The sequence below is a fragment of the Blautia massiliensis (ex Liu et al. 2021) genome (genome assembly GCF_052064225.1).
Lineage (GTDB): Bacteria > Bacillota > Clostridia > Lachnospirales > Lachnospiraceae > Blautia_A > Blautia_A fusiformis.
The window spans coordinates 1-57671 of sequence record NZ_JBQHWA010000019.1; the positions used below are offsets into that span (position 1 = coordinate 1).

General features: G+C 44.0%; 44 protein-coding genes, 1 pseudogene and 1 riboswitch (1 of these 46 running past the window's edge). Of the genes and pseudogenes, 4 read left to right on the plus strand and 41 right to left on the minus strand.

Features of this window, described 5'->3' with window-relative positions; genetic code table 11:
* Positions 1-176: 176 nt before the first annotated feature.
* Positions 177-917, plus strand: coding sequence for a helix-turn-helix domain-containing protein (locus ACTNDQ_RS09115; protein ID WP_278797073.1), 741 nt, complete (start codon positions 177-179; stop codon positions 915-917).
* Between the two features lie 137 nt (positions 918-1054).
* Here the strand turns inward: ACTNDQ_RS09115 and ACTNDQ_RS09120 are convergent, their stop codons facing one another.
* The 10 genes and pseudogenes from ACTNDQ_RS09120 to ACTNDQ_RS09165 form a co-directional block, all read right to left on the minus strand.
* Positions 1055-3754: a GH36-type glycosyl hydrolase domain-containing protein gene (locus ACTNDQ_RS09120; RefSeq protein ID WP_279198648.1), complete on the minus strand. Its 2700-nt coding sequence runs from the start codon at positions 3752-3754 to the stop codon at positions 1055-1057.
* 96 nt (positions 3755-3850) lie between these two features.
* Positions 3851-6265: a GH36-type glycosyl hydrolase domain-containing protein gene (locus ACTNDQ_RS09125; protein ID WP_441064427.1), complete on the minus strand. Its 2415-nt coding sequence runs from the start codon at positions 6263-6265 to the stop codon at positions 3851-3853.
* Positions 6266-6410: 145 nt separating this feature from the next.
* On the minus strand, positions 6411-7763 hold the full coding sequence (locus ACTNDQ_RS09130) for a vWA domain-containing protein (RefSeq protein ID WP_441064428.1): 1353 nt from the start codon (positions 7761-7763) through the stop codon (positions 6411-6413).
* Positions 7760-8770, minus strand: coding sequence for a leucine-rich repeat protein (locus tag ACTNDQ_RS09135; RefSeq protein WP_441064429.1), 1011 nt, complete (start codon positions 8768-8770; stop codon positions 7760-7762). Before ACTNDQ_RS09135 ends, ACTNDQ_RS09130 begins: the two co-directional genes overlap by 4 nt.
* Positions 8771-8882: 112 nt before the next feature.
* Positions 8883-11534 (minus strand): leucine-rich repeat protein, encoded by a 2652-nt coding sequence (locus ACTNDQ_RS09140; RefSeq protein ID WP_441064430.1) that lies wholly within the window; start codon positions 11532-11534, stop codon positions 8883-8885.
* A gap of 28 nt (positions 11535-11562) precedes the next feature.
* Positions 11563-12306, minus strand: coding sequence for a prolipoprotein diacylglyceryl transferase (locus ACTNDQ_RS09145; protein ID WP_279198644.1), 744 nt, complete (start codon positions 12304-12306; stop codon positions 11563-11565).
* Between the two features lie 213 nt (positions 12307-12519).
* The gene (locus tag ACTNDQ_RS09150; RefSeq protein ID WP_015526181.1) at positions 12520-12912 is read right to left on the minus strand and encodes a VOC family protein; all 393 of its coding nucleotides are present in this window, start codon (positions 12910-12912) and stop codon (positions 12520-12522) included.
* A gap of 93 nt (positions 12913-13005) precedes the next feature.
* Positions 13006-13962, minus strand: coding sequence for a carbohydrate kinase family protein (locus tag ACTNDQ_RS09155; RefSeq protein WP_441064448.1), 957 nt, complete (start codon positions 13960-13962; stop codon positions 13006-13008).
* A 278-nt stretch (positions 13963-14240) separates the two neighbouring features.
* A pseudogene (locus ACTNDQ_RS09160) lies at positions 14241-15599 on the minus strand (GntP family permease).
* Between the two features lie 63 nt (positions 15600-15662).
* Positions 15663-17279: a mannitol dehydrogenase family protein gene (locus ACTNDQ_RS09165; protein WP_441064431.1), complete on the minus strand. Its 1617-nt coding sequence runs from the start codon at positions 17277-17279 to the stop codon at positions 15663-15665.
* A gap of 247 nt (positions 17280-17526) precedes the next feature.
* Between ACTNDQ_RS09165 and ACTNDQ_RS09170 the strand changes: the two genes are divergently transcribed.
* Positions 17527-18660, plus strand: coding sequence for an ROK family transcriptional regulator (locus ACTNDQ_RS09170; RefSeq protein WP_441064432.1), 1134 nt, complete (start codon positions 17527-17529; stop codon positions 18658-18660).
* 112 nt (positions 18661-18772) lie between these two features.
* Here the strand turns inward: ACTNDQ_RS09170 and udk are convergent, their stop codons facing one another.
* From udk to ACTNDQ_RS09305, 27 genes are all read right to left on the minus strand, one after another.
* Positions 18773-19393, minus strand: a complete 621-nt coding sequence (gene udk, locus ACTNDQ_RS09175) for a uridine kinase (RefSeq protein WP_021976352.1) — start codon at positions 19391-19393, stop codon at positions 18773-18775.
* A 175-nt stretch (positions 19394-19568) separates the two neighbouring features.
* Positions 19569-20447, minus strand: a complete 879-nt coding sequence (locus ACTNDQ_RS09180) for a methylenetetrahydrofolate reductase (protein WP_015526188.1) — start codon at positions 20445-20447, stop codon at positions 19569-19571.
* Positions 20448-20571: 124 nt separating this feature from the next.
* Positions 20572-21192: a methylenetetrahydrofolate reductase C-terminal domain-containing protein gene (locus ACTNDQ_RS09185; RefSeq protein ID WP_021976351.1), complete on the minus strand. Its 621-nt coding sequence runs from the start codon at positions 21190-21192 to the stop codon at positions 20572-20574.
* A gap of 1 nt (position 21193) precedes the next feature.
* On the minus strand, positions 21194-23158 hold the full coding sequence (gene rsxC, locus ACTNDQ_RS09190; protein WP_278796465.1) for an electron transport complex subunit RsxC: 1965 nt from the start codon (positions 23156-23158) through the stop codon (positions 21194-21196).
* A gap of 419 nt (positions 23159-23577) precedes the next feature.
* Complete coding sequence (locus tag ACTNDQ_RS09195; protein ID WP_114001781.1) at positions 23578-24102, minus strand: hypothetical protein; 525 nt, start codon at positions 24100-24102, stop codon at positions 23578-23580.
* Positions 24103-24213: 111 nt separating this feature from the next.
* Positions 24214-24840: a response regulator gene (locus tag ACTNDQ_RS09200; protein WP_278796464.1), complete on the minus strand. Its 627-nt coding sequence runs from the start codon at positions 24838-24840 to the stop codon at positions 24214-24216.
* Positions 24788-26131: an ATP-binding protein gene (locus ACTNDQ_RS09205; RefSeq protein ID WP_278796463.1), complete on the minus strand. Its 1344-nt coding sequence runs from the start codon at positions 26129-26131 to the stop codon at positions 24788-24790. The genes ACTNDQ_RS09200 and ACTNDQ_RS09205 overlap by 53 nt, the downstream gene beginning before the upstream one ends.
* Positions 26128-27795 carry a histidine kinase N-terminal 7TM domain-containing protein gene (locus ACTNDQ_RS09210; RefSeq protein WP_441064433.1) on the minus strand — a complete coding sequence of 556 codons (1668 nt, stop codon included), beginning with the start codon at positions 27793-27795 and terminating at the stop codon, positions 26128-26130. Before ACTNDQ_RS09210 ends, ACTNDQ_RS09205 begins: the two co-directional genes overlap by 4 nt.
* Positions 27796-27941: 146 nt before the next feature.
* Positions 27942-28664 (minus strand): DUF4428 domain-containing protein, encoded by a 723-nt coding sequence (locus ACTNDQ_RS09215; RefSeq protein ID WP_320811034.1) that lies wholly within the window; start codon positions 28662-28664, stop codon positions 27942-27944.
* Positions 28665-28826: 162 nt separating this feature from the next.
* Complete coding sequence (locus ACTNDQ_RS09220) at positions 28827-30563, minus strand: S8 family peptidase (protein WP_441064434.1); 1737 nt, start codon at positions 30561-30563, stop codon at positions 28827-28829.
* On the minus strand, positions 30545-30820 hold the full coding sequence (locus tag ACTNDQ_RS09225) for a hypothetical protein (protein WP_441064435.1): 276 nt from the start codon (positions 30818-30820) through the stop codon (positions 30545-30547). Before ACTNDQ_RS09225 ends, ACTNDQ_RS09220 begins: the two co-directional genes overlap by 19 nt.
* A 66-nt stretch (positions 30821-30886) precedes the next feature.
* Entirely contained in the window at positions 30887-32584 is a 1698-nt protein-coding gene (locus ACTNDQ_RS09230; RefSeq protein ID WP_022426195.1) for a carbon starvation CstA family protein, read from the minus strand.
* Positions 32585-33091: 507 nt separating this feature from the next.
* Positions 33092-33313, minus strand: a complete 222-nt coding sequence (locus ACTNDQ_RS09235) for a hypothetical protein (protein ID WP_059086708.1) — start codon at positions 33311-33313, stop codon at positions 33092-33094.
* 177 nt (positions 33314-33490) lie between these two features.
* Complete coding sequence (locus ACTNDQ_RS09240; protein ID WP_114001788.1) at positions 33491-33988, minus strand: nitroreductase family protein; 498 nt, start codon at positions 33986-33988, stop codon at positions 33491-33493.
* A 430-nt stretch (positions 33989-34418) separates the two neighbouring features.
* Positions 34419-35447 carry a zinc-dependent alcohol dehydrogenase gene (locus ACTNDQ_RS09245; protein ID WP_278796458.1) on the minus strand — a complete coding sequence of 343 codons (1029 nt, stop codon included), beginning with the start codon at positions 35445-35447 and terminating at the stop codon, positions 34419-34421.
* Between the two features lie 400 nt (positions 35448-35847).
* The gene (locus tag ACTNDQ_RS09250; RefSeq protein ID WP_441064436.1) at positions 35848-36936 is read right to left on the minus strand and encodes an ROK family transcriptional regulator; all 1089 of its coding nucleotides are present in this window, start codon (positions 36934-36936) and stop codon (positions 35848-35850) included.
* Positions 36937-37015: 79 nt separating this feature from the next.
* Complete coding sequence (locus ACTNDQ_RS09255; protein WP_015526215.1) at positions 37016-38200, minus strand: SAM-dependent methyltransferase; 1185 nt, start codon at positions 38198-38200, stop codon at positions 37016-37018.
* Between the two features lie 117 nt (positions 38201-38317).
* Complete coding sequence (locus ACTNDQ_RS09260; RefSeq protein ID WP_202031870.1) at positions 38318-39895, minus strand: ABC transporter permease/substrate-binding protein; 1578 nt, start codon at positions 39893-39895, stop codon at positions 38318-38320.
* 3 nt (positions 39896-39898) lie between these two features.
* A complete protein-coding gene (locus tag ACTNDQ_RS09265; RefSeq protein WP_441064437.1) occupies positions 39899-41032 on the minus strand; it encodes an ABC transporter ATP-binding protein in 1134 nt (377 codons plus the stop codon).
* A gap of 118 nt (positions 41033-41150) precedes the next feature.
* The gene (locus ACTNDQ_RS09270; RefSeq protein ID WP_441064438.1) at positions 41151-43253 is read right to left on the minus strand and encodes an acetate--CoA ligase family protein; all 2103 of its coding nucleotides are present in this window, start codon (positions 43251-43253) and stop codon (positions 41151-41153) included.
* A gap of 20 nt (positions 43254-43273) precedes the next feature.
* Complete coding sequence (locus ACTNDQ_RS09275) at positions 43274-43813, minus strand: 2-oxoacid:acceptor oxidoreductase family protein (RefSeq protein WP_021975821.1); 540 nt, start codon at positions 43811-43813, stop codon at positions 43274-43276.
* Positions 43814-43816: 3 nt separating this feature from the next.
* Positions 43817-44554, minus strand: a complete 738-nt coding sequence (locus ACTNDQ_RS09280) for a thiamine pyrophosphate-dependent enzyme (protein ID WP_021975822.1) — start codon at positions 44552-44554, stop codon at positions 43817-43819.
* Position 44555: 1 nt separating this feature from the next.
* Positions 44556-45608: a 3-methyl-2-oxobutanoate dehydrogenase subunit VorB gene (gene vorB / locus ACTNDQ_RS09285; protein WP_021975823.1), complete on the minus strand. Its 1053-nt coding sequence runs from the start codon at positions 45606-45608 to the stop codon at positions 44556-44558.
* A 12-nt stretch (positions 45609-45620) separates the two neighbouring features.
* Entirely contained in the window at positions 45621-45833 is a 213-nt protein-coding gene (locus tag ACTNDQ_RS09290) for a 4Fe-4S binding protein (RefSeq protein ID WP_118061818.1), read from the minus strand.
* 13 nt (positions 45834-45846) lie between these two features.
* Positions 45847-47094: an MFS transporter gene (locus ACTNDQ_RS09295; RefSeq protein WP_173758686.1), complete on the minus strand. Its 1248-nt coding sequence runs from the start codon at positions 47092-47094 to the stop codon at positions 45847-45849.
* Positions 47095-47196: 102 nt separating this feature from the next.
* Positions 47197-48369: a Glu/Leu/Phe/Val family dehydrogenase gene (locus ACTNDQ_RS09300; RefSeq protein WP_021975826.1), complete on the minus strand. Its 1173-nt coding sequence runs from the start codon at positions 48367-48369 to the stop codon at positions 47197-47199.
* Positions 48370-48587: 218 nt separating this feature from the next.
* A complete protein-coding gene (locus ACTNDQ_RS09305; RefSeq protein ID WP_441064439.1) occupies positions 48588-49346 on the minus strand; it encodes an IclR family transcriptional regulator in 759 nt (252 codons plus the stop codon).
* A gap of 345 nt (positions 49347-49691) precedes the next feature.
* On the opposite strand from ACTNDQ_RS09305, the gene ACTNDQ_RS09310 reads away from it, so the two are divergent.
* A complete protein-coding gene (locus tag ACTNDQ_RS09310) occupies positions 49692-50213 on the plus strand; it encodes a hypothetical protein (RefSeq protein WP_441064440.1) in 522 nt (173 codons plus the stop codon).
* Between the two features lie 100 nt (positions 50214-50313).
* Here ACTNDQ_RS09310 and ACTNDQ_RS09315 read toward each other — a convergent pair whose 3' ends face one another.
* The gene (locus ACTNDQ_RS09315; protein ID WP_441064441.1) at positions 50314-50925 is read right to left on the minus strand and encodes an NUDIX hydrolase; all 612 of its coding nucleotides are present in this window, start codon (positions 50923-50925) and stop codon (positions 50314-50316) included.
* A 183-nt stretch (positions 50926-51108) separates the two neighbouring features.
* On the opposite strand from ACTNDQ_RS09315, the gene ACTNDQ_RS09320 reads away from it, so the two are divergent.
* On the plus strand, positions 51109-52497 hold the full coding sequence (locus ACTNDQ_RS09320; RefSeq protein ID WP_441064442.1) for an MATE family efflux transporter: 1389 nt from the start codon (positions 51109-51111) through the stop codon (positions 52495-52497).
* A 127-nt stretch (positions 52498-52624) separates the two neighbouring features.
* On the opposite strand, the gene ACTNDQ_RS09325 is transcribed toward ACTNDQ_RS09320, so the two are convergent.
* From ACTNDQ_RS09325 to thiC, 3 genes are all read right to left on the minus strand, one after another.
* The gene (locus ACTNDQ_RS09325; RefSeq protein ID WP_173771844.1) at positions 52625-53260 is read right to left on the minus strand and encodes an ECF transporter S component; all 636 of its coding nucleotides are present in this window, start codon (positions 53258-53260) and stop codon (positions 52625-52627) included.
* Between the two features lie 129 nt (positions 53261-53389).
* A riboswitch (FMN riboswitch) is annotated at positions 53390-53507 on the minus strand.
* A 110-nt stretch (positions 53508-53617) separates the two neighbouring features.
* Complete coding sequence (locus tag ACTNDQ_RS09330; RefSeq protein ID WP_441064443.1) at positions 53618-56785, minus strand: leucine-rich repeat protein; 3168 nt, start codon at positions 56783-56785, stop codon at positions 53618-53620.
* A gap of 294 nt (positions 56786-57079) precedes the next feature.
* Positions 57080-57671 carry the 3' end of a phosphomethylpyrimidine synthase ThiC gene (gene thiC / locus ACTNDQ_RS09335; RefSeq protein WP_022426187.1) on the minus strand. The gene runs 713 nt beyond the window's last position, so 592 of the gene's 1305 nt are visible here — the last part of the coding sequence; its start codon lies beyond the right edge, outside the window — the gene reads right to left on this strand; it ends in the stop codon at positions 57080-57082.

Here is a 57671-nt window from a genome sequence, read left to right on the forward strand (position 1 = left end):
CCAAAGGATTGTATTTATGCCTTTTTTATTGGCTGAAATATTGGATTTTCAAGGTTCAGCACACCTTATTGGTGTGGGAAGTTTGAGTTATTAATCTTAACAAAATGTCAGATTCATGTCATAATATAAGAAACCAATACATTCCTTAAACATCAACATATAAGGAGGATATCAATATGTCCATTTCCCAAGACTGGATTACTAATGAACTGGAAGATACAGAACTGGAAGCTCTTCATCGCTCTCCCTCTGTGGAATATTCTTTTTACAATGCCGTAAGAGCCGGTGATATGGAGGCTGTAAACAAAAACTGCGAGGAAGACTCTTTTCTTCATCTGAGGGGAACCGGTATCCTCTCCAAAAATTCTCTGACCAACCTGAAGTATCATTTCGTTGTCACTACTGCCATGCTCACCCGTTACTGTATTGACGGTGGACTGGAGCCTGAACAGGCATATCGTCTCAGCGATTTTTACATTCTGAAAATGGATTCCTGCACCACTGTACGCCAGATTGCAGATCTGCATCATATTATGGCCAGAGATTTTACCGGAAAAATGATCCTCCAGAAAAAAAGCTCTATTCTTTCCAGACCGGTCATGCAATGCGTGGACTATATTTACGGTCACATTAAGGAGCGTATCACCATTCAGGATCTGTCAGAACATACCGGACTCTCTCCCAGTTATCTGTCCAGAGTATTCAAACAGAATCTTGGAGTATCCATAAGTGATTACATCCGCGAGAAAAAAATCGAAAAAGCCACTCACCTGCTCCGATACTCTGATAAAGCAGTAGTTGATATCGCCAATTATCTGAATTTCTCTTCACAGAGTCATTTTATCCAGATCTTTGAAAACTTCACCGGCCTTACCCCAAAGAAGTACCGTGACAAATATTACAAATCCATATGGTAAACATCCTTATTATTATGGCTGATATTTTTTATCAGCATCAAAAACGACATCCCGCAGCTTTTTACAACTGTGGGATGCCGTTTTCCTATTGATACTTCTGTTTCTGTAATTTAACAATTATGTATAACCGATTTCTGTTACATCAGTTCCACTTTGATCCTGTGTGTTTCTTTTACAGAAAGCTTTTCGAGCAGTTCCCGATCTATACGTACACAGGTACTCTGTTTGTTTTTCATTTCCTTTTCATCGCACCATACTGTTTTTATTTTATATTCTGAAGGAAGTTTTTTCTCCGGATTGCAGATACAGATCTCCAGCTTTCTTCCGGCAAATTCCATAGTAAGAGATGCCTGTCCATTCTCATTATACTGCTCCGGCATCAGTGCCGGCGCGATCACCAGATCTCCAAGATCTCCTCTGACGCCAAATACCTCTGTGATCATAGTCAGCATATACCAGCTTGCAGCACCGGTAAGATATGCATACAATCCTCTTCCCTGATTATCAAAATATTCCGGAATTCCAGGATACATCCTGCTGTTCTCAAAATCCATGGCAGCGTCCAGAAGCGTTTCCAGAACCTTATGTCCTTCTTTTGCATAGCCGTTTTTATACAGTGCATTGCCATACATAACAGCCATATGGGAAAATACCGCTCCGTTTTCCTTTTCTCCATAAGCAAACCCGAACATTCTTCCCAGATCAAATTTTTCTTCATGGAAATTGGTATTCAGGCGATATCCTCCTGCCTGACGGTCAAAAAGATATTTATCCGCACTTTTACAGATAGACTCAATCTGATCTTTCTGTGCGGTTTTACTCATGATCGCAAATACCTGACTGGTAAGCATCATACGTACCTGGCTGTTTTCTGCCCTTTCCACAGGACGTTTATGATCATCATAATATCCGTTGAACCAGCCGTTTTCTCCGTCTTTTACCCATTCTCTTCTGCGGATGTTTTCCATCATCCAGTCTGCCTTTTCATCCAGATTCCGGCTAAGCTGATCCAGACGAATCACAATAGTATTTCCGCTGATATCATGTGCACATTTTTCTGTGTACTGTCTCAGAAGCTGCTGCTTTTTCTCCGGGCTTTCATAAAGCTCACGGTCTCCGGTAAACAGGATTTCCATTTCTTCCGCAACTTCAATCCTGTCAAACATTTCCTTTTCCTGAAGTTTTCTCAGATATTCTGCGATGTTCTTCATATTTCCAGCATATGCACAGGTAAATGCCACACTCTCACCATTTTCCCATGCCATATCCATGGCATCGTTCCAGTCTGCCCCGTGAAGTTTCATCTCGTTGTGCTCTCCTACATCATAAAAAGCACAGAGATTTTCCAGCAAAATGTGTTCCAGAACCGTTCCGTAATAAATCTCACCGGATTCTGTTTTCTGATTTTCTCCATAGGCACTGCTCCATTTTTCATCATGCGCAGTTCCTCTTTTTGTCTGAAGATCCTTGAAATATGGAATCTTCTCAAAAAGGACATTCATATCCCCGGTCTGATCCATATAAAGCTGCGTTGTCACAAATGGCCAGAAAGCATGATCCATCCACACGCGGGCAATGTTGTTGCGGTCTGCGATAAATTCACCCTGTCTGTTTCCGATGATCGTGGCATTGGTTCCATCGATGCGTACTCCACCGTAATTATCGACGATCATCTGACGTACAACAGAAGGATCCATGATCAGAAGTGCCAGACAGTCCTGCCAGAGATCACGCCAGCCTCTTCCACCTTTTCCATAATCATGATACGGGAGGAATGAACAACCGTAAATTCTTCTTAATATCGGCTGGAAACAGATCCATTTCAGATAATTATCTCTGTCCTCATCACCTGTCTCAAAAGAAACATTCACTTTTTCTGTCCAGTGTTTTTTTACATATTCAAATTCTCTTGCAACCTGTTTTTCAGTTCTGTAAAACCGTGCAGTCTCCTCCGGCAGCTGATTTTTTTCAGATATTCCCGCTGTCACAACATATACAGCTGTTTCATGTGGTCTCAGAACCCTGGATGCAAAACGAATACCACCGACAGCTTCCTTTCCTTCAATTTCTGTTCCTGCCGGAACACCTTTTTTCTCTTCTCTGACCACCTCCGGAATCAGGAAAGAACCGCCTTCTCCGATAAACATTTCCACATCAGGATAAAAGCTTTCCGGTTCCGTTCCCTCGCCTTCAGATCCATATACAAAATATGCAGTATTATTCTTCTGATGACCTCTTTCATCAAAAGAAAGCACCGGTTTTACTTCAACACCGTACTCCGTTGTTCTTATCCTGTGCAAAAGGGAAGTCACATGCCTGTGATCTCTGAGATTGTCTGCACTTCTTCCATATACAGGTATTACAGCAACCGGTGTGATCTCCTGTTCTTCCTCTTCAATATTGGTAATCTTTACAAGATGGACCTCCGCATCACCTTTCACTGTCACAAAAGACAAAATCTCTGACTGAAGTCCGTATTTCTCAGAAGTTCTGTGCAGCTTCTGCCACATAAATCCGGCTTCCAGGCTGCTTTTATCCTGTTTATCAGTATATTTCTGAAATTCCTGTTCTGCCGAAACTCCGCATGCTGACCAGTAACCTTTTCCTTTTATCTTGCACCAGAAATTTCTGGTGTTTCGATTATTATGAAGATTCTCAATGCTTACCGGTTCCAGCAGAAAATGATTCTGATCCAGTTTGCTGTCTCCTCCCAGAGAAGGGGTGATCGCGGATTTCAATCCGTTTTCTCCGGCCAGAGGTATATATAAACCGCTGTAATTCTCCGGATTTTCTATGGAAAAACTTCCATTTTTATCCTGAAATTTTATATATTTCATTCTGTGATCTCCTTCCTGCCAAAATAAAACGGTATTTATATTCCATTTTACTTTGTATTCATAAATGTGATCTCCTCGCAATTTATATCCATTATGTCATGACATATAGAATTCAATTTCTGTCTCACCGGTAAGTTTCTCCTGCGGAATATAATTACCCGGAAGTTCTTCTCCATTTACATAGAGTTTTTTACATCCGGCTTCCACATGTCCCGGATTCTTCACAGTGATATGGAGATGACATCCACGGAAATCCTTGCTTATCTCAAACTTCTCCCATTCTTTTGGAATCGATGGTGCTATACGTAAGCCATAGAAATCCGGACGCATGCCAAGAATTCCCTCTACACATCCTACCATCACAGTAGATGCTGTTCCTGTCAGCCAGTGCACATGAGATCGTCCGAAATTCGGGCTTGCTTTTCCTTCTGTAAACTGTCCATAGCAGTATGGCTCCAGCTGTCTGATCTCAGCCCTGTCATTCTGCGCTGCCGGAGCATTCTCCAGGAAATAATTAAATGCACGCTCACCATGTCCGCAAAGTGATTCTGCCAGAATGAGCCATCCCTGTGACTGTGAAAAGATTCCCGCATTTTCCTTTGTTCCTGCATTGTAGATAACCGCAAGTGCTCCGTCGAAAGCATTTGCATGATATGGAGGATCCATAAGGATTGCACCGTATTCTGTATTCAATCTTTCATAAACCATTTGAAGAGCCAGATCAGCCTGCCGCTCTGTTGCAAGGCCGCTGATCACAGCCCAGCTCTGTGGATTCAGCCACATATTTGCCTCCGGGTCAGTTCTCTTTCCGATAACCTCTCCCCGCTCCGTAAACCCACGGATAAAACGATCTTCATTCCAACAGAGTTCCTGGATCAATTTTCCAAGCTGCTCTTGTTTTTCTTCCAGGTATTTTATATATTTTTCATCTTTTTTGTACTTTGCAAACTCTTTCAGGATAGTCATTGCATAATAGAACTGTAATGCAACGAAAGTAGATTCCCCATCCTTTCCAAGTCTCAGACAATCATTCCAGTCTGCATAAAGTCCGGCCGGCATTCCATGTCTGCCAAGATGGTTCATGGAGAAGTCTATAGCTCTTTTCAGATGCTCGTATACAGTTCCTTCATCCTTGTTTGCAAACGGGATCACTTCATCGATGAATGCAAAATTTCCTGTCTCTGAAATATATTTGTATACAGTAGGGAACAGCCAGAGTGCATCATCTGCGCGGTATGCCGGATGACCGGTTTCCTGTACATAGGACGCATCATCCGGTGTATCCTCATGTCCCGGATTATGTGTGAATTTCACAAGTGGAAGACCGCCGCCGTTATCTACCTGTGCTGACAACATGAAACGGATCTTATCCAGTGCCATTTTGGGTGCAAGATGGATCACACCCTGGATATCCTGTACAGTATCACGGTATCCATATCCGTTACGAAGTCCGCAATAAGTAAAAGATGCTGCACGTGACCAGATAAATGTCATAAAACAGTTATATGCGTTCCATGTATTGATCATGGTATCGAATTCCGGACTTGGTGTTCTGATCTGAAAATGTGCAAGCTGTCCGTGCCAGTAACTGATCAGTTCTTCAAGCTCCACCGCGCATGTTTTTTCACAGTCTGCATAATGTGCTATAATCTCCGCTGCTTCATTATCCTCCTTCATTCCTGCCAGAAAAGCCATTTCCCGACTTTCTCCCGGTTCCAGAGTAATTACAGCTGAAAGAGCTCCACAGCTGTTTTCATTATAATTTCCCTCATTACATAATACACCAGCTTCAACCCCTGCCGGATTGTTGTATCCGTGATATCTTCCAAGGAATTTTTCCCTGTCACCACACCAGGAAGAAACCTTCTCTCCAGCCAGGCCGAAGAATCGGTTGAACACGTTCTTGTTATCAACCTCTTCCCCATCCTTAAGGCCGTCCAGATTCGCATGGATCATCTGACGTACACGATCTCCACAGAATACTGTTCTTGTAATATACTGGGAATACTGCAGATTCACCTGATCCTGTTCATAATTGCTGTTATTTGTAAACTCTGCATATCCAGTCACACTGATCTCACGTTTTCTGTCTGAGCAGTTGGTAACTTTCAGATTCCATACCTCGTAGGACTGCCCAAGCGGTACATAGTATCTCACCTCTGAATGTATCTCGCTGTAATCTGCCATCATTTTAGTATAGGCTGTGCCATGATGACATTCACTTTTATACTCACTGAGATCTTTGCCAACCGGCTGCCAGGATGCTGACCAATAATCTTTTGTGTCATTATCCCTGAGATAAATATATCTTCCCGGCTGATCAAACTGATTAAAAATATATCTCAGGATTCTGCCGTTCGCCCCGGATTTTGCAAAGCTGTATCCCCCTGCATTATTGGAAACGATTGCTCCGTATTCCGGCGATCCCAAATAATTCACCCACGGAGCAGGTGTATCCGGCCTGGTAATCACATATTCCTTTTTTTCTTCATCAAAATACCCATATCTCATGCCATACAATCTCCTGTTCTGTATATTTTCCGTAACATTGTCTGTTGTTACCTATTTTCTACACTATAACTGATATGCAGATAGCAATATACAAAATAAAAGATTAAAATATCAGATTCATGACATAAGATATGGACATAATTGTTTACAATTCTTCCTCCGTGATCACCAGCTTCATGGCCCAGGCCGGGATATCCACATCCTCAGGCTCCTGCTCCATAAATACAAATGCTGTCCGGTATGGCGGCATCTTTGCCGGAAAAATCCCGTATCCGTCTGTAAAATACACCAGGCCCTTAAGATTTTCAAACTCACGTTTTTCCATCAGCTCTTCCACATAAGCAAAAGCCGGACGGAAATCTGTACCTCCATCACCGTAAAGTTCCAGGCTGTTCATATACTCCTGCAATTCCTCTGCACCGGTGATCTTTACATCCGAATGCACCTTCTCATCACACTGGATAATGTGTATATTTACCTTCTGGAAAAAATTCCCGCTGTCGCTTAAGATCCCATAGGTTTCCTCCAGAAATCTCTGTACCAGTTCTCCTGAACAGGACATGGAGGTATCGATCACAATGACAAATTCCGAAACTTTTTTCACTTCTCTGGTTTCCAGGGGTTCGATCAGCGGCATATTCCCGTAAAGGGAAAGCCCGTAGGTATAAAAATTATAATCAAAGCTGTCCGGATCTACAGTCAGTTCTTCCCGAAATACTGCAAACTTCCGCAGAAATTTCCGATAATCATATCGTTCCCGGTTCTCTATTTTCAGCTGGTCCAGAAAATCTCCGTCCTGCTCTCCTGACTCTCTGGAAAAAGTCCCAAGGTCTGTTTCGATCCCATCGCTGATATCTCCCCATTTTTTGCTCATCAGGGGATTGGGTTTCCGGTCGGGCTGCTGGTTTGCCCAGTATTTATGGTCGTCCACGTAGAACTCTTTTTCCAGCCGCGCCAGTTCTTTTTCCTTCAGAAATTCTTCTTTCAGAATCTTGTAGATTCTCTCTGCATTCAGCGTCTTCTTTTCCTTTTCCAGAAGACGGTAGGTTTCCCTCCGGAGAAGACTTCTGGAATATCGGACTGAGCGGTGGTAGATCCCGTCGATCATATGCTCCACTGCAATATCGCAGCTTAAATTCCACAAACGCTTCTCTATTCCCGGCTTCCCAAAGTGCCGGAAAATGCAGTGAAATACCATATGAAGATATCCTCGATTCACAAGAATCCTGTTTTCTTTATAAAGCCCGCCAAGCTGTGCCGGATGGAAGTACATCACAGCCCCGTCTGTTCCAAACGGACTGACCGAACCATCCATCTGATAAATAAAGCTGCTCAGCGCCACATCCAGAAAACGCATGCCAAGATACAGCTCGTCTCTTGCCGCCCGGAGGATGCTGCTGCCGATGTCCTGGAGACGCTGGGCTGCTTCCTGGGAATTGGATCCCTGACCGGGCAGGAAGTTATTTTTATTGTTTTCAGTTGTTTCTATATCACTCATAACTGAAACTTCTTTCTCCTTTTAACAGGGCACCTCTCATTTTCTGTCTCCCCGGCCACCTTCTGCTCTTCCTTCAGCATCCGGCTGCGTTCATTCATCAGAAATGCCGAAATCCCCATGTCCTTCTTCCTGGACGCCACATCAATACTGTGTTCCAGGCCCTCTCTGTTCCAGAGTTTTTCCCGGGAAAGCAGCTCCAGACCATTTAAGCTTCCGCTTTCCACCAGAAATTCCCCGATATCCTTAAGATTTCCCCGGATATAATCCTCATACTGCTTCTTCGCCTTTTCACTGAGCTGCCACGGATAACGAAGCCGCCCAAAGCTCATATCAACCAGAACCTCCAGCTTATCCATTACCACTGCCATATCAAACAGGCTGTCATACTCTGCGAAATCCAGTTCTTTGCTGTAGAAGCATTGCCGGTAATTGGTCCCTGAGCCATGATACTCCGTAAACAAAATTCTCGCAGGCGTGTTCTCCACCGCCTCATCGTAATGCTCCGGAAAAACCATATGCGCACGTTTTCCACCTGCCTCACCATTTTCATACAGAAAATCCACATCGATCTTCTGCCATAACTCCCCAAGAATCTCCTTCGCGCAGGATTTGATTCCCTTTTTCTGATGGATCACAAGCTCCTTCAGCCCGCTGCATCCCGTAAACGCCCCGGTTCCCACCAGCATCAAGGTATCCGAAAATTCCAGCCGTTCCAGTTTTTTGCATCCATAAAAAATATATCTTCCGATTTCCTTCAGCGTATCGGGAAAAACGATCTCCTGCACTTCCTCCCCGGCAAGAAGTCTCTCTTCCCCGAACGAAATTACATCTTCGCTCTCCCAGGTTTCTGCATCTTCTTCTCCATCCTTGTGTGCGGAAAACGCATACGGCGCCGCACTGACTACCGGAAACCCTTGAATTTCTGCCGGGATCACGATCCGGTTATCGGTACCGTAACAGCGGATGATTTCTGCTGTATCGTTTTTAATTCTGTAATGTATTTTCATCGTACCTGTTCTTTCCTGTATAAAATTCTGCTGTATAACATACAAACATAAAAATTGCCTGAATCCCATTGTAGACTCATTCCGGGATTCAGGCAAGTATATCACTGTTATTTTATTTTTTGGATACTATGACCTTTATTTTTTTCACTGCGCTGGTACAGTTCCTGGTTGCGGAAGCTTTTACTGTAATCACAGCTTTTCCTGCTTTTTTCACTGTAACAACACCTGTCTTGCTGACTGTTGCAATCCTGATATTGCTTGAAGAGTAGGTAAGTCTTCCATCACCTTTTTTACGTTTCACACCTACTTTGAACGCCTTGGAACCAACTTTCTTTTTGATGGTTGAAGGACCTGTCAGTGTCTGTTTTGCTCTGGTAACTGTGTATTTCAGGAATGCACTTCCTTTATAATCATTGATCCCATATACTTCCAAAGTATGGGTTCCTGCATTTGTCTCATAATCATAATCGATCTTATAATCTACATTCAGGAGCATTCCATTCGTATTTGTCACTGCCGGTGTGATAAATCCACCAGTCCAGGTATACGATTTGGTTTTGAGTGTAAATGCTTTAGAGTTCAGATTTTTGCTGGCTACCATAACAAACTTATTGGCATGGGACTCTGCATACTGCTGTGTTGTAGAATCCTTATACCCATTGAAAGTAAGCTGAAATCCTGTAGGGAATGCTTCGTTTTCAAAAGATACGGTTCTCGAATGCATGGTCACACTACGCAATGCACTGCAGTCAACAAATGCTTTGTAATAAATATTGGTAACATGACTTCCAAACCGTACAGAAGTTAAAGATGTACAGCCTTCAAAACCATACTCTCCAACAGTCAGAAGATTGTCATTAAAAGCAAGCGTTTTTAATGATACATCATTGCGAAATGCATATCTTCCAATATTATTTACATGCTCTCCAAAATAAATACTCTTCAATGCTGTATTGCCATCAAATGCATACTCTCCAATGCTTGTACAGGATTTTCCAATCCTCAGAGAAGTTATAGATGTACAGTTGCTGAATGCTCCGTTACCAACGGATTTAACCCTGGACGGAATCCCAACATAAGTAAGGGAAGTACAGTTTTTAAATGCTTCTCCTCCGATTGTCAGAAGTTTGCTTCCCAAAGAAAGACTCTTTATTTTTGTATCTCCACGGAAAGCACCATATTGGATTTCTATAACATTTCCCGGAATCTTTACTGTAGTAAGTGAGATACAATCTTCGAAAGCACTTTCTCCAATTGTTTTCAGACCACTTCCCATGGTAAGGCTGCTGAGTTTTTCACAGCCGCGAAAAGCATGTTTTCCAATACTCTGGACACCGTTTTTGATGGCTGCGGTTTTCAGAGCTTTGTCATCCCGAAATGCACTGTCCCCTACGGATTTCACAGAATCCGGTAATGTAATGCCTGTAAGATTCGCACAATTACGGAAAGCTTCGCTTCCAATACTTTTTACTTTTGTGCCAATACCAACTTTCTGAAGAGACGTACAATCTCTAAATGCACTGTCTCCTACTGTGCAGGCACCTGTAACAGTAGCTCTCACAAGTCCGGTACATCCCTCAAAAGCATGATTTCCTACACTGGTTGTAGTTACGGAAAGTCCAATGGATTTCAAGGAAATACAGCCTGCAAACGCATACTCACCAATGGTCCTGATATTTTTTCCATAAGTCAGAGTGGTAAGATTCGTACAGTCACGAAAAGCTTTGGCCCCCAGAGTTCTGACTCCATTCCCGATCACAGCAGCTGTCAGATTCATATCCCCTGAAAAAGCTTCATCGCCAATGCTGGTGACAGCTCCCGGAATTGTTATTCTTCGAAGATTAGAGCAATTCTGAAATGCTCCCGCCCCTATTGTCTTAATGTATTTTCCAAGTGTAACTTTCGAAAGATTGGAGCAATCCTTAAAAGAGTAATCTCCAAGACTTTTGATCTTTCCGCCAACAGTAACACTCTGCAGATTGGAGCAGTAGTCAAATGCACATCTGCCAACACCGGTCAGATTATTTCCGAGAGCAATACTTCTGATATTTCTGAATTCCCAGAAAGAATATGCTCCAACAGTCGTGATCTTGGTACCAATTACAACTTTTGTAATGCTTTCTCTGTAATCATACCAGGGTGGTCTATTTTCATCACAGCCGCCTATTCCGTAATCTGTCATGGCGCCTGAACCTGTGATCGTAAGAACTGTACCTTTCAGATTCCACCCTGCCTTATCACCACAAGTCCCGGATTTGGCTCCAGCAGAAGCAGCATCCTCATTTCCGTCAGAAAATTCCTGCTCTGAAAGTTCTTCTGCTTCTGAATCTGTATTTTCCATCATGAGAGCGTCCCCGTCCTCTGGCTGTGTAAGTTCTTCTGTTTCTTCCGGAACCTGTTCTTCACTTTCTTCTTCCGGAGTTTCTGTTACTTCTGCTTCAGAAGTAATCTCAGGTGTTACAGTTACTTCCGGTGTCACAGTTTCTTCCGGTATTGCAGTTACTTCCGGTGTCACGGTTTCTTCCGGTACAACCTCATCAGGAGTCAGGTCTCCATCCAGATCACCGATGTCTCCAAACTCCTCGGAAGTGTTTCCATCTCCGTCTCCAGGTTCCGGTGCATCTGAGAACTGATCATCAAAAAATTCTCCTGCGTCTTGTTCGCTGACATACGCATCATTATCAGAAATATCTGCCGCAAATGCAGAAATTCCTGTTGTAAATATCAGAATTACAGATAATACAATGCTTATTATCTTTTTCATTCACTCATTCTCCTTTCATTTTTCCTTTTCATCGTTTTCTTTTTTTATTTTTCTTTTTCCGGTAAATTTCCTCCTTTTTATCATTTTTTCCAAATCTTTGCAAAAGCCATCCTCCAATGATTACAGCTATCACTGAAAACCACTGCCCATGCGACATTCCCAGAAGATTTTTTGATGTATCACGGACAAACTCCAGCAAAAATCTCAGGCAGCCGTAATAAACCATAAAAAACGGATACAGCCGTCCTGTCCTGTCCCAGTATTTTTCATACAGAAGGAGTCCTGCCAGAATCAGAAGATCTCCTGCACATTCTGTCAGCTGTGCTGGAAATACAGAAATGTAGATTCCTCCAAGAGTTACAGAAATTCCTCCGCAGCATCCGGAAACATAGCATCCAACTCTGAGTACAGCCAGCATCAGCACCAGTGATGGTGTATAAAAATCCATAAGATCCCGCCATTTTTCTCCGGTTATCTTTGTAGCCAGAAGTCCTCCCAACGGTGCAAGAAATACCGCACCAAAAAAGGATACTCCATTCAACCGGATTCCTCTGGTCATAAGCACGGAAATATTTTCAAGATAATACAGAATCTTGGCCCCCGCCAGGCTTACGAGAATAAAAAACAAAGTCATGGCAAAGACTGTTCCCGTTTTTTTCTTCTGCTTTTTTCCACGAAAACAGTTAAAACCAAACATCAGAATGATTCCCACTAAAAAGATCATCCAGTATGTTGAAAATTCATGTCCTCCAATTTTAAAATGAGGATACATCCCACTCTCCTTCCCGTCCGCAATCCACTTTCGTTATGCCCTTGCGTCCGACAGTTATAATTATAAATATTATATAATTTTTATCTACTAACATCAATGAATAATCTATTACAATTTTTCAAAACTTTCAAATAAAAACACGTCGGATACGAAACAAAATCATTTCATGGTTTATGTTTCATATCCGACGTTCCTTTTACGTTTTCTATTTTTTTATAAGTACTGGCTAAACTCCACTTTCTCCTTATTCGGTCCCTCAATAGTAAAGAACTTCACACCATTCTCCCAGAACGGCAGGAAATGGACTTCATCATTGGTGGTATTCAGTCCGGCTGCTGTTACCAGCTCGTGGACTTTCTCCACATCCTTCACATCAATGGCAACATGGTCAATGGCGCCGGATTCCATTTTTGCTGCTTTGTTCTCGTAAGTCTCGATCACAAGATTTCCAAGCTTCAGGAAAGCAACCTTCTCATTGGCAGCCTCGTTCACCGTCTGGAAAGCGATCTTAAATCCCAGTGCTTCATAAAATTTAATGGTTGTCTCAATGTCATTGGTTGGCACACCTACGTGCTGAACTCCGTTCATCTGATCTTTTAAATTCATTTCAAAACCCCATCCTTTCACAAATCTGACATGCTCATAAACACAATCGCTTCGCAATTTAGACTCAACTCTGCTACAGTTTTATGAATACGATCACTCTGCAATTCTGCGTTCCACCTGTGCAAGCTCCGGCATGGCCGGGATCGCACCTTTTTTCTCCACGCAGAGACTGGCCACTGCATTACCGAAACAGGCAAATTCTTTCAGATCCTCCTGCGTCAGCTCGTCCAGCTGCTTTTCGGATGTGCTGATTTTATACAGGAAACCACCCCAGAAAGAATCTCCGGCTCCGTTCGTGTCTGCGATCTGTTTCACTGAAAATCCCGGCACCATACAGCCGCCATCCTTGCCGTAAAGATATGCTCCTTCGCCGCCAAGAGTAACTGCCACAACTTTCACGCCCTGGTCATACAGTATCTTCGCTGCTTCCCGGACATCCTTATGATCTGTCAGAAGCTCCGTTTCCTCATCTGAAATCTTCATGAGATCCACATAGGGTACCAGACTTCTCATATGCCTCTTCGCGGTCGCTTCATCCGGCCACAGAGATGCACGGTAATTGGGATCGTAAGAAATCACGCTGCCCTTGTTTTTCGCTCTTTTTACCGAATAAAACGTGGTATCTCTTGCAGGCTGATCCGCCAGGGACAGGGATCCAACATGAAAAATATGGGTATGATCCAGCACATCCACATCCACTTCTTCCTTCTGGATCTTCGTATCCGCTCCCGGTTTTCTTGCAAAAGAGAAAGTCCTCTCTCCAGTCTCGCTGACTTCCACAAAAGCCAGTGTAGTAAAATAATTTTCGTCCAGGAGCATACCCTTGGTATCCACGTTTTCTTTCTCAAGAACAGATTTCAGGAACTTTCCGTGCATATCTTTTCCTGCTTTACCGATAAATGCAGTATGAGCTCCCAGTCTGCTGGCTGCAACTGCAACATTGGCTGGTGCACCGCCCGGATTTCTGGCATACAGCATCTGTCCGTCCTCGTTGATATCCTGAGATGTAAAATCGATCAGGATCTCACCAAAGGTTGTGATATCATAGATGGATCTTTTCACAGCATCTCCTGTGTCCACAATAAGGTTCTGATCAAGCAGCTGAAAAAGGATCTTCTCGCATTCTTTCTCATTATCTGTATGGACATGAAACTCTCCCTCGTCAAACTCAGGCATACTTAAGACACCAAGTATAGACTTCGCGTTTACAACATAACGGCCATAACATAATTCTACATCACATGGGATGGATTCTGCAATACTTACCAGCTTTCTTGCATTCTGCATTGTCCCTAAAATTACTTTTACTATCATTTTTGTCCACTCTCCTATGCAAACAGGCTGATCACAACAGCGCAAACCAGACCTGTTACTCCTACAATGGTTTCCATCATTGTCCAGGATTTCAGAGTTGTTTTTTCATCAATCTCCAGAAGAGAACCTACCAGCCAGAATCCGGAATCATTTACATGGCTGAATGCCGTTGCACCGCCGTTGATGGCACAGACCATTGCTGCCAGATAAACCGGTGACAGGTCTGCAACTCCGGGCATAGCGGCCATAATTCCTGCTGCCATTGTCATAGCCACGACTGCCGCACCAACCGATGCACGGATCAGAGCTGCAATAAGGAAGGCAACCAGTACCAGCGGAAGTCCGCTTTTTTCCAGGGCTGGTCCTATAATGTTTCCCATACCGCAGTCCTGAAGAACCCAGCGGATGATACCTCCCCCAGTGATGACCAGAAGAATCTGTCCGGTAGGCTTCAGAGAACGATCCAGGATCTTCTTAAGCTGCTCTCCATTATAGCCCTGCTTCTTTCCGAGGAAATACATGGCAAGCAATACTGCTATGATCAGTGCCACAAAAGGTGTTCCCAGAAACTGCAGAACCGGACGGACCACATCAAGTCCCGGAATATATTCAGAAACTGTATTGCACAGGATCAGTACCAGCGGAACAAGAATGATACATAATACTGTAGAAAATTTCGGAAGATTGGCTTCTTCCTCCTCACGTACCTCCTAGATATTGGAGGGCAGCCCTGTGTTGATCTTTTTGCCGATAAATTTGGACCATAAGATTCCCGCAAAGATCAGGGATAAAATACCTACCGGCACACCTACCGCGATCAGCACTCCAAGATCCACATTCAGCATATTTGCCACCAGAACAGATCCTGCTGATGGCGGAATGAATGCAAAACCGGTAGCAAGGCCCGCAAGAAGCGGGATTACATAATATAAAGTAGATTTCTTTGTTTTCTTCGCAAGTCCGAATGCCAGAGGAATCAGGATCACAACGCCTGCCTCAAAGAATACCGTGGTTCCTACCACAAGTCCTGTAATTCCAAGAGCGATCCCCGCTTTTTTCTCACCGAATTTGTTTATCAGTGTCTGGGCAACGCACTGTGCGCCGCCGGACACTTCCAATATCCCACCGAACAGAGAGCCCAGTCCGATCAGGAGTATGATTCCCTGTAAAGTTTCTCCTGCGCCGTTTTCCACAGTGCTTACCAGCGTTGGAACCGGCATTCCGGCACCAAGCCCGATAACCAGTGCAGCGATCAGCAGAGATAACACCGGATGGATCTTAAATTTTATGATAAGTAACAATAATAATAAAATTCCTGCCGCTGCCGCGATCAACAGTCTTGCCGGATCTGCCGCAAATACCGGTTCTGTCATCTTTTCATTTACCTCATTTCTCTTTATTCACTACTTACATAAGCTATTTTCGTAACCATGGTTTTATTTTACATATTTATGAATAGTTGCCTTTACAGCTCCGGGTCCTGCGATCATCTCACGGAACATATCCTCGATCTTCTCTCCGACACCATCTTTATAAAGGTCTGTGAAGAACAGTCTCTCATTGGAAAGGATTGGCTTCAGCTGATCCTTGAAGGTTTCCGGTTTTCCGATCACGATATCGCCAAGCTGCTCTGTGAGCTCCTCATTCATCGGGTCCGGTGCAAGCTCAAATTTGTTTCCTTCGTCATCTACAGCCAGCATGTATCTCAGCCAGCCTGCGATTCCCAGCGGGATTGCTGTCAGTCTGGAAGCATCTCCAAATTTCTTCACATATGCTTTTACAGTCTCACCGAAACGGATACCTACCATCTGGGACACATCTACAGCCAGACGAAGGTTGGTATCTCCAAGATACTCATTCGGGAAACGGTCATTAAAAAGCTCATCCACAAATGCCTGCGGGGAAAGGATTCCTGGATCTGCAACTACCGGAAGTCCCTCGTCATAAGCAACCATACGGGCCATTTTCATCATATCTTCGTTGGTGTTCAGCATGTGTGCAAAGAGATCATATCCAAGTACCACACCAAGAGGGCCGGTTGCGGAATGTACAGGATTCAGGCATACGGTTACTTTCATTCTCTCGGAAAGATTGACGGTATTTCTGTCCGCCATGTATACGCCGAAGCCTTTTTCCAGAGCAGGGCGTCCGTTAGGGAAGCTGTCCTCGATAACAAGATACTGTGGCTTCTCAGCATTAACAAATGGTGCTATGTATGTCTTCTTTCCTGTGATCACCGGCTGCATGTCTTCAACGCCAAGCTTCTCAAGGTCTGCTGCAATCTGCTCGCTTGGACGAGGTGTGATCTTGTCGATCATGGTCCACGGGAATGCAACCACCTTCTCATCCGTTACATAATCTACAAAGCCATCATCTACAAAGCCTGCTTTATGCCATTCCTCTGTCATAGTCAGCACGGACTCACGAAGCTTGGCGCCGTTCTGTGAGCAGTTATCCATAGATACCAGAGCGATCGGATATTTTCCTGCTTTATATCTCTCATTCAGCATAGCCACAAGAACTGCCATTGCTCCGGTTGCCTTATCCGGTCCGTTTTTAATATCTGCTTCCACAAACGGGAACCATGTTCCGTCTGCTTTCTGAAGTGCATAGCCCTTCTCTGTAATAGTGAAGGAAACCAGCTGCAGGGACTTAGCTGTGAAGATCTCCTTCAGGCGATTCCACTGTACTGCATCAGAGGACTGTGCTTTCACTGCTTCTGCAAGTGCCCCAAGAACTTTGTACTCACGGGTCCCATCACCATGAAGGATGACATTTAAGCCAAGGTTGTCATATGGCGCGTAAATCTTATCTACTACGTCATAATCAAAGGTCTCTACACATGTGATACCTCTGTCAAGAACTCCCTCTTCCAGAAGACCATCTGCAATACCGCCGATAAATACACGGAAGATATTTCCGATTCCGAAATGTACCCAGCCTGGCTCTTTTTTCGCTTTCTCAGTCACAGCCTCTACATCGTATCCCGGAAGATCGATGCCTGCTTTCTTCCATGCTTCACATTCTTTGATTCCTTCTCTTGTTAATTTCATAATCTTGGACCTCCCTGTTTTCTTCTATTTTGTTATTATTTACGCCTTTCACTTATGCTTATGTCTTAACTATAAGTAGAGTATAAAACTATTTTTTTAAAAAATCCATTGACAAAACACCTAATTTTCCTCTTATATTTTTGTTTACTTTTACTCAGGCGCTCCTGCATTGCATTTCCCGCAGATTTATACTAAAATACATTTAAGACTTAAACATATCTATAATTACTTTTATCAGGAGAATCTCATGAGTGAAAAAGGATTAACCACCATCAATTTAAAGAAAATAAACCGTTCCAAGGTTTACCAATATATATACCAAACACACCAGACTTCCAAAATGCAGATCGTCCAGAATCTTCAGATGGGGCTTTCCACAGTAAGCCAGAACCTGAACCTGCTGGAAAAAGAAGGGCTTATTGACAGAAACGGATATTTTGATTCCACAGGCGGAAGGAAGGCACAGGCCATCCAGATCGCCTCGGATTTTCGGATTTCCATTGGCATCGGGATCCTGAAAAACATGTTCCATATCACAGCCATCGACTTATATGGAAATGCTTTTTATACAGAAACCATTGCTCTTCCCTATTCCAACACAGAAGAGTATTACAGACAGCTGACCAATAAAATACGGGAATTCATCGCAGAGAATCACTATCCGGAAGAAAAGATCCTGGGCGTTTCCATCGCCACACAGGGGATCACTTCTCCGGATAATTCCACTGTGATCTATGGAAACATCATGAACAATACCGGCATGAAGCTGGAGGATTTTTCCCGGCATCTTCCTTACCCCTGCCATCTGGAACACGATTCCAAATCCGCCGCTTTTCTGGAGCTGTGGAATCACCCGGAGCTTGACAGTGCTGTCGTGTTCCTTCTGAACCGAAACCTGGGCGGTGCCATTATCACCAACCATCAGATCCATCAGGGAAGCTCCATGCACAGCGGAACACTTGAGCATATGTGCGTGAACCCGGACGGTCCTTTATGTTACTGTGGAAACCGTGGCTGTCTGGAGACCTACTGCTCTGCCAATGCTCTGGAACAGTCTGCGGGGATGCCTGTGAAGGAATTTTTTCCGCTGCTCCGCGAAAAAAAATCTCCCCGGCTTGCTGAGCACTGGGAAGATTACCTGAACCATCTGGCCTTTGCCATGAAAAACCTGAACCTGATCATCGATGCGCCGATCATCATCAGCGGATATCTGGCACCTTATTTTACGGAAGAAGACATCACTTATCTGCTGGAACACATCAACACAGGCGCACCCTTTACCCTGGATAAAGATCAGATTCTGGTCGGTACCCACGGACAGTATACACCTGCCATTGGTGCAGCTTTATATTATGTGGAAAAATTTATACAGAGCGTGTGAATACAGGCAGCTTCACCTGAACCGCTCAAAAAAGCATGTCATACACAGCCAGACGAATATAACTTGATCCGCTCTGTCCTAAAATATGACATGCTTTTTTTTATTTTACTTATTATTTTTTCAGTTCTTTCAGCAGCTGCCCGATCTTTGACACAAACAGATCAAAGGCCACATTATTTTTACCGCTGTTGATCACAATATCTGCTTTCGCCCGTGTAGGCTCCACGTACAGATAATGCATCGGTTTTACTGTGGTAAGATACTGATCGATGATTCCGTTTAAATCCCGTCCACGTTCCTCCACATCTCTGGAGATTCGTCTTAAGATCCTCTCATCTGCATCTGCTTCCACATAAACCTTGATATCCAGAAGATCTCGGATACGGGGATCTGCAAGAAGCAGGATTCCCTCTACCAGAATGACCGGTCTTGGTTCGATCTTCAGCACTTTGTCGGAGCGGTTGTGCTGACTGTAATCGTATACCGGACATTGGATGGTTTTGCCCTCCTTGAGTTCTTTGAGATGCTCGACCAGAAGATCGGTTTCCAGTGAATCCGGGTGATCGTAATTCACCTTCACACGTTCTTCAAAAGGAATTCCGTCCTGTCTGCGGTAGTAATTATCATGATAGATCACCACCACATCGTCTCCGAAATGCTTCTTCAGTCTGTTTGTAAATGTAGATTTGCCGGAACCTGATCCTCCGGCGATCCCGATAATAATACTTTCCATCGTCTCTTTACCTCTTAAGCTAGAATTCTTCCGCTGTGGATCACGCAGGCTTCCCGAAGAGTTTTTCCGTATAGAGAAGCATTTTCTTACACAAAAGCTGCCCGGTCGGTGTGCATCTCCTGCATCCGGTTCCGGACAGCTTTTCTGGTTATTTTTTATAAAGCAATCATTCTGATCAGATCTCAGCCTGCTCCAGAAGTGCCGGGATCTTGGACTCCCATCCAAGTGCCATGATATGTACACCCTGGCAGTATGGCTTGCACTCTTTGATGATACGTGCAGCGATCTCAACACCAGTGATACCGGCTTTTGTTTTCTCTTTGTCTGCTTTCAGCTCCTCGATCATCTCATCCGGAACATGGATGCCGGCTACGTTGTTGTTCATGAACTTAGCCATTCCGGCAGATTTCGGAATGATGATACCAACCTGTACAGGTTTTCCGAACTGTTTTGCTTTTTCCATAAATTTGATGAATTTCTCCGGCTCAAATACAGCCTGTGTCTGGAAGTAGTCTGCACCTGCAGCAACCTTTCTTTCCATCTTTGCAAGCTGAGCGTCAACGGAATCGCTGCATGGAGATACAACGGCACCCTTGGAGAATTTCGGAGGCTCACCAACCAGCTGGTTTCCTCCAAGATCTACACCGGACTCGAGAAGCTGTACTGTATGAAGAAGAGATACAGAATCAAGATCGAATACCGGTTTTGCCTGCGGATGATCACCCATCTTCGTATGGTCACCTGTCAGACAGAGGATGTTCTCAATACCAAGCATAGCAGCACTTAAAAGATCAGACTCCAGTGCGATACGGTTTCTGTCACGGCATGCAAGCTGGAAGATCGGATCCATTCCGGCGTCTTTGAGAACTTTACACATTGCAAGAGATCCAAGACGCATAACCGAAGACTGGTTATCTGTTACATTGACTGCATGAACGCCTTTGAGATAAGTTTTGGCTTCTTCTACCAGTTCATCTACATGGATCCCTTTTGGCGGTCCTACTTCTGCAGAAACTACAAATTCACCACGGTCGAATAATTCTTTCATTTTCATATTATATTTGCTCCAATCATTTAAAATTTGGGGTACGGTCCACCTGCTCTGCTGCATACATTGCGGAATATTTCCGATGAACCGTATCATAATTTAATTTGGCTTCTTAATAAATCTTTGCTTATTATTTCACTTCATCATCTGTAGCGAAATTATGGATCTGTGTCGGGCATTTCAGTGCGTCAAGGCGTCCGATTTCTTTCAGACGTCTGTAGATGCGCTCCCATCCACACTCCATGTCACTGTCCACTTCGCATTTACCATTCTTGGAACCGCCGCACTGGCCGTTGACAAGACTCTTGGAGCATGCTGTGATCGGGCAGATCCCGCCGGTAAGGTTCAGATAACACTCACCACACTGGTCACATTTATATTCTAACGGTGTTACACCCTGGAAACCAGGTACCGGGTATGTATCGCAGGCTGCGCATACCATCTTGTCTTCCAGATATTCTGCGATGGTCTGTACACCAACACCACAGGAGAATACCAGGACCAGATCCGCTTCCCTGATCTTATCCATGTGTTTCTGAAGACGTAACTGCATATTTTCCGGATTACAGATATAATCCGTTGTCATGATCCCTGTCACATTTCCTTCAGCGGAAAGCTCCTTCTGAAGTTCAACAGCTTCTTTTTCCGGAAAACGAACTTCCTTGCATCCATGGCAGTTGATGATAAAAACTTTCTTTCCGGCTGCCAGTGATACGATAGTTTCTTTTGCTTTTAACTGGGTAATCAACATATCACTTCATCCCCCTTACTGCATTTTTTCCGGCTTTGATACTGTTAATGATCGGAATCTTGGAAGAACAGATATACTGACAGCATCTGCACTCAACACAGTCCATGACATTCATGTCCTTCATGCCCTGCCAGTTCTCTTCTTTCGCATATTTTACGAAATACAGAGGAGAAAGTTCCATCGGACATACGTCCACACAGCGTCCGCACTTGATACATGGCTGCTCTTTGGTCTCATCTGTATCAATGGCGATGATACCGTTGGAGCCCTTCATCATAGGTACCTCCAGAGTGTTCAGAGGGAATCCCATCATAGGTCCGCCCATCTTGACCAGAACATCGTCATCTGTAAATCCACCGCAGTAATCGATCAGCTCTTTTACGCTGGTACCGATCTTGATGATAAAGTTGCCAGGATTCTTGATCTTCTCGCCTGTTACGGTTGCAACACGCTCGATCAGCGGCATACCCTTCTGGATCGCATCGGAGATTGCTTTTACAGTACTGATATTATCTACGATAACGCCAACATCTGCCGGAAGACCGCCGCTTGGAACCTTTCTGTCCATGACGCGCTTGATGAGAGTTTTCTCAGCACCCTGCGGGTATTTGGTTCTTGCAACAAAAACTTCCATATTTCCGATATCGGCAACCTTTTCCTGCATTAATTCGATCGCATCCTGCTTGTTATCCTCGATGACAATGATGCCCTTCTCAGCACCTGTTGTCTTAAGGATCGCTTTCAGACCGAAAATAATATCATCAGCAAACTCAAGGAGAACCTTATGGTCTGCTGTTAAATATGGCTCACACTCACATCCGTTGAGAAGAATGGTATCAACCGGCTTCGCAGGTTTCAGTTTGACACAGGTCGGGAAGCCTGCACCACCCATACCAACGATTCCGGCATCTTTTACGATCTCAATGATCTCATCCGGTGTAAGTTCGTCCAGGGCTTTATGTGGCTGTACGGATTCGTGCAGAGTATTTTTTCCGTCGGATTCGATGACAACTGCCATCACCTCACTGCCTCTTGTACCATGCATACGTGGCTCAACAGCAACTACGGTTCCGCTTACACTGGAATGTACCGGTGCGCTGATAAATCCGGCAGCTTCTCCGATCTTCTGTCCAACCTTTACTGTGTCGCCTACTTCCACGATCGGGTTGGCAGGTGCACCAAGATGCTGGGACATGGAGATCACAACCGTCTTCGGATCCGGGAATTTCTTCAGATCGATATGCTCGCTGAATTCCTTATGCTCTGACGGATGAACGCCACCATAGTATCCGTTCAGTCTGTCCTCTCTGATAGACTTCACGTAATCATTGATCACCTTAAAGTTAACCTTGGAGTAATCACGTACCTGTACCGGCTGGTTCAGGAACTCTTCCAGACGACCCTGTTTTGCCAGTCTCTGGTAGATCTTCTCCCATGCGCAGTCCTTGTTAGGATCCACTTCACATTTTCCGTTCTTTGCTCCGCCACACTGTCCGTTCACAAGACTCTTGGAACAGTCGACGATAGGACAGACGCCTCCGGTAATGTTCAGATAGCACTGTGCACATGCATCACAGCTCTTTTTGGTAAGTGCCATGCCGTGATGGCCTCTGTAGTTAAGGGTATTACTTGCTGCGATCACCGGCTTACCGGTCAGATCTGCAACAGTCTGGATACCAAGACCACAGGAGATCACAACTACATTCTCTGTACCTTCCGGCAGCAGATCCTGTAATTTTCTTTCTGTGTGCATCTTGTTGCACAGAAAATCGAATTTCGCACTGCCTGTGACGGTTTTTCCCTGCTCCGCAGCAAATTTCAGGAATTCCTCGCAATCCGGTTCGTCAACGGTCTCAAATTCCTTGAAACACTTGTTACAGGCGATTACAAACAGATTGTCCCTGCCGTTCAGCACTGATGCAAGCTCATCACTGCTTTTCAGCTTGTACTTAGTATAGTTTTCCAATTGCTCACCTTCCTTATAAAGATTATATCCTTATGATTATCTGCTCTTATCCGTTCCCTCCTTCTCTGCACTCCCAGGAAAGAAACAATAAAACCAAATAAATAAGTTCTTTGTTATTTGTTCAGCCCTTCGAAAATCCCGGTTCCCAAAAAGGCCGCAGTATTTCCTCTGACTGCTACAATAAATGTACCATAATTTGAACATATTATCCAGTTTTATTAGCTATTTTTATAAATTTATTCTATGATTTCATCCCAATCGTCTATGGATGTACGGATATTTGTACAACTTCTGTTATGCTGCATGCGTTAGTTATATGCAACTTATATAATTTTGTTTATAAAATATCCTTTTTATGCATTGAACATATTGCACAAGGATTTTATCTTTAACAGGGCAGATCCGAAAGGTGTCTTTTGTCATGGGGTAAGACGCTGTCCGCAATATTCACAGGTGCTCAGACGACCTTTTATTACCTGATTCTTTGCACCGCAGCTGGGGCAGGTAACTGTAATATAGATCTTCTCATTTACGCGTCTGTTCGGTGCAGTGATCATAATATAATTTCCTTCTCTGTCTATCTGGATATTCCGGATATATCCCCCCGCAATAAATTTTTCCAGCTTTTTCACTGCACCTTTTCCCAGTTCCTGCTCAAGCTTTTCAAATGAGACGGTATTCTGGGCATAGGATTCAAACCAGCAGGCAATTTCTCCAGCTTTTTTCTTCTTTAATGCTTTTTGAATTTCCCGGAAGGTTGGATACAGAAACAGCAATCCAAGTATGATCTCTGTTGCTGCCATTCCCCAGCGCCCTTCACCAATATACTTCTCCGATGCGCCAATAGCTCCCAGGGAAAAAAGTATAAAAAAGCCACAAAGAACCCATTTCAGTTTCCCAAGTATTCCTGTTTTTTTATTTTTTTCTGTCAAAAAATCGCTCATGTCTGTTTCCTCTTTCCTATTATTCAAAATCTTATGCTATATTTGTGAATGCTCCGTCAGCTCACGCCAAACTCCCTCTGTCCGAATATGTTTCTGCATTCTGTGGATCTTCTATTTCAGTGTGGTTACGATCAGTTTACTTTCCAGTGCAGCTGCTATCAGATCCTCTTTGCAGCTGTATCCCGCCTTGGCGATCATTTCCTGAAAATTCCATCTCACCCCAGAAGCAGAACAGTCCATTTTCCTTGCGATCTCGGAATATGACATCCCGTGAATATACAGGCGCAGCATCTCCAGCTGTCTGGGACTGATATCACCGCTTGTGATCCAGTTAAGTTCCACCTCCGGTGCCACATCCGGAAATACATGCTCCCCATTCAACGTTCTGTAGATCACACTCCGTATTTCCTCTTCACCGTGATCCTTATACCATAGACTGTCTGCACATCCGCTCTTTGCTCTTTCCAGCACCTTGGGATCAATCAGCGAAGTAACAACCAATACCTTTGTATATGGATATTTTTCCCTGATGATCTTTCCGGCACTCAGCCCATCATGATTATGAAATGTCTGCACATCCATAAGCACAAGATCAATTGTCGAGTAAGAGCAGATCTTTACAGCTTCACAGGCATCCGAAACTGTCTGGACATATCGGAATTCCGGTTCCCGCATAATAATACTTTCAAAATACTTCTGCATGATCCTCTGATCTTCTACTACCAGTATCCGTACCATAGACTCCCATCCTTTCTGTCAGTGGCATTTTCAACACCAGACAAAACTCCGGCGAAAAAGAAACCTGCATAATACATTTCTCTGACTCCGCAGCTTTTCTCAGTGCAGACAGACCACCACCTTCTTCTGCATTTTTTTCAGGTGCATCTCCATCATTCGTTATCCGGATGCTGTATTCATTTGCACCTTTTTCTATCTTCACCAGAACTGTACTTCCATGGGCATGTCTGGCACAATTTGTCACACATTCACGGATCGCTCTGTCTGTCAGCAGCCTGTAGGAGGGATGCTGAGGGAAATTCCCGCTGATCTGAACATAAATTCCAAGCTCTTCTGCATGCCTGATCGTATCCGCGCATAATTCTTCCATATTCTCAACAGAAGAATCTGTAAGAATATAGACCAGATGCTTTAGTGCAGATAGCTGTTCATCCATTTTATCCTGATTTTCTTTTCTTTCCAATATCCTGCGTATTGACAGAAGGCTTCGGCCAAAATTGTCATGAACCTGCATTTTCATGGCAAGTGTCTCCTGCTCTCTTATTTTATCTCCGATTTTTTCATACATTTCCTCCAGCTTATGATTCAGGATTTCCAGCTTTTCATTATTTGCTCTGATCTTTTCACCATTGTAATAAATTTCTGATACATTAACTGCCACTGTCTGCAGATATCCTGCACAATCCGGCTCCTGCAGACGATATTCCTGAAACATCCAGACGGAATCATCCGGAAAATAAAATACATTACTGTCACTGTTTAATCTGCGAAGTCCCTCTGCTTCGGATCCTCCATTTATTACTTTCCGCAATGCCTCATAATCCTGCAGATAGGAGCCTGTCATTATCCTGCTCAGTTCATGCATCTTGGTGTTGCATAAAACGATCCTTCCAAGAGGATCCGAAAAACACACCCCACAGGGAACATCATCAACAGCTTCATTCACAGACCAGTAAGACAGAGAATGATGATATCTGCGTCTCTCTCTCCAGATTGCCCAGCAAAGATAAAGCAACAATACCACCATCGCTGCCATCAAAACACTGACCGGACACATCCGGAGCATTAGCTGATATGCGCTTTCCCCCTGGCAATATCTGTGATCATTCATCAGGAACCCCATAAGCATAAAAGAAACTGCAAAAACAGTCACTGCTGTTATAATTTTCTTTTTCCCGTAAAAACAGGTTATCCTGATCAACAGAAGGATCAATTCCTGAATCAGGCAGATTTCAAGAAGGATCATCAGAAAATCCTGCATTGCCATACTGCATTCCGCAAAATCAGTCATCTTCCGCCTCTCTTTCTGAATACGATACATCCGATAAACCATTCGTTTTCATCTTCCTGCTGCACATTTAATTCCGGTCTTTCTGACATTAATCCCCGAAGATCTGCTTCTGCTACAATATGAACCGAGATCCGCAAAGCATCATCGATCTGCGACACACGGTAAAAAACAGACTGCATTGTATCAAACAATCGTTCCACAAGCCATTCAAAGGTATCATAGCATTTTAGTATATCATCTGCATTCAACTGCACTTCACCATTTTCGACATAATAAGCTGCCCGGATCTTACATAATTTTAAGCTGTCACAGGATTCCGCAAGACTCTGTCTGAGATCCTCCATTGTAAGCAGATTTCCGTCTGATGCATATTGTGTCAATACCAGATTTTTTCTTCTTTTTAAATATGTACCAACAACCACGATCTTTCCCAGGATCCAGTCATAGTGTTCCCTTGACTCCGTTCTTTCCAGCTCATCCATCAGCTGTGACAGCAATTCCAGCTGCCCGGCTGTCTGATTCTGTATCATGTTCAGCAGTCGGTTCTGTTCTTCTGTTTTTCTCCGCTCAGCTTCTTTCTGATAGGTTTTCTGCAGCAGACGATTTCTGGCAGTCAGCTCCTCCTGCTGTTCCCGGATATCCTGATACTGATCCAGAAGCACCGAAATATCTTCTGACCAGAACAAATGTCCTCCTCTTATAGGAATATGGTTGATCCGGATTCCCTGTTCCTGTACAGCTGATCTATTTATTACAATTTTACGCAGTTCCGGTGACAGCTCAGGAAAATCACCGGAATGATAATAACGCTGAAAGGAATCATCCGTAATCTCTGCATCCAGTCCTCCGGAGGTCTGGAATAATTCAAAATATCGATTGTTCGTCTGTATCAGGCCGCATAATATACATCCCTGGTAAATTGCCGCCATCAAAAGACAGCATACCGCTGTCATATCTCCGGCAATTGTTTTGATCAGAGGCAGACGGAGTAAATTCCCGATATTCCATCCCAGAAGCAATATTCCCGGAATAACCGGCAGCCAAAATTGCTTTCTTCCCGGAATCCTGCTTTTTCTGATCAGTATAATTTCCATCCATATCAGGCAAAATATGATCCATCCCTGGATCACTATAAAAAGAATACCATAGCTGTAATCTCTATCCGAAAACGGCGGTCGCCCGGAAAACCGAAACACCAGCTGATGCAGATCATTTGTAAAAACACTGATGATCAAAACCACCGCAAAAGCAAGCAAGGCAATAATTTTTCTGACTGTTTTCTCTCCATCCTTTTCCCCTAGAAACATCGCTGCTGCCAGTCCAAGGACCGGGATCAGGATCATCGGGATATAATACAGATACCAGCAGATATGTTCTCCAAGCGGATCATGAAAAATATGAAATTTTACTGTCCGTACAAAAAACCAGAAGACCATCAGACAGCCAATTGCAGTCAGACATCTGCGCGTTTTTCTATGCACTACATGCTTTTCCAGATAAATCACCCAGGCACAATATATTCCCAGATAAATACAGTTACGACACTGATCTGCGAAATTTCTCATAAAAATATTTTCCGGTCTTACCAGCCTGCAGAAATACGCCAGAAATACACTTATCAGGATTCCTCCATACGACAGTGCCCTTTTTTTATTGTATGTCATGAAAATTCCTCTCTCATTAATACACCTCTGTGATAAGTATACTATAAAACTCTCTTTTATTATATAGTTTTCAGAGAAACCATCCATTCTCAACCCCTGTTATCACAAACAGAGTGAACAATTCTGTCCACTCTGTCTATCATCACTCAAAATGGTCTTGGCTGGCCACAGTATTCGCAAAACCTTCCGGTATTCTCTGCACCGCACTGACATTTCCACAAACCGCCGGGCTGCTGCATTCCGCTGTTCATGTTCATCCCGGGCTGCTGCATTCCAACCGCATTTGGTGTCAGGGCGGCTATGATCTGATGACCTGTCTGCTCCACTTCCATCAATTCACCTCTGTTATCGCTGCTTATGGAAAAAGTATTCAAACGAAAATCCATATCATCAAACCATGGATTTTTTACCTTAATACGCATAGTATAATCAAATTCATACTTATATACCGGTGGCTGATAGCTTACGGTTTCTCCATCCTTTGTTGTATATGTTTCCTCGTTCTGCTGTCGCTCTACATCAACTCTGCACTGCACAACAGCGGATAAAGGAACTATATCCGGATTTTCATTGACATCCAGCTTCCGTGCAACAGTAAAATTCCCCTTATTATCATCAATAAAAACATTGTAATTTCTGGTATTGATCTGACGTGTTATACAAAAATCCATTACGGCTTTTTTGTTTTTTTCACGATATTCCAGTTGACGTTTTATATCCTCTACCGTACTGTGCCGCCGGTCTTCAAACCATGGTGACAATTTTTTTGCACAATCCTTACACAGATTTCCGTCATCCAGTTTTCTGTTGCCTAATAAACCTATTTTCTCTCCGCAGATATCACAGATCTTCTTATCAAATAATCCCATACCCAATCCTCCTTCTTTTTATATTTGTGTTTTTGTTTATCTACATTATGCGTGAATGCTTCGCCATTTGCACTAGCATCTCTGACAGTAACTGAATTCATCTTCATATCAATGTCAGGATCATAAGGTTCGTATCTGAAAATCCTGTCCGTTTCTATATGTTCAGGATATGCCGTATGGGATACTCTCTGCCAGACACAACCGTCCCCATCCCACCTCCACATTCGGATATTCCTCATATCCGCCCACACTCTGTGCGCCTTTCCTCAGATACGCCTTCACCTTTTCCCCATAAAGAAACGGATCATTTCCTTTCACGATCCCCCATTCCATAAGCAGAGCTGCGCTTCCGCTGACAAAGGGTGCCGCAAAGGAGGTTCCGGTGACAGTGGCGTAGCCTCCGCCGGGAACCGGGGCGGAGATGAATACACCGGGAGCTGCAAGGTCAGGCTTCCGGATCGGCAGGAACTGACTTCCCCTTCCGGAAAAATCTGCGTAGGCATTCTGTCTGGAATCATAAGCTCCAACAGAAATAACTTTTCCGGCAGTGGAAGGAATCGTCAAAGTTCCCACAGCCCGCGGAGAATAAAACCCGGTTCCGCGATTCAGTACATTTCCACCCGGCAGCCAGAGGAAATACTGTCCGGAGCGCACACGTTTTCCACTTAAAAGAACTTTCCAGACACCGCTGTCCACATAATTACCCTCAGGAATGAAATCTATGTAGATTTCCTGGGACAGCTGATAGGGACCTGGTTTTCCATAATAGATCAGAAGTTCTGTATTTTCCAGCAGATGCCGCTGTGGCCCCAGCCTTTCATATAATGGACCGATCCGTTCTCCGGACGGACTTTCCAGATAAATTTCCATCTCATCTTCATAATCCTTCCATAACTGTACATTTAATGTGGGCTCAAAAGCTCCCACCGCCAACTGTATCTCTTCTGTTTTCCCCTGCTGCAGGATTCCTCCTGCATGCCAGGGCTGGCTGCCGTTATTTCCGGTTCCTGTAACAATCACAGTCCGCCCCATGGCCGCAACTGTATCAATATAGTTTTCCAGAAGAGAATCCCCTCTGTGAGAACCATAATTATTCCCGAAGCTGACGTTTATAACGATCGGTTTTCTCATCTTCACTGCCTGCCGTATCAGGTAATCAATACCCTCCATCAGCTCCGTTGTCCGCGGAAATGAATTTTCCCGTGGATTTCCCATCTTTACCACCAGAAGATCACTTCTATACGCAACGCCTCGATTCACTCCCTCCGATGCTCTCCCATTTCCTGCTGCTATTCCAAGAACTGCTGTTCCATGTCCGCTGAAATCCCCAGACGGAACAAGGCGCCTGCCTTCGGTTTCCCCGAGTGTAAGCGCCTCATCAATTTCTTCTTTCGTATATTCAGTTCCTGATACATAGTTTTCCGGTGGGTTTCCAGCTACACTCTGATCCCACAGTCGCAGGATCCGGGTACTTCCATCCTCATTTCTGAAATCCGGATGAAAATAGTCCACCCCGGAATCCACAATACCCACCAAAGTCCCCTTACCGGTTAAACCATCGGCTCCATTCTGCACCGGCAAAATACAACTTGCCTCCCTCTCTTCAAAGGTCTCAAAATAAAGTCTCTTGGGCTTTTCTATAAACTCGATCTGCTCTCTGACTGAGTATGTAGCAATTTCCGTTTCCGGCAATGTCACTACTGCATAGCCGCCAAGCAGTGGGACCACCTGGATCCTCTCACCACCAAGTCCGCTTTCCAAGCCGCTGTACTTCACGATCACATCCCACAGCCTGGTGGTGGGATCATACCCCACATTCAGATTTTCCGATTTTGCCCGTTCCTGCGGCAGGGCATTCATGGCAAGATTAAGTAGATTCTCTAATTTCTGGTCTGGCATAAGGCTTTCATTTCCATTGATACATTTTTTTTATTATATGCAACGCCTTCGTTTAAAGCACCAACCATCTGTTCCAGCATTTCTCTTTTAATTCCGGGAACGAAGCTTAACAACTGACGAAGCGGCATTCCTTCCATCATCACAGCCATCATTTCCTGATTATTTAAAAAAACACTCGGTTTTTCTGTCAGCGCATTTATTTTACGCTGCAAGCTGGAGGAAGGTAAAGAATTGCTGCAATACACTAACAAATCCATCCGTACGATCAGCACCTTTTTATGCTTCTTAAGCCAAACAAAAATACGTAATCTTATCCGATAATATTATGCTGTTGCTTTTTTATCATCTGTCTTCTCAAGCAGTTTCTTCACGCCCTGGATCGCTACCAGTACACCAAGGATCAGCAGTAATACTGCAAATACAAGCTGTAAGGTGTTTCCAAGATCCAGCCCTGTTGTTACCAGTGCCTTTGAAAGCTTTGTGATGGTCATGCCAAGTGCTGTGAAGGTAACTGCCATCATGAATACCATCGGGATCCAGAGCATGCAGCCCTGACGTTTTGTTTTCTTTAAGAATACTGCACAGGCTACAAGAGCGAGTACAGATAACAGCTGGTTTGCGGAGCCGAACAGCGGCCAGATCTCAGCATAGCCGACCTTTGTAAGCATGTAGGCAAGTACCAGTGTAATGACTGTTGCGAAATATTTATTTGTTACTACCTTCAGGAACGGGCTCATGTTTTCCTCATCTGTATCAGAATCAAGGAAAAATTCCTGGAATGACAGACGTCCGACTCTGGCTACAGAATCAAGAGAGGTCAGTGCAAATGCGGATACAGCAAGGTTGATCAGAGTAAATACCAGTGAATGCGGAAGGCCAACTACAGAAAGGAAGTTTGCGATAGCACCTGCAAAAATCTGCGGCTGTGTTGTAAGTCCCTGTGCTGCTGCTTCACCATCTGCAAAGGATGCAACTGCGATCAGTGCGATGATGGCAAGCATACTTTCCATCAGCATTGCTCCAAAGGAAACAGGAAGCATGTTTTTCTCATTTTTGATCTGCTTGGATGCAGTACCGGAAGATACCAGTGAATGGAAGCCGGAAACAGCACCGCAGGCGATGGTTACAAACAGGATCGGGAACATATACTGTCCGTCTACGTTAAAGCTTGTAAATGCCTTCAGGTTACAGGAAGGATTGGCTACAAATACACCGATAACCGCACCGACGATCATGAAAATGAGCAGATAGCTGTTCAGATAATCACGTGGCTGAAGCAGCGCCCATACAGGAGCGACACTGGCGATCAGGATGTATACAAAAATGATGATATGCCAGGTTCCAAGACTTACATACATGGGGAAATTAAGTCCCAGCACAATTGCTGCTACCAGCAGTAAAATTGCGACTGCAGTGTTGACCCATTTGTTGAATTTTGTATATTTAAGGAAAAATCCAAGTGCAACAGCCTCAAATATAAATAACATGGAAGTGGTTGCAACAGCTCCGTTTGCCGCCACCTTTGTAACTGTTCCTGCATCATTTACGGCAAATCCGTTAAAGGTTCCTGCTACAACATCTGCAAATGCGGCAACGACCAGAATACAGAACAGCCAGCAGAATAAAAGAAATAATTTTTTTCCAAGCTTTCCGATATACGCTTCGATGATATATCCGATAGTACGTCCTTTATTCTTTACGGATGCATACATGGATGCAAAATCCTGCACAGCTCCGAAAAATACACCACCGATGAGGATCCATAACAGAACCGGCAGCCAGCCGAAAATTGCGGCCTGGATCGGTCCGTTGATGGGACCTGCACCTGCTATGGATGCAAACTGATGTCCAAATACTACATTTGTATCAGCCGGTACATAATCAACTCCGTCCTCCATTTCGTATGCCGGAGTTTTTGCTTTCGGATCAATGCCCCATTTATTCTGGAGATAACGGCCATACAGAAGATATGCGCCTCCGAGAACTACAATGGCTATGATCATCATTGTTATTCCGTTCATAATATCAACTCTCTTTCCTTTGTATTTTTATATATTAAAAAAGCCCCTGCTATCCTTTCGGATAACAAAGGCGGAATGTTCCGTGGTACCACTCTGTATTCTCATATTTATCACTAAATACAACCACTTAATGCTGTCTCTTCAAACAGCCTCTTCTGTAACGTGAAGACTACGTCCCTGCTTACTTAACCTTTCTATTCAGCGGGATGCTCCCAGGTGATATCACAAAATACCTTCTGCCGCTTCTCACCAGCTGCGGCTCTCTGTGATCCGGTCTGCTTCTTGTGATCTGTCCTGTTCCATGCATTTCTCTTTTTTATTTATCTAATGTTTTACTCCTTTTTTTATAAAAATTCAATAAATAATTTATATATATTTTATAAATTTGCATATGTTTTTTTATGCATTTTTTAGGTAAAAGCCAAAACACGGCGTATGTAACGAAGCCAGATCTGATCCCAGCTCTGCTTTACGATCCGTTTTCCGTCACATACGCCGCATTATCCATTATTCAGAAAATGTATATCTTACCATGTATCCTTTTCCGTCACCGGTTACGATCACGACTCCGCCATCGGGATTCTCGATCTTATCAATGATCGGAAATCTTCCTTTTTCTTTTACGAACGCTTCCGGGCTCTCGATATTTGCTTCAATGATCTCCTGCTGAGAATGACGATCGCCGCCGCAGGGATTAATGGTTTCAATAATGATCTCATATTCCTTCATACCCTTCACCTCTTTCATTTAATGCAGTTTTTCAGTTCTTATACTTACATTTTATCGTAAAAATCCCGGTCATGCAAAATGCGTTCTGCACAAATTTTCAGAGGATTTATTGGTATTTTTCACTACATTCAGACTTCTTCTGTTTCCGGATGTTATCTTCCTCAAAGAAGGCTTTTTTTATTCTACAAAGTGGATCCTGCTCTTATCAAAACGATCCTGCTGCTTTCTGCTCTCTGCCGGGTACCCCAGGGCAAAAAGAGAAAATACCTCCACATTCTCCGGAAGCTTCAGAATATCATGGACCAACGCCATACGATCCTTAAGCGGTGCAATTCCGATCCACACGCCGCCAAGTCCCAGTGCATCCGTTTCCAGCCAGATATTCTCCTGTGCGATAGACATATCGATCTGTGCCATATCCTGAACAGGCAGTCCCTCTTTCCGATATACCGGAACGATCACAACCGGTGCACCTGCTGCACATCCTGAATAGGGAGTGGCTTTGGAAAGCTCCAGGATCTTCTCCTTATCTGTCACAACATAAAATTCCCACGGCTGCTGATTACATGCGCTTGGCGCCTGCATACCCGCTTTCAGGATCTGAAGGATCTTTTCCTTCTCTACGGGTTTATCTTCATATTTACGGATACTTACTCTGTGAAAAATATTCTCCATGCTATTTTCTCCTCGTCATACTCATATCACTTGTTACAGTTCATACTCATCATACAGCTTCTGACGCCATTTTACATCCGTCATCACACGCTGCACTTCATCCGACCGTCCATCCAAAAACAAACGATTGATCACTCTCACCGGTATATACAAATTATACCACATTATCAAAACATAAAAACCCCATAAAACGTATTTTTACAAGCTCTACAGGAACTTAAAATGGAAAACGCTCCAGAATACGAAGCTTTCAGAATGTCCATACAGACAAGAATCCTATAAGATATAATAACCATACCACACATCAATAAATAAATCACTCAAAACTGTTCCAAAAATTCTCCCATAATCTGACACCGCCACCATCTGAAAACTCCCGGACAGCCAAACATCCGGGAGTTTTTCTTATATCACTTATAAACTTCAGAAATTATTTCTCCTGCACATTGATGATAACCTTCATGGTTGTCTCACGGTTCTCATCAATATACTGATAAGCCTTCAGATAATCTGCGAACTTAAATGTCTTTGAGATCAGCGGCTTTAAATGAACCTTTCCCGCATTTACAAGATCAATGGCATCTACATAATCATCATGACGGTACATCATAGTACTCTTGATATCCAGCTCATGGTCATTGGCAACAGCAAGGTCAACGGTTGCCATATCTGCAAATACCGCTACCAGTACGATCACGCTGCCTTTTCTCGCATACTGGATGGCCTGTCCCATGGTGATGTTATTTCCGGCACAGTCATAGATCACATCTGCCTTATCCGGACCAAACGCCTCTACCAGTGCCTCTCCGAAATTTTTCTCCTTTGTGTTTACACAGATATCAATGCCGCACTCTTTTGCTTTTGCAAGACGAAGGTCACTGACATCCGTGATCATAACCCTGGCTGCCCCCATTCCTTTGGCTGTCTGCGCGACAAGGTTTCCGATGGGACCTGCACCGATCACTGTGATGTTCATCCCTTTTACATCGCCCATCTGCTTCACTGCATGGACTGCAACTGCCAGCGGCTCGATCATTGCACCTTCCTCGTAAGACATCTCCTCCGGAATCGGTGTTACCTTAGATGCATCTACTGCAAAGAATTCAGAAGCTGTTCCTGTTGTCTGAAAGCCCATAACCTTCAGTTCCTCGCAGAGATTATATTTTCCATGGCGGCACGGATAGCAATGTCCGCAGTATACCTGAGGCTCGATGGTTACTTTCTGGCCAACCTTAAAATCTGTCACATTCTTTCCAAGTACCGTGATCTCACCGGATACTTCGTGTCCCTGTGTTACCGGATATTTTGTAAAAGGATGCTTACCGTGATATACGTGGATATCTGATCCGCAGATACCAATGTTCATGATCTTAACCAGAACCTGGTCATCTCCCACTTCCGGAACCGGAACCTCTCTGAAAATAATCTCTCCGGGATTTGTCATTACCTGCTGAAGCATCTTATTCTCCTCCTTTGATTTCTTTCTATTGTATATCATCTTTTATTAATTATTTTATTAAAGTAATTACATTATTATTCTTTTCTCCTGATCTGTCAAGATAGTTTTCTATGATTCTGCTTATTGAACAAGTTTGCAGCTTTGTTTTTATGCACATTCCATAATTATCGGTAAACGGAATAGTCAAGCGAATATTCGCAATACGCTTCGCTACTTGCTCATGACCGAATAACTCCTTCGCGGTTTATCGGTTAAAAAACAAAGCCTGCGGATTCAGCATTTCTGTAATCATATGCTGAATCCACAGGCTTCGTTTCTGTTGCCTTATTCTGTTATAAATTTACCTGTCAGGTTCAAAAGTTCCCCTCTGCCTATCGCTATTCGCAAGCGCACAGGGAACTTACTCGATCCGGTCAAAAAAATACTTCGCAGCCCCCACAGCAGACGCCTCTTTCCGGTACGTACAATTTTTCAGATATCTGGTATCACGGTCAAAGCCGTTATATTCCAGCACTTTTTCCCCAAGGGGCAGCATATAATCTGAAAGATATCCACCGACTTCTCCACCAAGGATAATATCCATATCATAAGCCATGCGGAGATTGGAGATCAGCACAGCCAGATTGTCCAGATACTCCTCCCATTTTTTCTTCGCCTCGCTCTTGCCACTGGCGAGCGCTTCCATAAACAATTCCAGAGATTCATATTTACCGGCTGTCAGTGCGCTGGACGCACAATACGCATCCGCACATCCCTTTTTTCCACAGTAGCATTTGCGCCCGCCCGGTACAAGGATCATATGTCCGAATTCTCCGGCTTTCTGATTTTGTCCCGTAAACAGCTTTCCATCAATGCAGAAAGCACCTCCCAGTGTATTATTCAGCGAAAGATAGATCGCATTCTGATACTGATGGATATCCTCTGCCATCATAGCGGCATTGGCATCATTTTCAAAATAAACCGGACAGGAAAAGGACTGCTCCAGAAAGCTGAGACTGTAATTTTCAATCTGAAGCGCATGGGATTTTACAACCATGTGCTGCTCCCGGCTGATGATCCCGGGAATAGATATCCCAATCCCAAGAAGCTTATCCGGAGCTTCCATATCTTCCAGAAATTTTTTGACCAGTGCAGACAGCTCCACACAGTACGAGGCTTCCGGAGAAAATTTCATTCTGACACGATCCATCTTCTCAATTTCGGCCCTCATATTCACCAGCGTCATACCTACGTGATTTGCTGTGATCCGGATTCCCAGAGCATATCGGTAAGAAGGATTAATCCCTATGCTCTTTGCCTTTCTGCCTCCTGTGGAAGCATATTCTCCCGTTTCCACAAGTACGCCTCTGTCCAGCAGTTCATTAACATTGGAAAGCACGGTAGGCATACTTATATTCAGGTTCCTGGAGATTTCTACCTTTGACGCATTCTGATGATTCATTACGTAGCTGATGATCCTGGATCTGGTATTACTCTTTTTTTCTGCCATACGAAACCCCTTATACGCTTTTATAAATAGTTTTATAAAAGTATGATATTCCTTTCCGGCAGGTTTGTAAAGGCTTTTATCAATACCAGCGTGTCATCGGCAGATCATTATTCACACCCTTGGTCATAAGAATCTGGTGAAGATCGATAATTCCGTTGTGGAAGGTTGCCGCACATGCTGACAGGTACAGATCCCACATACGCAGGAACTCTTCGTCAAACATAGTCTTTTCTTTTTCAATATTGTCCCGGAAATTCTTTTCCCAGTGAAGCAATGTCTTATTGTAATGCAGACGGAGATTTTCGATATCCAGGGTATGGAAATTGTCCTCTGCCATATGGTTCAGGATCTCACGTAAGCTCGGAACAGTTCCGCCCGGGAAAATATATTTCTTGACCCACGGATCACCCGGATGCTCCTTCAGAGCACTGATAAAGTGAAGCAGAAACAGTCCGCCCGGCTTCAGAACCTTTTCCACACAATCAAGAAACAGCTGATAATTATCACGTCCAACATGCTCCAGCATACCGACACTGACAACACGGTCAAACTGATACTCCTTCTTCGGCAGATCACGGTAATCCATCAGCTCTACCGTAAGATAATCTTCCAGACCCTGATCCTTGATCCGTCTCTGAAATTCTGCATACTGTTCATGACTTAAGGTGATACCGGTACCATGAACCTTATATTTCTTAGCTGCCTCGATCAGCAGAAAGCCCCAGCCGCAGCCGATATCCAAAAGACTCATACCCTCTTCCAGATGTAATTTTTTAAGAATATAATCAACTTTATTTACCTGTGCCTGATACAACGTATCATCCTCATGGATAAAATACCCACAGGAATAACTCATAGTCTCATCCAGCCAAAGTTTATAAAAGTCATTTCCAATATCATAATGGCTGGTTACTTCCTTTTCCTGGTTCTTCTTTGATGTTGAACTGAACATGATCTTTTTCAGAGCAGATTCATTGGTAGAAAATTTCCCCATCTGACCCAGAAAATGATCCAGCGCTTCATAAAGATTTCCCTCGATATCCAGATCCCCACGCATATACGCCTCACCCAGTGCAAGGGATGTGCTCTTCATCAGATCCGCCAGAGGAATCGCTTTCTTAAAATTCACCGTAAATGTAGGTTCACCCTCTCCGATGTGATACTCGGAATTCTTGAACTTTACCAGAAATGGATAATCTGTAAAGCGTTCAAGGAACTGTACCATTGCTTTCTCTTCCGTCTTCTCCTGTAATGTCTCAAACATAATAGTCTACCTCCTTTAACACTGCATATGATACACCCGGAGGAAGGCTTTATGTCAAGGTGCGATTTTCACAAAATATTCCCAAAAAAGCGGCCTAATTTCAGACCGCTTAAAAATTTATTCTATCATTCCTTTTTCTTTCAGAAATTCCACAGCTGTTTCTTTCGGAGTTTTTCCCTCTACATCTACCTGGTAATTCATATCCATCATCTCTTCTGTGGTGATGGCTCCTTCCATCATATCCATAACTTCCTGAAGCTGCGGATATTTTTTCAGGGTTTCATTCCTGGTAATGGACACAGCCTGATACGGCGGAAAAAACTCGATATCATCTTCCAGTTTCACAAGATCCATCTTTTTCAGTATGGCATCGGTCTCAAAAGCATCGATCACATCCACTTTTCCAGATGTGAGTGCCTGATAACGGATATTTCCTTCCAGACCATTCACTTCTTTAAAGGATACCTGAAATTCTTTTTTTAGCTTGGGCAGAAGATCCTCACGCTGGGTAAATGCTGTTGTGCAGCCCAGTTTCAGGCTGCCCGCCTGAGCCAGAAGTTCGGAAAGCTTTGTGAGATGACACTGCGCTGCTGTCTCCGGAGTGACTGCAAACACATAGGTATTACTGAATCCCAGAGAATCGGATACCTGCATGCTGTAGTTTTCTTCCATGCCTGTTTTTACTCTGTCATAGACTTCCTTCGAATCTGAAGACATTTCTTCTTTCAGGACGTTGGAAATCAGCACGCCTGTGTAATCGGTAAATGTGTCGATATCTCCCCGCTCCATGGCGGACATAGTGATCATGGTTCCGTTAAGATTAAATTTCTCTTCAACCTTGATATCTGTCTGGTCCTGGATCAGCTGGCTGTAAATATTTCCCAGGATCAGTGCTTCTGTAAAGTTTTCACTGCCAATTACGATTTTCTCTTCTTTTCTCTGGAACACACTGTATACAGAAGCGAAACATGGAACTACCAGGATCAGGACAAGAAGACAGACCGCCATAACTGTTCGTCTTTTCCGTTCTGCTTTTGTACGGTTTGTGATCTGGTCTACCGGTTTCAGGCCTTCCGGAGTCAGTGCATTCTCCACTTTTCCGAGAACAAAATCTACCACCAGGGCCAGAAGACAGGCAGGCAGTGCACCAAGAAGTACCAGATCCGCATCATTGGCATTTAAGCCCAGATTGATCAGCCATCCCAGACCTCCCGCACCTGCAAAAGCAGCAATGGTAACGGTTCCAACAGCTGTTACTGCTGAAATACGCACACCTGCCATAATATAAGGCATTGCGATGGGAATCTGTATTTTGTACAAAATCCTCCATTTTGTCAGGCCGATGCTGCTGGCTGATTCAATGGCCGACTGCTGGATACCGGTGATGCCGATATATGTATTTTTTATGATCGGAAGCAGGGCATAAATGATAACCATGATAATGGCCGGCTTCTGTCCGATTCCCACCACAGGAACCAGAAAAGCCAGAAGGCCAATACTTGGGATAGACTGCATGATATTTGCAATTCCGATCACAATAGACGAAGCCTTTTTGTTTTTTGTTACAAAAATTCCAAGAGGAATACCGATGCATATGGAAATCAGTACTGCTGCCGAAGTCATCTGAATATGTTCCAGAAGAAGCTGGACCAGCTCTTCTCTTCTCTGCATAAAAACTTCAAGAAAAGTATTCACCTGTCACCCCTCCTGTTCTTTTTTGTAACGTTTGCTGAGTGTCGAAAGAAGGATACTCTTGGTCAGTGCCCCCTTCAGTTCCCTGCGCTCGTTCAGTACCGGAATGATTCCGGATTTATAGTAATCGATCTCGTCGATGATCTCCTGAAGAGAGCTTTCTTCATAAACAGATACATAATCGGATGAGATCATATCCCCGATACTTGCGGACATATGCTGCACATCTAGTTTGCTTAAGTCTTCCAGCCAGACGATTCCCAGAAATCCCCTGGATTTTCCCTCTGTGATAAAAATACTGTTGATCGTATTCTGGCGCATAACCTGAAGCGCCTGTATCACAGTTCTGTCTTTGGAAAGTGTGTATGGTTCTTTGCACATAATGTCAGATGCATGTATATATTTCGGATTTCCCCACAAACGGTTCTTTCCTACGAATTTTTCCACATAATCATTGGCCGGATGCCTCAGGATCTCTTCTGTCTTATCGAACTGTATGACAGTTCCGTTCTGTATAAAGCAGATCTTGTCTGCACATTTGATAGCCTCATCCATATCATGGGTGACAAATACAATAGTTTTCTGGTATTCCTTCTGCAGCTTGACGATCTCGTCCTGCAGTTCTTCTCTTGTAAGTGGGTCCAACGCTGAAAAAGGCTCATCCATCAGGATCAGATCAGAATCTGTGGCAAATGCCCTGGCAACTCCCACTCTCTGGCGCTGTCCGCCGGAAAGCTGACATGGATAGCTGTTGCTGTACAGCTTGGGATCAAGATTTACCATATCCAGGAGTTCATTGATCCGCTGTTCCCGTTTTTCCGGTTCCAGTCCCTCAAGCTGGGGAACAATTTCAAGATTCTCTTTTACTGTAAAATGTGGAAACAGTCCGCCTTCCTGTACCACATACCCGATTTCTCTTCTTAATTTGATATCGGGGATCTCGCGGATGGATTTTCCGTCAATGATAATATCTCCCCGGTCCATGGGGAGAAGTTTGTTTATCATTTTCAGAAGGGTTGTTTTTCCACATCCGCTGGAACCAATGATGGCAACAAATTCCCCGGAAGAAAATGTCATATTGATATCCCGCAGGATCAGTTTATCTTTATAGGATTTCGAAACATTTGTAAATTCTATCATAGGCTTCACCTTTCCAATTCTACCTCATTATCCAGGTTGTCTCTCGATAGCTTCTTCTGATACATATCCAGAGTGAAGAAGGGCATTGACTGTGAATGCCCCTCTTCCTGTTCCATAATTATTTTACATGTTTTACGATCAGTGCATCGGCAACGCCTACACCTTCGCCTTCCGGATATACAAACAGTGGATTGATATCCAGCTCTTTCAGAGTATCTTTATTTGCGTTGGCGTATCTGCTGATTCCCGCGATGGTTTTGCACAATGCCGGAATATCGCATTTTGCGTTTCCTCTGTAGCCGTTGAGGAGTTTGTAGGATTTCAGTGATTTCAGCATATCCAGAGCTTCCGCTTCACACAGTGGAGCCGGATATAAAGCCACATCTTTAAATACCTCTACAAACACACCGCCCATTCCTACCATGATCATAGGACCAAACTGTGGATCGTTGTTTACTCCGATGATCATTTCCACGCCAGGTTTCAGCATGGGAACCATAAGGATTCCGTTGATCTTCGCATCCGGTCTCGCACCCGTTACATTACTCATGATCTCCTCATAAGCTTTTACAGCTGCTTCTTTTCCACGAATATTGAGTTTTACACCGCCAACATCACTCTTATGCAGGATGTCTGCGGATTCTACTTTCATAGCCAGCGGGCAATCAGCACTTTCTGCAAACGCAGCTGCTTCTTCCACTGTTTTTGCAATGACTTCTTTTGGAATATCTACGCCAAAATCTGCAAGTTCCATCTTGCTGTCATGCTCAGACAGTGCAAAGGTCTCCTTGCCAACTGGTGCTCCGGCAGAAAGTTCCAGTGTTTTTCCTTCGGAAGTATAGGAAATAAAATCAGCCAGATGACGGAGAATCTTAAATGCATATACCGGAGGAGGGAGGATCGGCACTCCGATCTTGAAGAGTTTTTCCTGGTATTCCGGGTTTCTGGTGTTTTCTGCAAACGGTATCATGGCAATCGGTTTGCAGTTCTTGCCTTTTTCCCGTACAACTTTTTCAATTCCCTGATACATATAGTGAATCGCAGGATCTGCCACTTCAAGAAGCAGAGTATAGCCGATCAGTACCATCTCAATATTTGGATCATCCATGACTGTACGCAATGCTTCTGCATACAGATCTGCATCGTAGGAAAGACTGGCTGTCATATCCAGCGGATTATTCGGAGATGCATAGGATGGAAGCTGTTCTTTCAGTTTTGCAAGAGTTTCCGGTGCAAAATCCGGATATTCGATTCCGTTAAGACTTCCTACATCCGCACAGATTCCGGTCTCGCCTCCGGAAAGGTTCATGGATGCAAAAACAGCCTTCTTCGGATAACGATTCAGTGTGGCAAGCATCAGTGAAGTGGCAATCAGTTCTTCCAGATCATCCACACGGATCGCTCCGAATTTTTTCAGAACTGCATCAAAGGATGCATCGGAACCTGAGAGACTTCCTGTATGGGAAGCTGCGATTGCTCCGCCTTTGGCACTTCTTCCTGCTTTGAGAATGACTACAGGTTTCTTTTTCACAGCTGCTTTTTTCAGAACATCTGCAAATTTTGCCGCATTTTTTACACCCTCGATATAAACACTGACAACTTTTGTATCTTCATCTTCTACAAGGAAGTCCATATAGTCTTCCATCTGGACAATCTTTCCGTTTCCGGCTGAAATACTGTAGGAAAAACGCATTCCGGGATCATCCATCATGGAAAGGCACAGCTGGCCGCTCTGTGAAACAACGCCAACACTTCCTTTTCGGTCTCTCTTCGCAGAAATAAAAGCGAAAGCCTGCACATTATCAATGTAATTTACAAATCCGGCACAATTTGGTCCCATGACTGCAATGTCCAGTTCTTTTGCTGCTGCGATCAGTTCCGCCTCATTTTTCCTGCCTTCATCTGTTCCGATCTCGCCATATCCGCTGGCAAAAACAACGGCTCCGCCAACACCCTTGGCTGCTCCTTCTTTCAGAAGCGGAATGACTGTTTTCTGTGAAGTACAGATCACCATCATATCAATGGTATCCGGTATATCGGAAATACTCTTATAGCAGGGAACTCCAAATACACTTTCTCTTTTCGGATGTACAAAGTATACTCTGCTCATGTCTTCTACATAGCTGAGAGTATTACGGCATACATCTCCACCAAAACCTTCTTTTTCACTTGCGCCGATAACAGCAACTGATTTTGGTTTTAACAACTTGGTAAGATTCATATATCAGTCACCTCCTGATCTTATTTACCGGCTACTCCTCTTCGATAGCAAGCTACATTTTTCTCATTGTATTTGCCTTTTCCTTTTTTTTCAAAGAAAGAAACGATAGCGGATTCCATATATTCTACTGAGAACAGGTCGCTGTTGGCAGCCAGTGCTCCAAGCATGACAAGGTTCGCACCTTTTGGATTTCTGACTTCTGCCGCAATGTCTGTTGCAGGAATTTTTATAATTTTAATATCGTCTCTGTATTTACGGTCTTCCGGAACAATAGAGGAATTTACCAGAAGGAGTCCGCCTGGTTTTAATCTCTCTTCAAATTTGTCAATGGCAGGGGTATTCATGGTAAAAAGAATATCCGGATGTTTGGAGATCGGGCTGGCGATCAGCTTTTCGCTAACTTTTACTGTACAGTTTGCGGTACCGCCACGCATCTCGGAACCATAGGAAGGATAAAACAGTACGTTTTTGTCCTGTTCCATTCCTGCATTTATCAGAAGCATACCGGCAGTGAGGACACCCTGTCCGCCGAATCCCGCGCAAATAATTTCTTTTCCCATAATCTATGCCTCCTCTTTCTTATCCTTGAACTCTCCCAGCGGGAAGTATTTGATCATCTCGTTTTTGATACGTTCCACACTCTTTACCGGAGTCATATTCAGGTTTGTCGGACATGGAGAAAGAAGTTCCACAAGGCAGAAGCCTTCTCCTTTCATGTGTTTTTCAAAAGCTTTTCTGATGTATTTCTTGGATTGCATCATTCCTTTGGCATCTGCCATGGAGCCTCTTGCGAGGTATGCAATATCAAATCCTGTAAATGCCTGTTCTACACGGAATGGCATTCCAGCTTTTTTCGGATCTTTTCCTCTCGGAGTGGAGGTTGTGATCTGCCCTGGCAGAGAGGTCGGTGCGCACTGTCCACCTGTCATACCGTAGAGGCTGTTATTGATAACGATGGTTACCACATTGTCATTTCGGATTGCAGTGTGCATGGTCTCAGCCATTCCGATGGAATACGCCGCACCATCACCGATATATGCCATGACCGGATTTTCCGGACGGATCTTTTTTACACCGACAGCCGTTGCGATGGGACGTCCATGTGCTGCCATAATGGTATCAAATCTCCAGGAATCAATATTTAAAGAACCACAGGCAACGTCAACGATTGCCAGGAGTTTTTCACTTAAACCCATCTCTTCCATAACTTCTGCGATCAGGCGGACAGCCAGTCCATGCCCACAGCCCGGACAGAAACCGCTCTGTGTAAATGTAATTGTTTCAGGAGCTACTAATCTCATGTTATGCTTCCCCCTTTTTCAACATTTCTTTTGCTTTTGCAATGATTCCGTCAGATTCCGGAATTTCGAAGATCGATCCATAATGATCTACCGGATATCTACCGCCTGTTGCAAGTTTTACATCGTCTACCATCTGTCCGAGGATATTCATCTCTACGGTAAGAAATGCCTTTGCTTCTTTTGCCTGTTCAAAAGCTTTCACAGGGAACGGCCACAGTGTGATCGGACGGATCAGGCCCAGTTTAAAGCCTTCTTCTCTTGCGATCTCAACCGCCTCTCTGCAGACTCTGGAACTGATTCCATATGCTACCAGAACAACTTCTGCATCCTCAACCTGAATGCATTCGTATCTCTGTTCTCTCTGTTCCATCTCTGCATATTTATTGGAAAGGTAAGTTTCATAATCTGGATGTGTATAGTAAACATTCTGGATCTTTCTCTGCTCATCGCCTTTTTTGCAGCCTTTGATTGTCCAGTCATATTTATTGATATCGTGCTCAATAAATTTCGGAATCTCCACTGCTTCGATCATCTGTCCGATCGCAGCGTCAGAAGCGATCAGTACCGGATGACGGTATTTCTCAGCAAGATCAAATGCTTCTGCCATCATATCTGCATTTTCCTGAACGGATGCCGGCGCAAGAACCAGTGTGTGGTAATCGCCGTGGCCGCCGCCTCTGGTAAGCTGCCAGTAGTCTCCCTGACCCTGTGCGATATCGCCAAGACCGGTTCCGATTCTCATTACATCAACGATAACTGCCGGAAGGTCTGCTGCTACAAGGTATGAAATTCCTTCCTGTTTCAGGGAAAATCCAGGGCCTGATGAAGTTGTCAGTGCACGTGCCCCGGCTGCCGCTGCTCCAAGAACCATGTTGATACCTGCAAGCTCGGATTCAGCCTGAATAAAAGTTCCGCCTACATCTTCCATTCTCCAGGATAAATACTCCAGGATCTCTGTCTGCGGGGTGATCGGATATCCACTGTAAAAACGGCATCCTGCTGCCAGTGCAGCTTCGGCCAGTGCTTCATTTCCTTTTAACAATACCTTAGCCATAACTGACCTCCTTCATCTTATTTCGAATACATAATCCGGACATACACGGTAACACATACCACATGCCACACATTTCGTTTCATCTACCTGAACTGTATTGTAACCTTTTTCATTTACAAAATCGGATACACTGAGTGCATCCTGTGGACATGCGTTGATACAATATCCGCAGCCCTTGCATCTCTTTGGATTCATATATAATTTTTCTTTATTTTCTTTTCCCATAATCGAACCCTCTCTATATAGCCTGTTCTCTGTTTTTCTTTCCAAGACGGTAAATAGTGAAAGCCAGTACCGCACCGATAATACCTGTTATCATCAGGAATGTAAAAATATAGTTATATCCCGCTGCTCCGTGCTGATCCATCCATTTTCCAAAAATAACGGAATAAATGGAATCTGGCAGGTAACCAATGATTGAAGCAATTCCTATTGTAGTTCCCGTCATCATTCTCGGGATTCCCGCCTCACTGACTGTGGAGAATACAACGCCGTACATCATCATTGCAAATGCACCCGGGATCAGTGTGTAAAGGCTTGCTGCCATTGGACTGATATCCGATGGAAGGATCATTACAATACCAAACAGCGCTGCCAGGATCAAAAATGCTGTCATCAGCCATTTACAGGTTGATTTGAACACTTTATCCGCAAGGATTCCACCTACCGGTGCAAGCAGAAGCAGAAGATAATTTCTGATAATGGAAATCAGGCCGGAACTTTCCGGGGATACTCCGATCACTTCTGTAAGGAACGGATTAAAATAAGAAGTACTTGTGTAATATCCATATCCACAGAAAATCGTAAGGGCAACCACCCATACAACCGGCATCTTTAAAAGTTTACCCAGATCTGAGAGCTGGAACTTCGGTTCTCCGTCATCTGCTGCGGATGCGTCTTTTTTGTCCTCTTTCATAAGGAAAATAAGAATGATACCTGCAACTGCCGCAACACTTCCACCGCTTATTACGGCGCGTACAAAACCAGATGACATATCATTGCCTGCTGTTTTGTATACATTTAATGCGAGAGTATTGGTCAGGGCACCTGTGATACCATTACATGCATAATACAGTCCGTACATAAATCCCTGTTCTTCTTCTGTTCCGATAATACGGATTGCTTTCATCAGAGAGGACCAGAATACAAATGCAGTACTGAAGGACAGTCCCAGCCAGATCACCATGGCTACTGCAAAATTCATAGAAAACGCATAAATATATGCCAGCGCCGTTGTACTGAGAAGTGAGATTACCAGTGCCTTCTTCGGTGATACCTTATCCGCAATGATACCTCCTGGAATATACAAGATCATATTTCCGATTGTATACATTGTCAGCATAAGTCCTGACTGTGTATTGGTGATTCCCATAGTTGAAATCTGCGCATCATAAAATACATACTTTATATATGGTAAAAAGTAGATCGAGCCGCCTGCAAGCCCCAGCGCAATAATGGTAAGATACTTTCTTAATTTCGAATTCATACAACCCCTCCTGACCCTGTCTTCTTTGAAAAAAGGATGCCCCATCACGGGGCATCCCCTTAATCGGTTCTCAATACTGGTACTTTATCAGTTATTCATCCATCACATATCCGGTGTGTCGGATTTGTCAGGAGTAAACAGTCTTCTTGCTACATCTCTTGTGAACTCGCCTGTCTTCGCGGATTCTTCAAATACAACTTTTGTCTGTTTGCGGATCAGATCTACGGTATCTTTTACGATCGCTGCAGCTGCATCTTCATCGCTCATGTTCTCAATCTTAACAATACGGAAGATAACTGCCTCGTAAATACGTATTCCACCAAGGTTGGAGATGAAGTCTACGGCTACGTCGATGCCTTTCCTGCGAAGGATCTCATCTGCTTCCGGTGTTGTCGGAATATTGGCTGCCTCTACGATAAGAGATGCTTTGATCTTATCTGCGTTATCTTTATTGATAACATCTTCCAGAGCTGCCGGAATGAGGATATCACATTCCTGGCTGAGCCATTCGGAGTTCGGAAGTACTTCATAATTATCTTCAAAAGCTTCTTTATTTAATTCACCCTTCGGAAGTCTGGTTGCTACCAATTTCGGAATATCAAGGCCATCTTTGCAATAAACAAGTCCATTTACATCTGCGATACCAACAACTTTATATCCCATCTTATTCAGAGAGTTTACACAGCTGGCACCAACACATCCAAATCCCTGGATAACAACGGAGGCGCCTTCCTTTCCGCCTTTAAGCTTCCAGGCTTCATCTGCTGCTGCCGCAACACCGTAACCGGTGATCATGTCATACATCTTGAATCCATCGTAGGTAAGCTCTTTCTCTGCTCTGTCATGGTTTAAGATGCCCTGATGAATATCCGGATCTTCTTTCATAGCCTTTGTCTGAGGAATTCCGATTCCCAGATCATCAAGAATACGAAGAACTACAGAATAATCAACACCAAGGTCGCCGCCAATGGAAACACCAGCTTTAATATAAGGAGCTGTAGCTGTGAGGAATCTGCGAAGAACATCCTCAGCATCCGGAGCCTTGTAATCATAAGCGATACCGGCTTTACATCCGCCAGTTGTCAGAGATTCACAGGCTTTATATTTATATCCCATGGTTGTTGCAAGACGGATAACTTCTTCCTTGGTTACTGTAGGATGCATTCTTGTACCGCCGCCACAGTAATGCCCTACAAAGTTATATGCACACATCCATCCTTTTGCATCTGTCTCTGTGTCGTTCCATTCCACTACTACATAAGGTTTGTTTGCCATTTGAAAATCCTCCTTTAGCTTTACGTTCGTTCTTTATTATGGAACGTTGTTCTCAATATATTTTATTTTTTAACCCGGTCTGAGTACCGGGTTTCATTTCTATTGTTCTTTATTGGAGAACCACGTTCTTTATTTCGTGTTTTAACTATAGCACTGTTGGTATATTTTTTCAATAACAAACTTTCATTTTTTTATTTTTTGTGCAATTTTCATATATATTACAAAAGTTTTTGTATCTTTCGCGCACTGGTCTTCAGAATTTCCGCATATTTCTGAATATTTTCTTTATTCATCCTCAGAGACGGAGCGCTGATACTTAAAGCACCCTCCGCTTCCCCTTCATGATTAAGAAGAGCCACGCCTACACATTTCACACCAAACATAACTTCCATATCATCCACTGCATATCCACGCTCCCGAACCAGCCGGATCTCCTCATCCAGTTCTCTCCGGTCTGTGATCGTGTACTCTGTAAAAGCTTCCAGTTCCTCCGGAATATGCTTCTCCCTGTCCTCTTCGGACATAGTCGCCAGAACTGCTTTTCCAACACTTGTACAGTACATCTTTGAGCACTCACCGGTTACAGATTTTGTTACAAGCCTCTGGTTCTCCGGAGAAACCGCCTCCAGATACAGCATATCCTCACCCTTCGGCACAGCCAGATAAACCAGTTCCTGCACCTCATTTGCGATCTCACGCATAACCGGCACAGCAATCCTCGTAATATCAAGATTTTCACGAAATGCCCGGCTCAGCATCATAACCTCCGGACCCAGCCGGAATTTCCCAGACTCCGGATCCTGCACCAGATACTCCATAGCAGTAAACGTAACCAGGATATTATGAACATTACTCTTATACAGACCCAGCTTCTCACTGATCTCCGTTACACCCAGGGGCTGCTTCACAGCAAAACAGTTCAGGATTTCCAATGCCTTCTGTAAGCTCTTAACTTTAATCTCTCCATTGTTCTCCATTTATCAATTCCCCATTTCTCTGCCCGACAGCCAAGCCCGGACCCAACCGGAATCCGGTCCCGCGCACTCCTGGCCGCTGCAGTTTTTATAATAAAATTATCTCTTAAATTCATAAAACCTGTCAATAGATTTCATAAAAAAAGAACATAAATATCCTAAAATGACGTGAAAAACGTAAAAAAACGCCTGATATTTTCTGCACATATTCGTTAATCATATATCTTTTTCCATAAATTGCCTTTGTATTTTACGGTTTTTTATTGATTTATGCACAATTCAGACTTATAATAAAAAATACAAAAAAGAGCGAAAACAATATAAAAATACAATTCTGGAGGGAACCTTATGAACGAAGAACTTTTTAACGAAGCATCGAAATCCAACGTCCTGTCGAAAAAACTGGTCGATCAGCTTCAGGAAAGCATGGACTACAGTAGCATCTCCTTCATCAACTGGACCATCGAAGTCCTCAAACTCCTGAAAGCCCGCATTGAACGCGGCGACAAGATCAAAGACGAAACCACCGGCGTAATCTACGACCTCTACACTTTCCGTAAATTCGTAGAAGAAAACTTCTCCGCCTACATCACCGGCCAGGTATTCAACACCTCCATCCGGTCCCAGAAAGTATATTTCTCACTGGAGGCCTGTCCAGGCGGCTACAACCTCATCATGGCAGACTCCGGCAACGAAAAAACTTACCGCTGGATCTCCAGCCTGAGCAAACGCTTCTCCCTGGTAGAAATGATCGCAACCGGAATCGTCTACATCAAAGACACCCGCACCGACACCTACCAGCCATTTATCTCTGAAAACGGCAAATACTGCAAATACAACAAAGACCTTGGAAAACTCATAGAACTTTAATACTTTAACCACAAAGGGGGAATCCGCAAACCACAGATTCCCCCTTTTTCTCAGCCAGCCAGCGCAGCGTCGATGGCGTTCGTTAGTTATTTCATCTCATTTAAATCTCCCCAAGAAACCCAAACGGCTCCTCATCCTTCAAAAAGTGCATCAACATATAAGCACACATAATAGCAACCCTCTCCTCCTTCAAAATTCTTCGCACTTCATCTCTGTCAGCAATAACAACTTCAATCTCTTCACTATCTTCCTGAGCAGCCGCACTAACCTCACCACTGGCATACCCATAAACCGTAGCACAGGATTCATCCGTCATCCCGATCGTCGTAAAATAAGGCTTCTCAAAAGCCTCCGCAACCTTGATCGGCTCCAGCTTCAACCCGGTCTCCTCAAACATCTCCCGCACAGCACCCTCATGGAAATCCTCCCCAGGCTCCACAAGCCCCGCCGGAAACTCATAAATATACCCGCCGATCGTATACCGATACTGACGGATCAGCACAACCTTATCCCGCTTCTCTCCATAAACACTGTAAATGATCACCCCATCCGGATGATTCTCCCCTGTAGAAAGCTTCATATCCTCCACACTCTTCGCCCTGGAGGCCACAAAATAAGAAACCGGCGTATCATGTACACTGGTCGCATCCACTCCATAAAGATTCACGAACTTATTATCTGTAAGTTTTTTCACACTGTTGATCTTACCCATCTGAAAAACTCCTTCCCGAAAATTTTTTCTAAAAACATTTTATCCCATCCAAAACCAAAGGTCAATTTTTTATACTTACACTCACTTCACAATAGTGCTATAATAAATACTCTGCTATAAAATTAAAAATCCACTTATCACATTACCAAACAGCTACTGTAGACAAGAAAGAAGGAAAAAACATTGAAAAACCAGACCAATGCTGCCCAGGCCGAAAACCCTCTGGGAACCGCCCCTGTAGGCATCCTGATCGCCAAATTCGCCATTCCCGCCATCATCAGCATGCTGGTCAGCGCTCTGTACAATATCGTTGACCAGATCTTTATCGGACAGGGCGTAGGAATGCTTGGAAACGCCGCCACAAACATCGCATTTCCCGTAACCATTATCTCTACTGCTGCTGCACTGCTCCTGGGAATCGGCAGCGCCTCCAATTACAACCTGGAAATGGGCGCAGGAAACGAAAAAAAAGCCAGCTCCATTGCAGGAACCGGACTCTCCGCGCTGATAATCTCCGGTACGATACTCTCTGTCATCGTCCTTCTGTTCCTGAAGCCACTGCTTCATTTTTTCGGCGGAACACCGGACGTCATGCCCTATGCCATTGATTACATGGGGATCACCGCCATTGGACTTCCCTTTTATGTTTTAAGCACAGGCGGCAACCATCTGATCCGAGCAGACAGGAGTCCTACCTATTCCATGACCTGCATCCTGGCCGGTGCCGCCATCAACACCATCCTGGACCCGCTTTTCATCTTTGGATTCGGCTGGGGCATCAAAGGTGCAGCCTGGGCAACCGTGATCGGCCAGATCGTATCCGGACTTCTGATCATTTTTTATTTTTCCAGACTCCGGAAAATGTACCTGGACCACTCCATGCTGATTCCTAAAGCACGCAATCTGTCTGCCATTTTTTCTCTGGGAATGGCATCCTGTATCAATCAGGTTGCCATTGCTGCAGTGCAGATCGTCATGAACAATACACTTCGCCATTACGGAGCACTCTCCGCCTACGGGAGTGATATTCCAATCGCCTGTGCAGGGATCATTTCCAAAGTCAATCAGGTATTTATGGCCATCTGCATCGGAATCTCCCAGGGCTCCCAGCCCATCTTGGGATTTAACTACGGTGCCGAAAAATACAGCCGTGTACGCCAGACATACCGCTATTCCGTAACCTTATGTACTGTGATCGCAACCATATTTTTTATCTGCTTCCAGTTCTTCCCGCATCAGATCGTAGGCATCTTCGGAAACGGCAGCGACCTGTACTTTCATTTTGCAGAAAAATATCTCCGCATCTTCATGCTGATGACCTTTGCCAACGGGATCCAGCCTATGTCCGCCTGCTTTTTTACCTCCATTGGAAAAGCCAGGTTTGGTGTGATCATGTCCCTCACAAGGCAGGTGCTCTTCCTGCTGCCTCTGATCGTCATCTTCCCGGTCTTCTTCGGCATCGATGGCGTCATGTACGCAGGACCAATTGCAGATACCTCTGCATTTGTGCTGGCCGTTGTTTTTGCCAGACGTGAGCTTGGAGTCATGAAAGCTGCAAAACAAAACGCCTGACATAAAAAATGCCATGTAATTTACTGCCCATCGGCAATATATTACATGGCATTTCTCACATTCTCAGATATTTATCTGAAACCACCAATTTCTGATCTTTTCTTCATCCTCCGGCAGCTGCTTATGATCAGTCACCCTTCAGTACAACACGGATCTTCTTATAAATTACAAATACGATCAGAGATGTCAGTGCATATTTAAAGATATTAAACGGTACGATGATCAGCAGTGCAAAGGTAAGCAGTCCGTTTACGGAGCTGTGTACTGCGCTTCCCATCTGGATAAAGGTCTCGATTGGCATTCCAAACGCCTTACCGTAAGCCGGAAGCAGCACAAAGGCATTGACAAAGCATGCAAGGATCGCTGTCAGGACTGTTCCTGCTGCCATACCTGCAACTGCATGTACTCTGCTCTTTTTATGACGGAAACGGTAGATCAGGCCGGCCGGTACCACATAGGCACATCCAAACAGGAAATTGGCAACATCACCAACACCGGCAGTCATGGTTCCCTTAGTCACAAGATGTACGAGAATCTTCACAAGCTCGATCAGGATACCTGCCACAGGTCCCATAGCGAAGGTTCCTACCATAACCGGTACCTCGGAAAAATCAAGCTGATAAAAAGACGGTGCAAGAAACGGGATCGGAAACTCAAGATTCATTAATACTCCTGCCACAGCACCAAGCATGGCTACCTGCGCGATGGTTCTTGTTCTGCTTCTTTCCACGGCATTTCCTCTCTGTAATATCTGTTCACTCATAACTTTCTCTCCTTCTTCAGAAATATTCAAAGAAAATTTCCACAAGAAATCTTTATGCGAAAAAATTTCTTCACATAAAAAGCCCCGGGAGCTTCTTCCCGGGGCACTGAGCACGTTCTTTAAATACTGCGCGTTCTTCTCTCATCCAGACTTTACTGTCGGTTCCGGAATTTCACCAGATCAGCCGCCAAAGCGGGTCGCGGACTATACCGCCGGTAGGGAATCACACCCTGCCCCGAAGAAATTTTCTTTTTTATGAGTTCATTATAACGCGCTCTTTTTATAATTACAAGCCTTAATTCTGTCACAGAAGCATTCTGCTCCATTTATATAAATCTAAGATCCACTCCTTTATGATCAAACCCGGATTTTCTTTACCGTACTCCAGCTACTGTAAAGAACCTTTTTTCCGACTCTTTTATATGACCGGATGCGGATATAATAGGTCTTTTTGTTTTTCAGTCCTGATATCTTATATCTGGTCGCAGACTGTTTTCCAACTGTGACCGTTTTTCTTTCTTTTGTAAATCTGCTGTCTGCTGCATACTGGATCTGATAGCCGGTTGCCTGTATATTTTTTTTCCAGCTTGCAGTAAAGGATCTGTTTGCTTTTTTCAGTCCTGTCAGCAGAGTTTTTGGAGGCAGGATCTTAAAGGTAAGCGTTTTGTTGATACGACTGTATTTTCCGATTCCTCTGACCTGCACAGTTCCAATTCCGGAATTTTTATTATTTTTGTAATACAGCTTATAAGCACTCGAACCGATCTTCTTTCCATTTACAGTTACGGTTACTGATGGCCGGATGGATTTTCCCGTATAAGTGTAAGAGGTTCTGTTTAGCTTAACATTGCTGACAAACTTTTCTGTCTTTTTTATGATCTTGAAATGAATGGTTGCGGCACCTTTATAATAACCGGTACCATAAATGGTTACCGTTGCAACACCAGGATACTGATTATCCTCGTAGTACATATAATAATCTTCGCCGGCTTTCAATCCGGGGATTACGATGGCAGGTGTGAGTTCTTTTCCTGTATATGTCTGATCAGCTATTGGATCCACAACCGGCAGTTTTCCGTAAATAGTAAAATATAATGTTTCCGATCCTTTATAATTGCCGATTCCCGTGAGCTCTGCACGAGCTTCACCAGGCTTTTCATTATTAACGTAGGTTACCGTATAATCTTTCCCCTGTACCAGTCCGTCAATTACCACTTCCGGTTCCACTTTTTTTCCTTTAAAGGTGGTTTCCAGGTAGGTTTCATTATTTTCCGCAAAATAGCACACATGCATTCCATTTTCATCTGGCGTAATCTTGAAACTCCGCTCTACTGTACCGCAGAAAATATCTTTTCCCGTGATCTTTACAGTCGCAGTTCCTGCATTGATGTTATTTTCATAAGTTACTTCATAATCGGAGCCCTGCTCAAGTTCCGGTGCGGATTCACTGGATTCTATTTCAGGTTCATGGCTTTTTCCATTATATTCATATTCTGGAGTGATCTGTTCAAACCATTCATTCTGAAGCGGTATCCGGTTGTCTGCTGACAGCTCCACAAACGTGTAGCCACGGTCCTCTGCGTATTTCTGAAGTGTGGAATCCTTTTTTCCCGCGATCAGTGCTGAATCCCTGAACGCATCATCCGCCCAGACAGTATCTGTGCTCAGTACTCTTATCCTGCACCCGGAAGACAGACGAAGTCCATTTTTCCCAACTGATTTTACAGATGCGGGAATTATAAGATCACGGATCCCTGAACTGCTCTGGAATGCATATTCACCGATTTCTTCCAAGCCTTCGTTCAGGACAGCTTTCGTAAGCGACGAACAGTTTCCGAATGCACCTTCTCCAAGGCTTCTGACACTTCCCGGGACTGTTATGGAAGAAACATTTACACAGTAATAAAAAGCATAGTCTCCCACGCTTACAGTTCCATCCGGAATCTGGTAATCTCCGGAACGTCCGGACGGAAACACGATCAGTTTTGTGCCATCCTTGCTGAATACCACTCCGTCTTTTTCAGAAAAATACGGATTTTCCGGATCTACTTTAATTTCTGTCAGACTGGACTCAGACAAGCCCTCCACAAAAGCAGCCAGCCCTATAGATGACACATTTTGGGGAATCGTAACAGATTTCAATTTCTCACAGTTGTAAAAAGCATTCTTTTCGATGGTTGTAAGCGAATCCGGCAAAGTAACAGACTCTATATCAGAAGCCTGGGTGCAATACTGGAAGGTACTGTTTCCAAGAACCGTTACTTTTCTTCCGTCAATAGTATCCGGAACTACGATATTTGTATCTGTCCCTTCATACTGATACAGCCTGAGTGTTCCATCATTCAGGATCTTATAAGAATAGTCATAGTCCATTTTGGACAATTCATAATGTCTGGGGGCATTTCCCGTATATCCGCAGTCAACCAGATATCTTTCGCCGTCAATGATGACTACGGAATTCCTGTGACCGCTTCCTGCCCCCGGATCATTTGCCGCATACCTTGCATACACGGTCAGTCCCAGTTTTTCGCACATATAGTTCACTGCGCTGGTATTGGCCCAGCAGTCTCCGCCGCCATCCAGCATCAGGCCTGTATAACCGGAATGATACTGACTGTAATTAAAGTTGTTGGCAAGCCATCTGGCGATCGTCTCAACCTTTTTATAATCGGACATTTCCGCAGTAATATTTTCTTTGAGGAATGTATCCATTTTTTGTTCTGCGTAATACTCCGCATAATCTTTAAGTATGAATTTATAATAAACGGTACTGTTTCCATCCTGTACAGAGATCAGGGTCTCTCCAAACATGTATTCCCACTGGCCCTTTACGTCATTTCCGTTTTTGTCTACATAGGTTACATACTGCATTTTAGGAGTAACAAGACCGGTTTCGCTGACTTTCGCAGTATAACCAGAAACAACCGTATATACCGGATTTTTGCCGGATGTCTGGATCTGATAAGATGTCTGCATGGTATCCGGCATGGAGATCACACTGCTGTAAGTATCATTCATCGCATACAGATATATTTCTGTGCTCTCCACATCTGTTTCTTTTTCGGAAGTGCCTGCTGCCGGAATATCATCTGTGAATATATCTTCCTGCTGCTCCTGGTTTTCTCCGTCACCAAAAATTTCTTCCGGTGCCGCAGCCTCCTCTGTTCCTTCTGCTTTTCTGATGACCGCCGAAGGTTCTTCCAGAGTTGATTCTCCTTCAGAATCCTGTTGTATTTCCTCCCTCTCTGAGCTTTCAGCTTCATCCGTTTCCGTTCCGATATCTGATCCCGGAAACTCTTCTTCTGTAATCTGATCTGTGCTCACGGCAGTATCTTCTTCCGTGATCTGATCTGTGTTTACGGTATTTTCTGATTCCTCAGAATTCCCGTCATCTGTAAAAGTATCAATGGCGTCTGTCATATCCGTCTGTGCATCTGTAAAATCTTCGGCCGCCACCGGTCCACATGGAACAACAGACATACATAATGACAGACCAAATGCTATCAATTTTTTCGGAAATTTCATTTCGTACCTTTCCTTCCTTTTTATGTAAACCGTTTATATGTAAGTTCTATTTTTATTATAACGCGGCCCTGTCTTTTCGCAAGCTGCAATAATGTCCCCAACTCTGCAAAAAACCGCTGTGATCTTCATTTTAGATCACAGCGGTTTATGTTTTATTATCGGAACATCAGACTTTCCACAATTTCAGCATTACTGTTCTTTCCATATCCGCATTCGATCAACCAGTTTTCTGGCTGGATACTGCCAACACCACGTTCTACTGTGATGCTGCATGCTCATATACATTCTGTATTCTTACAGAATATCGATATGCTCTCCTGCAAGTGCCTTGTTCATGCTTCGTACTGCGCAGAATTTACCGCACATGGAGCAGGTATCATCATGCTCCGGTTTGCGCTCGTTCCAGATACGTTTTGCTGTTTCCGGATCCATGGCGCATTCCCACTGTGCCTCCCAGTCAAGCTTTCTTCTGGCATCTGCCATCTTGTCATCGATCTCACGGGCACCGCGGACACCTTTGGCAATGTCTGCTGCATGAGCTGCGATCTTAGATGCCATGATTCCCTGTTTTACGTCCTCAAGATTCGGAAGTGCAAGATGCTCGGCCGGTGTTACATAGCAGAGGAATGCTGCTCCGGACATAGCAGCTACTGCTCCGCCGATCGCGGATGTAATGTGGTCATATCCCGGTGCAACGTCAGTTACGATAGGTCCTAATACATAGAACGGTGCACCCTGGCAAATGGACTGCTGTACTTTCATATTTGCCTCAACCTGATCAAGCGGCACATGTCCCGGTCCCTCAACCATAACCTGAACGTCCTTTTCCCATGCACGTTTGGTCAGCTCGCCAAGACGTACAAGCTCCTCGATCTGGCATACATCT

Excerpts from the sequence above, each read along its gene's own strand:
- ACTNDQ_RS09150 (WP_015526181.1), bottom strand. The coding sequence starts at position 12,912 with ATGAATTTAAAAGATCAGATGAACGGAGTTCAGCACGTAGGTGTGCCA.
- ACTNDQ_RS09210 (WP_441064433.1), bottom strand. The coding sequence starts at position 27,795 with ATGACATACAATAAAAAAAGGGCACTGTCGTATGGAGGAATCCTGATA.
- ACTNDQ_RS09115 (WP_278797073.1), top strand. The coding sequence starts at position 177 with ATGTCCATTTCCCAAGACTGGATTACTAATGAACTGGAAGATACAGAA.
- ACTNDQ_RS09220 (WP_441064434.1), bottom strand. The coding sequence starts at position 30,563 with ATGCCAGACCAGAAATTAGAGAATCTACTTAATCTTGCCATGAATGCC.
- ACTNDQ_RS09225 (WP_441064435.1), bottom strand. The coding sequence starts at position 30,820 with ATGGATTTGTTAGTGTATTGCAGCAATTCTTTACCTTCCTCCAGCTTG.
- ACTNDQ_RS09140 (WP_441064430.1), bottom strand. The coding sequence starts at position 11,534 with ATGAAAAAGATAATAAGCATTGTATTATCTGTAATTCTGATATTTACA.
- ACTNDQ_RS09130 (WP_441064428.1), bottom strand. The coding sequence starts at position 7,763 with ATGAGTGATATAGAAACAACTGAAAACAATAAAAATAACTTCCTGCCC.
- ACTNDQ_RS09235 (WP_059086708.1), bottom strand. The coding sequence starts at position 33,313 with ATGAAGGAATATGAGATCATTATTGAAACCATTAATCCCTGCGGCGGC.
- ACTNDQ_RS09245 (WP_278796458.1), bottom strand. The coding sequence starts at position 35,447 with ATGCTTCAGCAGGTAATGACAAATCCCGGAGAGATTATTTTCAGAGAG.
- ACTNDQ_RS09215 (WP_320811034.1), bottom strand. The coding sequence starts at position 28,664 with ATGGGATTATTTGATAAGAAGATCTGTGATATCTGCGGAGAGAAAATA.
- ACTNDQ_RS09315 (WP_441064441.1), bottom strand. The coding sequence starts at position 50,925 with ATGGGTAAGATCAACAGTGTGAAAAAACTTACAGATAATAAGTTCGTG.
- ACTNDQ_RS09180 (WP_015526188.1), bottom strand. The coding sequence starts at position 20,447 with ATGAAAATGAAAGAATTATTCGACCGTGGTGAATTTGTAGTTTCTGCA.
- ACTNDQ_RS09325 (WP_173771844.1), bottom strand. The coding sequence starts at position 53,260 with ATGAGTGAACAGATATTACAGAGAGGAAATGCCGTGGAAAGAAGCAGA.
- ACTNDQ_RS09170 (WP_441064432.1), top strand. The coding sequence starts at position 17,527 with ATGAGTGAAAAAGGATTAACCACCATCAATTTAAAGAAAATAAACCGT.
- ACTNDQ_RS09310 (WP_441064440.1), top strand. The coding sequence starts at position 49,692 with ATGAACGAAGAACTTTTTAACGAAGCATCGAAATCCAACGTCCTGTCG.
- ACTNDQ_RS09125 (WP_441064427.1), bottom strand. The coding sequence starts at position 6,265 with ATGAGATATGGGTATTTTGATGAAGAAAAAAAGGAATATGTGATTACC.
- ACTNDQ_RS09275 (WP_021975821.1), bottom strand. The coding sequence starts at position 43,813 with ATGGGAAAAGAAATTATTTGCGCGGGATTCGGCGGACAGGGTGTCCTC.
- ACTNDQ_RS09270 (WP_441064438.1), bottom strand. The coding sequence starts at position 43,253 with ATGAATCTTACCAAGTTGTTAAAACCAAAATCAGTTGCTGTTATCGGC.
- ACTNDQ_RS09265 (WP_441064437.1), bottom strand. The coding sequence starts at position 41,032 with ATGATAGAATTTACAAATGTTTCGAAATCCTATAAAGATAAACTGATC.
- vorB (WP_021975823.1), bottom strand. The coding sequence starts at position 45,608 with ATGGCTAAGGTATTGTTAAAAGGAAATGAAGCACTGGCCGAAGCTGCA.
- ACTNDQ_RS09185 (WP_021976351.1), bottom strand. The coding sequence starts at position 21,192 with ATGTTGATTACCCAGTTAAAAGCAAAAGAAACTATCGTATCACTGGCA.
- ACTNDQ_RS09300 (WP_021975826.1), bottom strand. The coding sequence starts at position 48,369 with ATGGCAAACAAACCTTATGTAGTAGTGGAATGGAACGACACAGAGACA.
- ACTNDQ_RS09145 (WP_279198644.1), bottom strand. The coding sequence starts at position 12,306 with ATGTATCCTCATTTTAAAATTGGAGGACATGAATTTTCAACATACTGG.
- ACTNDQ_RS09120 (WP_279198648.1), bottom strand. The coding sequence starts at position 3,754 with ATGAAATATATAAAATTTCAGGATAAAAATGGAAGTTTTTCCATAGAA.
- udk (WP_021976352.1), bottom strand. The coding sequence starts at position 19,393 with ATGGAAAGTATTATTATCGGGATCGCCGGAGGATCAGGTTCCGGCAAA.
- ACTNDQ_RS09305 (WP_441064439.1), bottom strand. The coding sequence starts at position 49,346 with ATGGAGAACAATGGAGAGATTAAAGTTAAGAGCTTACAGAAGGCATTG.
- ACTNDQ_RS09135 (WP_441064429.1), bottom strand. The coding sequence starts at position 8,770 with ATGAAAATACATTACAGAATTAAAAACGATACAGCAGAAATCATCCGC.
- ACTNDQ_RS09330 (WP_441064443.1), bottom strand. The coding sequence starts at position 56,785 with ATGAAATTTCCGAAAAAATTGATAGCATTTGGTCTGTCATTATGTATG.
- ACTNDQ_RS09200 (WP_278796464.1), bottom strand. The coding sequence starts at position 24,840 with ATGGTACGGATACTGGTAGTAGAAGATCAGAGGATCATGCAGAAGTAT.
- ACTNDQ_RS09205 (WP_278796463.1), bottom strand. The coding sequence starts at position 26,131 with ATGACTGATTTTGCGGAATGCAGTATGGCAATGCAGGATTTTCTGATG.
- ACTNDQ_RS09240 (WP_114001788.1), bottom strand. The coding sequence starts at position 33,988 with ATGGAGAATATTTTTCACAGAGTAAGTATCCGTAAATATGAAGATAAA.
- ACTNDQ_RS09250 (WP_441064436.1), bottom strand. The coding sequence starts at position 36,936 with ATGGCAGAAAAAAAGAGTAATACCAGATCCAGGATCATCAGCTACGTA.
- ACTNDQ_RS09290 (WP_118061818.1), bottom strand. The coding sequence starts at position 45,833 with ATGGGAAAAGAAAATAAAGAAAAATTATATATGAATCCAAAGAGATGC.
- ACTNDQ_RS09295 (WP_173758686.1), bottom strand. The coding sequence starts at position 47,094 with ATGAATTCGAAATTAAGAAAGTATCTTACCATTATTGCGCTGGGGCTT.
- ACTNDQ_RS09255 (WP_015526215.1), bottom strand. The coding sequence starts at position 38,200 with ATGTTTGAGACATTACAGGAGAAGACGGAAGAGAAAGCAATGGTACAG.
- ACTNDQ_RS09195 (WP_114001781.1), bottom strand. The coding sequence starts at position 24,102 with ATGAGCGATTTTTTGACAGAAAAAAATAAAAAAACAGGAATACTTGGG.
- ACTNDQ_RS09280 (WP_021975822.1), bottom strand. The coding sequence starts at position 44,554 with ATGAGATTAGTAGCTCCTGAAACAATTACATTTACACAGAGCGGTTTC.
- ACTNDQ_RS09165 (WP_441064431.1), bottom strand. The coding sequence starts at position 17,279 with ATGAAATTAACAAGAGAAGGAATCAAAGAATGTGAAGCATGGAAGAAA.
- ACTNDQ_RS09230 (WP_022426195.1), bottom strand. The coding sequence starts at position 32,584 with ATGAACGGAATAACAATGATGATCATAGCCATTGTAGTTCTCGGAGGC.